General features: G+C 71.0%; 53 protein-coding genes and 1 pseudogene. 26 read left to right on the top strand and 28 right to left on the bottom strand.

Going from position 1 to position 55381, the window contains the following annotated elements; translation table 11 throughout:
• Window positions 1–354 precede the first annotated feature (354 nt).
• The gene (locus AWQ70_RS04240) at window positions 355–1272 is read left to right on the top strand and encodes a TIGR03619 family F420-dependent LLM class oxidoreductase (RefSeq protein WP_067170470.1); all 918 of its coding nucleotides are present in this window, start codon (window positions 355–357) and stop codon (window positions 1270–1272) included.
• 461 nt (window positions 1273–1733) lie between these two features.
• Window positions 1734–2593 (top strand): annotated as a pseudogene (locus AWQ70_RS37315) (ATP-binding cassette domain-containing protein); the annotation flags it as partial.
• Between the two features lie 303 nt (window positions 2594–2896).
• Here AWQ70_RS37315 and AWQ70_RS04225 read toward each other — a convergent pair.
• The 3 genes from AWQ70_RS04225 to AWQ70_RS04215 form a co-directional block, all read right to left on the bottom strand.
• Window positions 2897–5110: an N-acetylmuramoyl-L-alanine amidase gene (locus AWQ70_RS04225; RefSeq protein WP_157529874.1), complete on the bottom strand. Its 2214-nt coding sequence runs from the start codon at window positions 5108–5110 to the stop codon at window positions 2897–2899.
• 248 nt (window positions 5111–5358) lie between these two features.
• Window positions 5359–6183: an aldo/keto reductase gene (locus tag AWQ70_RS04220; RefSeq protein WP_067170457.1), complete on the bottom strand. Its 825-nt coding sequence runs from the start codon at window positions 6181–6183 to the stop codon at window positions 5359–5361.
• 75 nt (window positions 6184–6258) lie between these two features.
• Window positions 6259–7467 carry an MFS transporter gene (locus tag AWQ70_RS04215; protein ID WP_067170453.1) on the bottom strand — a complete coding sequence of 403 codons (1209 nt, stop codon included), beginning with the start codon at window positions 7465–7467 and terminating at the stop codon, window positions 6259–6261.
• A 168-nt stretch (window positions 7468–7635) separates the two neighbouring features.
• Here AWQ70_RS04215 and AWQ70_RS04210 point away from each other — a divergent pair, with 168 nt between their 5' ends.
• Window positions 7636–8103, top strand: a complete 468-nt coding sequence (locus tag AWQ70_RS04210) for a MarR family winged helix-turn-helix transcriptional regulator (protein WP_067170451.1) — start codon at window positions 7636–7638, stop codon at window positions 8101–8103.
• Window positions 8104–8122: 19 nt separating this feature from the next.
• On the opposite strand, the gene AWQ70_RS04205 is transcribed toward AWQ70_RS04210, so the two are convergent.
• Window positions 8123–10384: an MMPL family transporter gene (locus AWQ70_RS04205; protein ID WP_169808615.1), complete on the bottom strand. Its 2262-nt coding sequence runs from the start codon at window positions 10382–10384 to the stop codon at window positions 8123–8125.
• A gap of 87 nt (window positions 10385–10471) precedes the next feature.
• Here AWQ70_RS04205 and AWQ70_RS04200 point away from each other — a divergent pair, with 87 nt between their 5' ends.
• The 3 genes from AWQ70_RS04200 to AWQ70_RS04190 all read left to right on the top strand — a co-directional run bounded on the left by AWQ70_RS04200 (window position 10472) and on the right by AWQ70_RS04190 (window position 12591).
• Complete coding sequence (locus AWQ70_RS04200) at window positions 10472–10861, top strand: DUF4180 domain-containing protein (RefSeq protein ID WP_067170447.1); 390 nt, start codon at window positions 10472–10474, stop codon at window positions 10859–10861.
• A 528-nt stretch (window positions 10862–11389) separates the two neighbouring features.
• Window positions 11390–11998 carry a ClpP family protease gene (locus AWQ70_RS04195; protein WP_067170445.1) on the top strand — a complete coding sequence of 203 codons (609 nt, stop codon included), beginning with the start codon at window positions 11390–11392 and terminating at the stop codon, window positions 11996–11998.
• Window positions 11995–12591 (top strand): ClpP family protease, encoded by a 597-nt coding sequence (locus tag AWQ70_RS04190; protein ID WP_067170441.1) that lies wholly within the window; start codon window positions 11995–11997, stop codon window positions 12589–12591. Before AWQ70_RS04195 ends, AWQ70_RS04190 begins: the two co-directional genes overlap by 4 nt.
• Before the next feature lie 3 nt (window positions 12592–12594).
• Here AWQ70_RS04190 and AWQ70_RS04185 read toward each other — a convergent pair whose 3' ends face one another.
• From AWQ70_RS04185 to AWQ70_RS04165, 5 genes are all read right to left on the bottom strand, one after another.
• The gene (locus AWQ70_RS04185) at window positions 12595–12969 is read right to left on the bottom strand and encodes a helix-turn-helix domain-containing protein (protein WP_084516500.1); all 375 of its coding nucleotides are present in this window, start codon (window positions 12967–12969) and stop codon (window positions 12595–12597) included.
• Between the two features lie 104 nt (window positions 12970–13073).
• On the bottom strand, window positions 13074–14033 hold the full coding sequence (locus AWQ70_RS04180) for a helix-turn-helix transcriptional regulator (protein ID WP_067170437.1): 960 nt from the start codon (window positions 14031–14033) through the stop codon (window positions 13074–13076).
• Window positions 14034–14319: 286 nt separating this feature from the next.
• On the bottom strand, window positions 14320–15075 hold the full coding sequence (locus tag AWQ70_RS04175) for a cupin domain-containing protein (protein WP_067170433.1): 756 nt from the start codon (window positions 15073–15075) through the stop codon (window positions 14320–14322).
• Between the two features lie 27 nt (window positions 15076–15102).
• Window positions 15103–15669: a TetR/AcrR family transcriptional regulator gene (locus tag AWQ70_RS04170; protein WP_067170726.1), complete on the bottom strand. Its 567-nt coding sequence runs from the start codon at window positions 15667–15669 to the stop codon at window positions 15103–15105.
• Window positions 15670–15824: 155 nt separating this feature from the next.
• Window positions 15825–16400, bottom strand: coding sequence for a TetR/AcrR family transcriptional regulator (locus AWQ70_RS04165; RefSeq protein ID WP_067170430.1), 576 nt, complete (start codon window positions 16398–16400; stop codon window positions 15825–15827).
• A gap of 69 nt (window positions 16401–16469) precedes the next feature.
• Here AWQ70_RS04165 and AWQ70_RS04160 point away from each other — a divergent pair, with 69 nt between their 5' ends.
• Together AWQ70_RS04160 and AWQ70_RS04155 are read left to right on the top strand one after the other, a co-directional pair.
• A complete protein-coding gene (locus tag AWQ70_RS04160; RefSeq protein WP_067170426.1) occupies window positions 16470–16964 on the top strand; it encodes an FBP domain-containing protein in 495 nt (164 codons plus the stop codon).
• Between the two features lie 150 nt (window positions 16965–17114).
• Window positions 17115–18257 (top strand): serine hydrolase domain-containing protein, encoded by a 1143-nt coding sequence (locus AWQ70_RS04155; RefSeq protein WP_067170423.1) that lies wholly within the window; start codon window positions 17115–17117, stop codon window positions 18255–18257.
• A 79-nt stretch (window positions 18258–18336) separates the two neighbouring features.
• Here the strand turns inward: AWQ70_RS04155 and AWQ70_RS04150 are convergent, their stop codons facing one another.
• Entirely contained in the window at window positions 18337–19041 is a 705-nt protein-coding gene (locus AWQ70_RS04150; RefSeq protein WP_067170420.1) for a GNAT family N-acetyltransferase, read from the bottom strand.
• A gap of 243 nt (window positions 19042–19284) precedes the next feature.
• The gene (locus AWQ70_RS04145) at window positions 19285–20430 is read right to left on the bottom strand and encodes an amidohydrolase family protein (protein ID WP_067170417.1); all 1146 of its coding nucleotides are present in this window, start codon (window positions 20428–20430) and stop codon (window positions 19285–19287) included.
• A gap of 171 nt (window positions 20431–20601) precedes the next feature.
• Here AWQ70_RS04145 and sigJ point away from each other — a divergent pair, with 171 nt between their 5' ends.
• Genes sigJ through AWQ70_RS04125 form a run of 4 tightly spaced genes read left to right on the top strand, consistent with a single transcriptional unit; the run spans window position 20602 to window position 24860 of the window.
• Complete coding sequence (gene sigJ / locus AWQ70_RS04140) at window positions 20602–21531, top strand: RNA polymerase sigma factor SigJ (RefSeq protein WP_067170415.1); 930 nt, start codon at window positions 20602–20604, stop codon at window positions 21529–21531.
• A 22-nt stretch (window positions 21532–21553) separates the two neighbouring features.
• A complete protein-coding gene (locus tag AWQ70_RS04135) occupies window positions 21554–22231 on the top strand; it encodes a TetR/AcrR family transcriptional regulator (RefSeq protein ID WP_067170722.1) in 678 nt (225 codons plus the stop codon).
• A gap of 38 nt (window positions 22232–22269) precedes the next feature.
• Window positions 22270–23214 (top strand): ABC transporter ATP-binding protein, encoded by a 945-nt coding sequence (locus AWQ70_RS04130; protein WP_067170412.1) that lies wholly within the window; start codon window positions 22270–22272, stop codon window positions 23212–23214.
• The gene (locus AWQ70_RS04125; RefSeq protein ID WP_218004404.1) at window positions 23214–24860 is read left to right on the top strand and encodes an ABC transporter permease; all 1647 of its coding nucleotides are present in this window, start codon (window positions 23214–23216) and stop codon (window positions 24858–24860) included. The genes AWQ70_RS04130 and AWQ70_RS04125 overlap by 1 nt, the downstream gene beginning before the upstream one ends.
• A gap of 30 nt (window positions 24861–24890) precedes the next feature.
• Here AWQ70_RS04125 and AWQ70_RS04120 read toward each other — a convergent pair whose 3' ends face one another.
• Window positions 24891–26189, bottom strand: coding sequence for a multidrug effflux MFS transporter (locus AWQ70_RS04120; RefSeq protein ID WP_218004403.1), 1299 nt, complete (start codon window positions 26187–26189; stop codon window positions 24891–24893).
• Between the two features lie 119 nt (window positions 26190–26308).
• Here AWQ70_RS04120 and AWQ70_RS04115 point away from each other — a divergent pair, with 119 nt between their 5' ends.
• Window positions 26309–26899 (top strand): TetR/AcrR family transcriptional regulator, encoded by a 591-nt coding sequence (locus AWQ70_RS04115; RefSeq protein WP_067170405.1) that lies wholly within the window; start codon window positions 26309–26311, stop codon window positions 26897–26899.
• A 13-nt stretch (window positions 26900–26912) separates the two neighbouring features.
• On the opposite strand, the gene AWQ70_RS04110 is transcribed toward AWQ70_RS04115, so the two are convergent.
• The 6 genes from AWQ70_RS04110 to AWQ70_RS04085 form a co-directional block, all read right to left on the bottom strand.
• The gene (locus AWQ70_RS04110; RefSeq protein WP_084516499.1) at window positions 26913–27881 is read right to left on the bottom strand and encodes an outer membrane protein assembly factor BamB family protein; all 969 of its coding nucleotides are present in this window, start codon (window positions 27879–27881) and stop codon (window positions 26913–26915) included.
• The gene (locus tag AWQ70_RS04105) at window positions 27878–28924 is read right to left on the bottom strand and encodes an ABC transporter ATP-binding protein (RefSeq protein ID WP_373282304.1); all 1047 of its coding nucleotides are present in this window, start codon (window positions 28922–28924) and stop codon (window positions 27878–27880) included. The genes AWQ70_RS04110 and AWQ70_RS04105 overlap by 4 nt, the downstream gene beginning before the upstream one ends.
• Entirely contained in the window at window positions 28906–29769 is an 864-nt protein-coding gene (locus AWQ70_RS04100; protein ID WP_157529872.1) for an ABC transporter permease, read from the bottom strand. Before AWQ70_RS04100 ends, AWQ70_RS04105 begins: the two co-directional genes overlap by 19 nt.
• A 6-nt stretch (window positions 29770–29775) precedes the next feature.
• Window positions 29776–30576 (bottom strand): molybdate ABC transporter substrate-binding protein, encoded by an 801-nt coding sequence (modA, locus tag AWQ70_RS04095; protein ID WP_373282303.1) that lies wholly within the window; start codon window positions 30574–30576, stop codon window positions 29776–29778.
• Between the two features lie 14 nt (window positions 30577–30590).
• On the bottom strand, window positions 30591–31004 hold the full coding sequence (locus AWQ70_RS04090; protein ID WP_067170399.1) for a TOBE domain-containing protein: 414 nt from the start codon (window positions 31002–31004) through the stop codon (window positions 30591–30593).
• A 206-nt stretch (window positions 31005–31210) separates the two neighbouring features.
• Window positions 31211–32056: a class I SAM-dependent methyltransferase gene (locus tag AWQ70_RS04085; protein WP_067170396.1), complete on the bottom strand. Its 846-nt coding sequence runs from the start codon at window positions 32054–32056 to the stop codon at window positions 31211–31213.
• A 434-nt stretch (window positions 32057–32490) separates the two neighbouring features.
• Here AWQ70_RS04085 and AWQ70_RS04080 point away from each other — a divergent pair, with 434 nt between their 5' ends.
• Both AWQ70_RS04080 and AWQ70_RS04075 read left to right on the top strand, forming a co-directional pair.
• Complete coding sequence (locus tag AWQ70_RS04080) at window positions 32491–33075, top strand: DinB family protein (protein WP_067170391.1); 585 nt, start codon at window positions 32491–32493, stop codon at window positions 33073–33075.
• Window positions 33076–33303: 228 nt separating this feature from the next.
• Window positions 33304–33798, top strand: coding sequence for a hemerythrin domain-containing protein (locus AWQ70_RS04075; protein WP_245646733.1), 495 nt, complete (start codon window positions 33304–33306; stop codon window positions 33796–33798).
• Window positions 33799–34138: 340 nt separating this feature from the next.
• Here the strand turns inward: AWQ70_RS04075 and AWQ70_RS04070 are convergent, their stop codons facing one another.
• On the bottom strand, window positions 34139–34363 hold the full coding sequence (locus AWQ70_RS04070) for a hypothetical protein (RefSeq protein ID WP_067170384.1): 225 nt from the start codon (window positions 34361–34363) through the stop codon (window positions 34139–34141).
• Window positions 34364–34759: 396 nt separating this feature from the next.
• On the opposite strand from AWQ70_RS04070, the gene AWQ70_RS04065 reads away from it, so the two are divergent.
• The 5 genes from AWQ70_RS04065 (at window position 34760) to AWQ70_RS04045 (ending at window position 39675) form a co-directional block, all read left to right on the top strand.
• Window positions 34760–35488, top strand: coding sequence for an urease subunit gamma (locus AWQ70_RS04065; protein ID WP_373282302.1), 729 nt, complete (start codon window positions 34760–34762; stop codon window positions 35486–35488).
• A 91-nt stretch (window positions 35489–35579) separates the two neighbouring features.
• A complete protein-coding gene (locus tag AWQ70_RS04060) occupies window positions 35580–37415 on the top strand; it encodes an urease subunit alpha (protein ID WP_281196834.1) in 1836 nt (611 codons plus the stop codon).
• A 60-nt stretch (window positions 37416–37475) separates the two neighbouring features.
• Window positions 37476–38150 (top strand): urease accessory protein UreF, encoded by a 675-nt coding sequence (locus AWQ70_RS04055; RefSeq protein WP_067170376.1) that lies wholly within the window; start codon window positions 37476–37478, stop codon window positions 38148–38150.
• Between the two features lie 29 nt (window positions 38151–38179).
• Window positions 38180–38881, top strand: coding sequence for an urease accessory protein UreG (gene ureG, locus AWQ70_RS04050; RefSeq protein WP_067170373.1), 702 nt, complete (start codon window positions 38180–38182; stop codon window positions 38879–38881).
• A complete protein-coding gene (locus AWQ70_RS04045) occupies window positions 38878–39675 on the top strand; it encodes an urease accessory protein UreD (protein ID WP_067170370.1) in 798 nt (265 codons plus the stop codon). The genes ureG and AWQ70_RS04045 overlap by 4 nt, the downstream gene beginning before the upstream one ends.
• Before the next feature lie 235 nt (window positions 39676–39910).
• Here the strand turns inward: AWQ70_RS04045 and AWQ70_RS04040 are convergent, their stop codons facing one another.
• Entirely contained in the window at window positions 39911–40564 is a 654-nt protein-coding gene (locus AWQ70_RS04040) for a TetR/AcrR family transcriptional regulator (protein ID WP_067170366.1), read from the bottom strand.
• Window positions 40565–40741: 177 nt separating this feature from the next.
• Between AWQ70_RS04040 and AWQ70_RS04035 the strand changes: the two genes are divergently transcribed.
• Complete coding sequence (locus AWQ70_RS04035; RefSeq protein WP_067170363.1) at window positions 40742–41704, top strand: alpha/beta hydrolase; 963 nt, start codon at window positions 40742–40744, stop codon at window positions 41702–41704.
• Window positions 41705–41759: 55 nt separating this feature from the next.
• Here the strand turns inward: AWQ70_RS04035 and AWQ70_RS04030 are convergent, their stop codons facing one another.
• The 5 genes from AWQ70_RS04030 to AWQ70_RS04015 all read right to left on the bottom strand — a co-directional run bounded on the left by AWQ70_RS04030 (window position 41760) and on the right by AWQ70_RS04015 (window position 45536).
• Window positions 41760–42557 (bottom strand): SDR family NAD(P)-dependent oxidoreductase, encoded by a 798-nt coding sequence (locus AWQ70_RS04030; protein ID WP_067170360.1) that lies wholly within the window; start codon window positions 42555–42557, stop codon window positions 41760–41762.
• Between the two features lie 146 nt (window positions 42558–42703).
• The gene (locus AWQ70_RS37305; RefSeq protein WP_157529871.1) at window positions 42704–43012 is read right to left on the bottom strand and encodes an amidohydrolase family protein; all 309 of its coding nucleotides are present in this window, start codon (window positions 43010–43012) and stop codon (window positions 42704–42706) included.
• A gap of 30 nt (window positions 43013–43042) precedes the next feature.
• Entirely contained in the window at window positions 43043–43561 is a 519-nt protein-coding gene (locus tag AWQ70_RS04025) for a GNAT family N-acetyltransferase (protein WP_067170706.1), read from the bottom strand.
• Between the two features lie 503 nt (window positions 43562–44064).
• Entirely contained in the window at window positions 44065–44643 is a 579-nt protein-coding gene (locus AWQ70_RS04020) for an NADPH-dependent FMN reductase (protein WP_067170357.1), read from the bottom strand.
• Window positions 44644–44663: 20 nt separating this feature from the next.
• On the bottom strand, window positions 44664–45536 hold the full coding sequence (locus AWQ70_RS04015; protein WP_067170354.1) for a pirin family protein: 873 nt from the start codon (window positions 45534–45536) through the stop codon (window positions 44664–44666).
• 85 nt (window positions 45537–45621) lie between these two features.
• Between AWQ70_RS04015 and AWQ70_RS04010 the strand changes: the two genes are divergently transcribed.
• The gene (locus tag AWQ70_RS04010; RefSeq protein ID WP_067170352.1) at window positions 45622–46089 is read left to right on the top strand and encodes a MarR family winged helix-turn-helix transcriptional regulator; all 468 of its coding nucleotides are present in this window, start codon (window positions 45622–45624) and stop codon (window positions 46087–46089) included.
• A gap of 284 nt (window positions 46090–46373) precedes the next feature.
• Here AWQ70_RS04010 and AWQ70_RS04005 read toward each other — a convergent pair whose 3' ends face one another.
• The gene (locus AWQ70_RS04005; protein WP_067170348.1) at window positions 46374–47486 is read right to left on the bottom strand and encodes an ABC transporter substrate-binding protein; all 1113 of its coding nucleotides are present in this window, start codon (window positions 47484–47486) and stop codon (window positions 46374–46376) included.
• Between the two features lie 478 nt (window positions 47487–47964).
• On the opposite strand from AWQ70_RS04005, the gene AWQ70_RS04000 reads away from it, so the two are divergent.
• Window positions 47965–48702 (top strand): VOC family protein, encoded by a 738-nt coding sequence (locus tag AWQ70_RS04000; RefSeq protein ID WP_067170345.1) that lies wholly within the window; start codon window positions 47965–47967, stop codon window positions 48700–48702.
• A gap of 275 nt (window positions 48703–48977) precedes the next feature.
• On the opposite strand, the gene AWQ70_RS03995 is transcribed toward AWQ70_RS04000, so the two are convergent.
• Both AWQ70_RS03995 and AWQ70_RS03990 read right to left on the bottom strand, forming a co-directional pair.
• Window positions 48978–50009 carry a pentapeptide repeat-containing protein gene (locus AWQ70_RS03995; RefSeq protein WP_067170341.1) on the bottom strand — a complete coding sequence of 344 codons (1032 nt, stop codon included), beginning with the start codon at window positions 50007–50009 and terminating at the stop codon, window positions 48978–48980.
• 460 nt (window positions 50010–50469) lie between these two features.
• Window positions 50470–51642, bottom strand: a complete 1173-nt coding sequence (locus AWQ70_RS03990; protein WP_067170338.1) for an FAD-dependent oxidoreductase — start codon at window positions 51640–51642, stop codon at window positions 50470–50472.
• Between the two features lie 53 nt (window positions 51643–51695).
• Between AWQ70_RS03990 and AWQ70_RS03985 the strand changes: the two genes are divergently transcribed.
• From AWQ70_RS03985 to AWQ70_RS03975, 3 genes are all read left to right on the top strand, one after another.
• Window positions 51696–52382 carry a TetR/AcrR family transcriptional regulator gene (locus tag AWQ70_RS03985; protein WP_067170335.1) on the top strand — a complete coding sequence of 229 codons (687 nt, stop codon included), beginning with the start codon at window positions 51696–51698 and terminating at the stop codon, window positions 52380–52382.
• A 572-nt stretch (window positions 52383–52954) separates the two neighbouring features.
• Window positions 52955–53785: an MBL fold metallo-hydrolase gene (locus AWQ70_RS03980; protein WP_067170332.1), complete on the top strand. Its 831-nt coding sequence runs from the start codon at window positions 52955–52957 to the stop codon at window positions 53783–53785.
• 833 nt (window positions 53786–54618) lie between these two features.
• Window positions 54619–55380 carry a metallophosphoesterase family protein gene (locus AWQ70_RS03975; protein WP_067170703.1) on the top strand — a complete coding sequence of 254 codons (762 nt, stop codon included), beginning with the start codon at window positions 54619–54621 and terminating at the stop codon, window positions 55378–55380.
• The last annotated feature ends 1 nt before the right edge of the window (window position 55381 follow it).

Below are 55381 nucleotides of genomic sequence, written 5' to 3'. Positions count from 1 at the left end.
GGGCTCCAGCGCGGACCCCGACGGGACGCGGGCGGAGACCGCCCGGCACGGGCCGCCGCGTGCCGGCGGCCCACCCACTTGATCGCGGCGGAACGGGCGCCGGCCACCCGAAGCGCGCGCGATTCAGGAGGGCCACCCATCAGCCGTGTGACCACCTGTCCGTGGGCAGTACAGCTAGCACTAGCTGGCCGCAGCATCGAGGCCACGACCCAACCCGATACAAGTCATATCCAAGGGGTGTTGCCTAACGTCTCCCTGGACGCGAGACCGGGAGCGTCCAGGTATCGAGATGCGTACGCGATATGCACCTCAGTTCTTCCCGGCTTTCCACGGTGGAGTATCGAGGAATTTCTCATGCAGATCGGATATGCAGTCCCGCAGTACGGCGCCTTCGCCGACCCGGATTTCATCCGGCAGGCCAGCGCGGATCTGGAGGCCATGGGCTACAGCAGCCTGTGGGCGGGCGATCGAATCATGCTGCCGCTCGCGCCCAGCGACCCCTACCCGGGAGGAGACGGCAAGATCCCCCCGGCCTTCGCGACGTTCTTCGACCCGCTGACCGCATTGACGCTGGCCGCCGTCAGCACTCGGGAGGTCCGGCTGGGAACCAGCACGCTCAACGCGCTGTGGCAACCGCCGGTCCTGCTCGCCCGCATGCTGACCTCGCTCGACCTGCTCAGCCACGGACGGCTGGACGTCGGCATCGGTCTCGGCTGGCTGCGTGACGAATACACCGCGACCGGGGTGCCTTGGCAGGGGAGGGGAGACCGGCTCGAAGAGACGCTCGACCTGATGGAGGCCGTCTGGAGCAGTGAGGTGGTCGAGCACAAGGGCACGCTCTGGACCGTGCCGCCGTCGCACATCGACCTCAAGCCCTTCCAACGGCCGCGCCCCCCGATCCTGCTCGCCGGTTACACGCCCTCGGCTCTGGAGAGGATCGGCAGGCGAGCCGACGGCTGGCTGAGCGCGGCCATACCCATGCCTTATCTGACGTCCCTGTGGGATGTGGCGCTGCAGACCGCGGCACGCGCCGACCGGGACCCGTCGGCCCTGCGCATGGTGGTGCGCGTCAATCCGGAGATCACCGATTCTCCCGCGCCCGACGACCAGGTGCCGCACGCCGGAACCGTGCAGCAGCTCGGTGACTACCTGCTGACCCTCGCCCAGGCCGGTGCCCACGAGGCGTTCGTCGACCTGCAGACGACGACGTCCTCGCGCGATCAGTTCCTGGACGTCGCGCATGAGCTCATCACCAGGCTGCACGCCGGCTGAGCTCGCGCCAGCTCACGCTCGGCACCGTGGCACCGCAGGCGCATCCGCCCACCGGCGCCGTCCCTCGCTCGTCAGGCCGTTACGCATGCGGTGCGCGGGGACCCATGGCACGGGAAGCACCCGCCTCCATCGTCGGCCGACGACCCGGACCCGGGTCGGCCGCGTCGCGGGACGGCCGAGACGCGGGCGCGAGGGGGCGCGACCCGTGTCCATCGTCGAGCCGCAACCGGAAGTGCCGATCCGTCTCGCGGCGGATCGGCTTTCCTCCCCGCTACGTGATCGAGCCCGCTTCACCCCCGGCTTCGGGTCGGCCGCGGGTCGGCCGCGGGTCGGCCGCGCCTGGCTCTGATCGGCGGGGCCTTTCGGCTCTGTTCTCGACCCAGCTCAACCTGTACGGGCGCTTCGAGCTCGACATGAGCCGCCACCTGGAGTCGGTCGGCGTCCCCTTCAGCCCGCCCGCCTACGCCGACGCTGGCGGCTACGACATGGAGGTGGTGTGGGACACCTGCGCGACAGCGGCCTTGGGCCTGCCCTACGACGCGGTCCGGGAACGTCCGGTGAGCACCCTGTCAGGCGGCGAGCAAAAGCGCATCGTCCTGGAGGCCCTGTTGCGCGGACCGGATCAGGTCCTGCTGCTGGACGAGCCGGACAACTACCTCGACGTGCCCGCCAAGCTATGGCTGGAAGATCAGCTGCGCGCCACATCCAAGACCGTGCTGCTGGTCTCCCACGACCGGCAGTTGCTGGCCAACGCCACGGACCGCATCGTGACCGTGGAAGCGCGCGGCGTCTGGGTCCACGGCGCGGGCTTCGCCACCTACGCCCAGGGCCGCCAGAACCCTCGGTACGGCACACCGGTTCCGTACGGCTGGGTGCCCGGGTTGCGCCCGGCCACTTCGTGCAGACCCACGCCAGGCCCGACCTGCACGGCCGCACCCTCGCTGAGCTGGTGATGGCCGGGCATGCTCTCACGCTGAACGAAGCCATGGCCGCGCTTGCCCGCTACGAACTCGCACCAGCCGCTAATCAGCGGTTCGAGACCCTGTCCGGCGGGCAGCAGGCCCGGCTGCAGATCCTGCTGCTGGAACTGTCGGGTGCGACGCTGCTGCTGCTCGACGAACCCACCGACAACCTCGACCTGGCCAGCGCCGAGGCCCTGCAACAGGGCCTCGCGTCCTTCGCCGGCACCGTGTTGGCGGTCACCCATGACCGCTGGTTCGCCGCCGACTTCGACCGCTTCCTCATCTTCGGCGCCGACGGAACCGTCTACGAGAGCGACGAACCGGTATGGGACGAAGCCCGCGTCGAGCGTGCCCGCTGAGCGATAAGGACGAGACGTCGTGGGGTCGCCGTCGGAGTGCCCGCCCGCTCCAGCCGGCCCGCCAGTCCGCGCAGCACGACGTGCTCGCGCAGCATCGACGACACCAGCAGGCGGACCTCGGGCAGCTCCGCCCCCGCCGCGTACAGCGTCCGCTCCTCTGCCTCGGCGTGTGGCGTGTTCCGATGACACCCCTCAACGGTCTGGAGCCGGTTGTCGGCCGGACGCTGCGCGGGGACCGGCAATCCGCCGGGACATGCGTGTGGGTGTGCCGGCCGGCCGGCCGGCACACCCACATCGTCTCGGTCAGCTCGCGTCGGCGGATGCCGGGGGAGCGGCGGTCACCGGCGCGGTCGGCTCCGACGTCGCCGCGCCGTCCGCGTAGCCCTCCGCCGTCACCGTCACGCGTACGGACAGGCGAGCATCGCGGTCGTGCCCCTTGAGGCGGTAGGTCCGGTCGGTCGCGCCCTCGACCGGGACCCCGTCACGCAGCCACTGGTACGCGACGGTCGCCGCCTCCGGCGACCAGGTGCCCGGGGACGCCGTGAGCCGCCGGCCGATCTTCGCGACGCCGGTCACGGCCGGGGGCGCGGTGTTGAGCACCGCGGGCGGTCGCGCGTCGTGCAGGTCCACCTCCGCGGCGCGGACGAACACCTGCCGGTGGGCGTACCAGAGCTGGTAGTACCTGTCCTGCCCCTTGACGTCGGTGCGGTCGCCGGGAGCCGAGCCGTCGAACGTCGTCGCCCGGTAGTAGTCCGTGACCACGTCCTCGTCGCTGACGGCGTACGTCTGCCCGAGCGGGATCTTGTACTCCAGCGCGGAGAGCGCCTGCACGGGGATGCCGGTGCCGGCGTACGCGGCCGCCTCGGGGTAGGCCCGGCCGTAGATCGAGGCCGGCTGGGTCGCGGACGGCTTCACGGTGACCGTCTTGGCCATCGTGCGGACCACCACCGGCTTGTCGGCCGGGTTGCGCAGCCAGGCGAGCGAGCCCGCCCACCACACGCCCAGCCAGTCGCCCCGCACCTCGGCGACGACGAGCTTCTGGCCGGAGGCGGCGCGGGCGCTGATGTCGCTCGCGTACGTCGTGCCGGCGGAGCCGTCCGGCTTCCACCCCGGGTCCTTGGCGAGCGGCGCGCTCTCGGACGGCTCCTGACGCAGCGGGACGAAGTTCGTGCCCGCGCCGGGGACGCAGTCCGGGGAGTGCGGCGACGCCTGCGGGCAGCCGGTGATGGGCTGCGGGTTGTCGCGGTAGCCGGCGCGCACCTCGACGACGTCCCCCGCCACGACGTCGGCGGTGGCCGCGCGCGTGCCGCCGATGGGAGCGCCGAGCAGCTCGAAGTAGTGGTCCCAGTCCCAGTACGGCCCCGGGTCCCAGTGGACGCTCTGGGTGTTGCCGAAGACGGTTCCCGGCACCTGGTCGTGGCCGATGATGTGCGCCCGGTCGAGCGGGATCTCGTACTTGCCGGCCAGGTGCTTCACGAGCGCGGCCGACGTCTGGTACATCGACTCGGTGTACCAGTTCGCGGTCCCGGCGAAGCCCTCGTGCTCGATGCCGATGGAGTGCATGTTCACGTACCAGTTGCCGGCCTGCCAGCCGACGTCCTTGGCATTGAGGTGCTGGGCGATGTGGCCGTCGGAGGAGCGGATCGTGTAGTTCCACGCCAGGTACGTGGGGTCCTGCGCGAGCTGCACCGAGGGACCGTAGTACCCCTCCGTGTCGTGGATCACGATGTACTTGAGCTTCGGCCCTCCCGGCCCGGTCCGGTCGGCGAGGTCGTGGTTGCCGTAGCTGGTGGTGTTGTCCGGCAGCGTCGGCGCACGCTTGGCGTACGGCGCCCCGAGCCACTCGCAGTCGAGGCCGTCCGGGCAGTCGGTGGTCGCGGCGGCGGCTGTCCGGGCGCGGGGGAGCACGACGGACGCGTCGGCGGCGAGGCTCACCTTCTGGCCGTCGTCGGTGACGCGGCTCTCGCCCTTCTGGAGTGTCTGGTAGACCTGCCGAGCGAACGCGCTCCCGGTGCCGAATCGTGCCACCGCCCCCTGCCAGGAGGCCAGGTCGTCGCCGCCGTCGTGGTAGGACGCCAGGAGTGCCGCCCCGCCGCAGATGTTGGCGTTCGGCTCGCCCCGGAGGGCGGCGACCGGCAGGCCGGTCAGCTCGGCCGCCGCGGCGATGCGGCTCTTCGGCTCGGCCACGCGTCCCTTGTCCGCCCCGTCCCATGCCTCGGGGGCCTGGTCGCTCAGGTCGAACACGCCGTACCCGCCGTCGTTGCTGGGCCGGCCCTGGTTGTGGTCCCAGCGGGACAACATGTACGCCACGGCTTTCAGCAGGGACTCGGGCACGCCCGAGGCGCGGGCCGCCTCGGAGAACGCCGCGTCCCGGCTGGGGGCGGAGAGCGTGGCCGCGCAGGACACCGGCGTCCCGGCCGTCCGCGCGGATGCGGAGCCCTGCGCGGCGGGGGCGACCGACAGCAGGACGGCCGCCGCCGTGCCCGCGAGCGCGGCGCTCCGGAGTGAAGATCTCACGTATGTGACCCCTTCTCGCATGCCTGTTGGGGGGTTCAGGCCGGGGTAATCACATCGCCATGTCCGCATATCGCGCCAGGGGCGTCCGTAAATCTCGTCGAGATTGTAACTTTTCGCCAGACAACGTCGGTCAGATGAAAATCACCGCCCCGCCGTGCGCCTCGGCGGGTCCGGCACGGCCGGCCGCGGGGGCGTGGCTCCACGGCGAGCGCCCGTCCTCCGTGGACGGGCGCTCCGGGGCGTGGTGGTCAGTTGAAGGTGTCGGGGTCCGGACCGGTGCGCAGACCCCGGTCAAGGCCGGCGATGGCGGCCATGTCGGCGTCGGTGAGCTCGAAGCCGAAGACGTCGAGGTTCTGCCGGATGCGGTCGGCGGTGACGGACTTGGGGATCACGATGTTGCCGGTCTGCAGGTGCCAGCGCAGCACGACCTGCGCCGGGGTGACACCGTACGCCTCGGCGATCCCCACGATCGCCTCATCCCCGAGGACCGCGCCCTGGGCCAGAGGGCTCCAGCCCTCGGTGGCGATGCCGTGCTCGGCGTGGAAGGCGCGCAGCTCGGTCTGCTGGAGGCCGGGGTGCAGCTCCACCTGGTTGACCGCAGGCGTGATGCCGGTGTGCTCCAGGAGCCGCCGCAGGTGGGGGATCTGGAAGTTCGAGACGCCGATGGCGCGGGCACGCCCGTCGGCGAGGATCTTCTCCAGCGCCTTGTAGGTCTCCACGTACAGGTCGCGGGCCGGGGTGGGCCAGTGGATGAGGTAGAGGTCGACGTGGTCGAGGCCGAGCCTGCCCAGGGAGGCGTCGAACGCGGCCAGCGTCCGGTCGCGGCCCTGGTCCTCGTTCCACAGCTTCGTCGTGACGAACAGTTCCTCGCGGGGGAGGCCGGAGGCGGCGATGGCCCTGCCGACACCGCGCTCGTTGCCGTAGATCGCGGCGGTGTCGATGCTGCGGTAGCCGGCCTCCAAGGCCCTGGCGACCGCGGTGGTGGTCTCCTCGTCGGGGACCTGGAAGACGCCGAAGCCCAACTGGGGCATGGTCACACCGTTGTTGAGCGTCACGTTCGGCACGGAAGTCATCAGGAGTCCTTTCTTCGGTGCTGCTTTGAGAAGGGAACGGAGCAGGGACCCGCCGGTGCGGGGCGGGTCGGAGGGTCAGGAGCGGAGGGCTCCCGCCGCGGCGGGAGCGGCGCTGTGGCCGGAGGCCGCGGCGGCGCGGGTGGGCCGCAGCTCCAGCCGGTGTGAGACGACGGCCAGCACCAGGGCGGCGGCGGCCAGGACGGCCCCGACGGCGTTGGGCGCGGAGTAGCCGAGCCCGGCGGAGATCACCAGGCCGCCGAGCCAGGCGGACAGGGCGTTGCCCAGGTTGAAGGCGCCGATGTTGGCCGCCGAGGCCAGCGTCGGCGCGCCGTGGGCGTGGTCCAGGACGCGCTTCTGCAGCGGCGGGACGGTGGCGAAGCCGAGAGCGCCGACGAGGAAGACGGCCACGACGGACGCGGCCTTGCCGGAGGCCAGGAAGGTGAACAGCAGCAGGACCAGCGCCAGGCCGCCCAGGGCGGTGTAGAGCATCGGCATGAGCCTGCGGTCCGCGAACCGGCCGCCGATGAGGTTGCCCACCACCATGCCCAGCCCGAAAACCACCAGCAGCCAGGTGACGGAGGATTCCGCGAAGCCGCTGACCTCGGTCATCATCGGCGCGATGTAGGTGATCGCGGCGAACACGCCTCCGAAGCCGAGGACCGTCATGGCCATGGCCAGGACGACCTGGGCGCTCTTGAAGGCGGCGACCTCGTGCCGCAGCCGTACTCCATCCGGCTTCGGTACGTCGGGTACGAGCTTGGCGACGCCGGCCAGGCCGAGCACGCCGAGGGCGGCGACGATCAGGAAGGTCACGCGCCAGCCGGCGCTCTGGCCCACGAACGTGCCCAGGGGCACGCCGACGACGTTGGCCACGGTCAGGCCGGTGAACATCATGGAGATGGCGCCGGCCTTCTTCTCCGGCGCCACCAGTTCCGCGGCGACGACGGAGCCGATGCCGAAGAAGGCGCCGTGGGCCAGCGAGGCCACCACTCGGCCGATCAGCATGACGGCGAAGACCGGGGCGACGGCGGAGATGAAGTTGCCGAGGATGAACAGGCCCATGAGCAGCATGAGCATGTTCTTGCGGGAGATCCGGGTGCCGAGGACGGTCATGATCGGTGCGCCGATCATGACGCCGAGGGCGTAGCCGGTGACCAGGAAGCCGGCTGTCGGCACGGACACGCCGAGGTCCGCGCCGACCTGGGGCAGCAGCCCCATGATCACGAATTCCGTGGTGCCGATTCCGAAGGCCCCCATGGCCAGGGCCAGCAGTGCGAGCGGCATGACGAGGGTCCTTTGACATGCGGGGTGAAGTTGCGTGAGCACTTTGTACGCGCCAACAATAATTGCACACGCTGGCTAATGGCAAACGCGGGTATAGTGAGGTACGTGAACGGCGGCAGGTCTCCTGCCTGCGCCTCCGCTCGCACCACCCGACTGAGGGAGCTGCCCATGACCGCCACCGACCCGGCGATGACCGCACTGGCGCACAGCTGGTCGGCGCTCTCGCTGCTGCACGGACGCATCGAGAGCAGAGTCGAACGTGCGCTTCAGGCGGAACACCGGTTGAGCGCACGCGAGTACTCGCTGCTGGACGTGCTGAGCCGCCAGCACGACGGCGAGGGCGGCCACCTGCAGATGCGGCAAGTCGCCGACTCCGTCGTCCTCAGCCAGAGTGCGACCACGCGCCTGGTGACCCGGCTGGAGGACCGCGGGCTGCTCGCGCGCTACCTGTGCCCCACCGACCGCCGCGGCATCTACACCGACGTCACCGAGAAAGGCCTGCGCCTGCTGGAGGAGGCCCGCCCCACCCACAACACCGCCCTGCGCGAGGCCCTCGACCAGGCGGCCGCCGAGCCCGTGCTCGCGCCCCTGGTCCAGGCCATCCAGCAATTGCAGGGTGATGTCCAGCCGGCATGACCTGCGCCGCCGGCGCGGATCATCGTACGGCAGGCGTTTCCGCGGCCGGCCGGGAGGCGGGTGACGGCACGCCGTCTCCGGGCGCGGGCAGCAGCCGGGCCAGCGGGCCGGGAAGCCACCAGTTCCGGCCACCCAGAATGCGCATCAGCGCCGGCACCAGCGCGAGCCTGATGACGGTCGCGTCCAGGGTGATCGCGGTCGCGACGGCCAGGCCGAGCTGGGCCAGCTCGTGGCGGTGGGCGGTGAGCAGCGCGGCGAAGACGGCGACCATGACGGCCGCGGCGACGGTGATCGGCCGGGCGGTGTGGCGCAGCCCGTGGACGACGGCGGCCGTGTTGTCTCCGCCGTGCCGGTAGTGCTCCGAGATGCGGTGGATGAGGAACATCTCGTAGTCGATCGACAGGCCGAACACCAGCGTGAAGGCCAGCAGCGGGATCAGCGTGTTGACCTGGTGGCCGACCAGGCCCGGGACGAGGCGGGTGGCCAGCGTCAGCAGGCCGAACGCGGCGGTCACGGCGAGCACGTTCATCACCACGGCCTTGATCGGCAGCAGGACGCTCCGGAAGGACACCAGCAGGAAGAGGAGAGAACATCCGAGCACCAGCGCGATCACCGTGCCGAGCTGGGCGGTGCTCTCCTCGACCAGGTCGGCGAGGATCGCGTTGGGCCCGGTCACCAGCACCCGCCCGCCGGGCGGCAGCGTCGCCGGGGCGTACTCGCGGGTGATCCGTTCGGCCAGCTCCGCGCTCGCCGGGTCGTCGATCGGCGTGCGGGCCACGGCGATGACGACGGTCAGGTCGCGTCCGTTGTCCAACGGGGCCGCGAACGCGACGCTCGGGTCGGCCCTCAGGGCCGAGAGCAGCCCCCAGGAGTCCACCGGCGGCCCCCCGGCGGGGTGGGGGAGCACCACGGCCAGCGCGGAGGACACCCCGTCGGCCTCCATGTACGCGAGGCCGCGCCCGAGATCGGTCCGGGCGATCGAGGCGCGGTCCAGGTCGACGCCCAGCCGCAGACCGGTCACCGGCGCGGCCGCCGCCGCCAGCACCGCCGCGCAGGCCAGCGTGTACGCCACGGGGTGGCGCATCAGGTGGCGCGCCCAGCGGCCCCAGCCGCCGAGGTCGTCGCCGTCGCACGCGGAGACTCCCCGGTGCCGTCCCTCGTGGCGCGGCGTCACCCGCCGGGCTCGTGCACGCGCGCCGGGCCACCGCGGCCGGCCCCGGTCCAGCCACCGGTCGGCCGTCACGAGCGCGGCGGGGAGCAACGTCACGGCCGCCGCCGCGGCGACCACCGCCGCCACGGTCACCGCCGCCACCATGCCGCGGATCATCGGCGTGCGCACCACGAGCAGCGCTCCCGCCGTCAGCACGATCGCCAGCGCGCACCAGGCCGCGGTACGGCCCGCCGTACCCATCGCGACGTCCACGGCCTCGTGGCGATCCCGTCCGGCGGTGCGGGCCTGGCGATAGCGGAGCAGGATCAGCAGCGCGTAGTCCAGGCCGAGCCCCATGCCGACCGTGGCCGCCACCGCCAGCATGAAGGTGTCCACCTCGGCCCCGAGCAGGCTCGCCGCCCCCAGCGCTCCCAGGGCCGTCACCATCACCGTGCCGGCCGTCAGCAGCACCGTCGCGGCGGCGCCGACCGCCGACAGGCCGACAAGCAGGGCCAGGAAGGCCACCGGAACCGCCACCAGCTCGGCCCGCCGCAGGTCGGCCAGATCGGCCCGCTTGGCCTCGGCGAGCATGGCGCCCTCACCCACCACGTGGACGTCGAGCCGCGAGCCGGACGCCTCGTGCGCCGCCCGCCGGGCCGCCGCGCGCAGCGACGGCAGCGCCTCCTGACGCGCCCGCTGGTCCCCGTTCAGGCCCACCAACGCGTACAGGCGCCGCCCGTCCTGGCCGGGCACCGGAGGCAGGAGCTGCACCCCGCCCACCCCCGGCTGGGCCGACACCGCGGCCGTCGCCGCCTGAAGCCCGCGCTGGTACGCCGGGTCGGCGACGGCGAGCACTGGAGAGGCGAAGACGAGCAGCGTCTGCTCGGTGCCCAGCCGGGGGAAGCCCCGTTCCAGCAGCCGCGCCCCGGCCAGCGACGACGAGCCGTCCACGCGTACGGCGGGCGCGGCGGTGCGCAGGAGCAGGCCGGGCGCCGTCACGGCCGCCCCGGCCAGCAGCACCAGCCACACGGCGAGAACCATCCGGGATCGGCGGGCCGCCGTCCCGCCCAGATATTGCGCGAGGGGACGGCGGCCGGCCCGGCGGGGTGGCGCGGACGGCTTGGGCTCCATCAGCCCACCCCCGCCCAGAAAATCCCAAAACATGTCATGCTTATCCGTATCTTCACCTATATGCCGACTCTTAGGGAGCAATGAGGTATGCCGGACCCCTTGCCGGACACGCCGCCGAATACTCTGCGGGACATCGAGGGCACCACCGTCCTGGTGTGCGCGCCCAACGGCACCGCGCTGCGGAGCGAACGCGACGCGCTCGACCTGATCGGCGAGGCCTCCTACCTGGGCGCCGAGTGGGTCGTCGTCCCGGCCGAGCGCCTGGACGGCGACTTCTTCCGGCTGCGCACCCGGATCGCCGGCGACATCGCCCAGAAGTTCGTCAACTACCGAACGGGGCTGGCCGTGGTCGGCGACATCTCCGCGCACGTCGCGGCGAGCACCGCGCTGCGCGACTTCGTCCGCGAGAGCAACCGCGGCACGCAACTCTGGTTCGTGCCCGACGTGGAGGCGCTGCGCCTGCGGCTCGCCGGGTGAGGGTGTGTCCCACACCCGCCGCAGCCGGGGCCGCGGCAGCAGGCTGACGGCGTGCCCGAGCGGCAGGGTGACCTTCCCCTCGCGGTGTCCTCGCCCGGCGACCCGCGCGACGCGGGAGCCGGGAGCGGCCGTTGTCCTCCACGTCGTCGACGACGATGCTGCCCCACCGTGACCGCGCCCCCTCCGATTTCGTCCACGTACGGCAATGATCGAGTCACAGAACGTAATCATGGGGGACGGCGAGCCGTACCGGCTACCGGATTCGTCCGCAGTGCTCCGCCCTTCAGGCCGGGCGTGAGGCCGACCCTCCCGTGTAACGGGACAGGGAAGGCCTGTTCGCCGTCAGGCAGGGCGGAGCATGTGCCGGAGCGCCGCCGTCCCCGCCCGCTCGGTCGCCGCCTCGGGCAACCGCGCCACCCGCTCGCGCGCCGGGTCGCGCACACGATGGGAGAGCTCGCACCATGCGCCCGGTCTGCCGTCAGCAGACATCCCGGCAGGTCCCCGGGTCGCGGCGGATACAAAGACGCCATGCGTGTTTCACCCGGTATGAACTACCGAGATCGACTGAGCGACAAGCTGTTCCAGCAGCGGACCCTGCTGTTGACCGGAGAGGTCGACGACGACATGGCCGAGCGGGTGTGCGCCGAGATGGTGTTGCTGGCCTCGGCGGACGCCGAGCGCGACATCGTCCTGTACATCAACTCGCCCGGCGGCTCCGTGCTGGCCGGACTGGCGATCTACGACACGATGAAGCTGGTCCCGAACGACGTGGTCACCGTCGCCCTCGGCTTCGCCGCCAGCATGGGCCAGGTGCTGCTGGCGTCCGGCACCCACGGCAAGCGGATCAGCCTCGCGCACAGCCGGATCATGATGCACCAGCCGTCGGCCGGCATCGGCGGCACGGCGATCGACATCGCGATCCAGTCCGACAACCTGAAGTACATGAAGCAGCAGTCCGAGGAGATCCTCGCCGCGGAGACCGGCCGCACCGTCGAGGAGATCGCCACCGACAGCGACAGGGACCGCTGGTTCACCCCCGAACAGGCGCGCGACTACGGGATCATCGACAAGATCGTCGACTCCTTCCACAACCTCGCGCCGTACGCCGCTCCCACCAAGATGGGGTTCTCGTCATGAGCCAGTACACGATCCCGTACGTGATCGAACGGACCCCGGTGGGGGAGCGGTCGTTCGACGTCTTCAGCCGGCTGCTCAACGAGCGGATCGTCTTCCTCGGAACCGAGATCGACGACGGCGTGGCGAACGTCGTGATGGCGCAGTTGCTCCACCTGGAGGCGGAGAGCCCGGACCAGGAGATCAGCCTCTACATCAACTCTCCGGGCGGCTCGACGACCGCGATGCTCGCGATCTACGACACCATGCAGTTCATCCGCGCGAAGGTCGCGACGTACTGCATGGGCCAGGCGGCGTCCGCGGCCGCGGTGCTGCTCGCCGCCGGCGCCCCCGGGCGACGGTTCGCGTTGTCCCACTCCCGCGTGCTGCTGCACCAGCCGTACACGCAGGGGCAGGGCACGATCTCCGACCTGGCGCTGCAGGCGGCCGAGGTGATGCGCATCCGCGCGCAGACCGAGGAGATCCTCAGCGCCCACACCGGGGTCGACGTCGCCCAGTTGCGCAAGGACACCGACCGCGACCGGGTCTTCGACGCCCGCGAGGCCGTCGACTACGGACTGGCCGACGAGCTGATCATGACCCGCGAGCCGGCATAGCGCTCAGGCCGCGAGCAGCTCCACCCGCGGCGTACCGGCAGGCCGGCGCGGCGCGATCCGGCGGGTCACCTCGATCCGCCGGACGGCGCGGGTGAGCAGGTGCTCGATCGGCAGCCCGAGCGCGTCGCACACCGACCGCAGCATCTCCGAGGACGGCTCCTTGCGGCCGCGCTCGACCTCGGACAGATACTGCTTGGACATGCCGACCGTGCGCGCCACGTCCTCCAGCGTGCGGTCCTGGTCCAGCCGCTCGTCGCGGAGGATCTCCCCGTAGACCGCGCGCAGCAACGGATCGGGGCCGTCGGGGACCTCGGAGCCGCGCTCCCTGCCCGTGCGGTGGGTTCGGATGTCGATGACGGATCGGCCCGAGACTGCCATGCCCGGAGTCTGGCACGTCCGCCCGCCCGGAAGGCGGGTGTTCGCGCACAGGTGAGCGAGGGCGGGTCCCGAGTCTCACCGGACCGGCCCGGACGCCGGCGCCGTCAGGAGGTGGCGCCGGCGTAGCGGGCGGCGAGAGCGCGCAGGTGGGCGACGAGTTCGGGCGGTTCGGTGACGTGGAAGTCGGCGTCCAGCATGCCCAGGTAGACGGCGAGGGTCTCGACAGAGTCCGCGCCGGTGTGCAGCACGCAACTGTGCGCGTCGACGGGTTCCACGGTGCCGACCGCGGGGTTGATCCGCTCGGCGACCGCCTCCGCGGGCGCGCGGACGGTGACGCGTGCCCGATAGCGCCAGGCGGCGGCGGAGACGCGCCCCGAGACGTAGGCGGCCACGTCCTCGTCCGGGAGGTCGCGGGGTGTGAAGCGGGGGCCGGTCGGAACGCGGGGGGTGAGCCGGTCCACACGGAACGTGCGCCAGTCGGAGCGCTCCAGGTCCCAGGCCAGCAGGTACCAGCGCCGCCCCCAGTTGACCAGGCGGTACGGCTCGACCTCGCGGCGGGCGGGATCGCCCGCGTGGGTCCTGTAGTCGAAGCGGAGCCGTTCGCGGGCCCGGCAGGCGGCGGCGAGGGTCGTCAGGACGTCCGGATCCACGGACGGGCCGGGACGGTGGCTCGGCACCGGCACCGTGTAGGTCTGCAGGGTGTTGATCCGGCGGCGCAGCCGCGCCGGCATGACCTGCTCCAGCTTGGCCAGCGCGCGCAGCGATGCCTCCTCGTTCCCGGCGATGGCCCCGCCGGTGGCGGTGCGCAGCCCGACGGCCACCGCGACGGCCTCGTCGTCGTCCAGCAGCAGCGGCGGCAGGGACGCGCCCGCGCCGAGACGGAAGCCGCCCACGGACCCGCGCGTGGCCAGGACGGGATAGCCGAGCGAGCGCAGCCGCTCGACGTCCGCGCGGACCGTGCGGCCGCTGACGCCGAGCCGTTCGGCGAGTTCGGATCCCGTCCAGTCACGCGGCGTCTGCAGGAGGGCCAGGAGGCGGAGCAGGCGCGCCGAGGTTTCCAGCATGCCTCCAGAATGCCGCACCTTTAGGAACGTATCCCTCCTAAAGGCGACCGTCCGTAGATCGAGGACCGGGTGTTTTCTCCCGCCGAGGAGATGGCCGCTGAACGTGACGCCCATCTGGCGACGCTGACCTCCTGCCCGGGATGACGCCAGACCGCTGCTTGAGCTTGCCGATGCGGCGTTTGCGAGAACTCCACGCGGCGCGCAGAACCGCGACCGGCCAAGAGCAACCCCGTTCGGGGGCCCATGACGCCGTTCTCACAGTCGCCCCCACCACGCAGGGCCGTCCTCAGAGGTCGGGAAACTCGATCTCCGGTGTCTCGTCGGCGGAGAGCAGGAAGTACCCGAGAAACGTCACGCCTTCGTCCTGGGCGTCGAAACGCGCGATACGGACTGCCTTGGGCTCGTAGAACACGTCTCCGGGACCGAGTACGGACGCCGCTTCGCCTTCGATCTGATAGACCGCCGAACCGGTCTCGATGCTGCCGAACACCGGGCCGTTGTGCACATGCAACCCGCCCGCATGGCCGGGCGCGATGACGATGCGCCGGACCTCGACCCGGTGTGTGTCCTGCGGCGCCGACAGGAGCTGGTCGAGCAGCACCGAGCGGGTGACCGGCGGGATCGCCTCAGCGCCGGCAACGTGGTCGTCGCGGTGGTATTCGTTGTCGGTGACCGGGGCGCCGGCCTCGGCAACGGCGCCGTCCTCCGGGATCGGCTCGATGGCCAGGTGGGTCACGGGAACGGTGGGGGCGGCGCCATGCCAGTGCCATTCACCGGGTGCGATGTGCACGGTGTCGCCCGCGTGAATCGTCTCGACGGGCCCGCCGCACCGTTGTACACGCCCGGTGCCCTCGGTGACGACGAGCACCTGTCCGAGTGGGTGGCGGTGCCACACGGTGCGGCCGCCGGGGGCGAAGCGGACGCTGTCGATCTGACTCCGGGACGCTCCGCCGAGTTCGGCGACCGGCTCGATCCAGGCGTCGCCAGTGATCCACTGGGACGGAGCGGCGACGCTGGTGGTGGGCCTGCGGGCTATGCGCATGGTGTCGTGGTCTTCCTTCGGCCGTGGTCAGTGGACGGTGCGCGCGCCGAGTAGCGCGAGGATGCCTGCGACCGCCTGGTCGAAGGGTTCCGTGGTGTCCGCGGCGCGGGCAAGGACGTATCCGCCCTGGAGGGCGGCGACGATCGCGGCCGCGGTGGACGCAGGGTCCACGGTGGATTCCAGTTCTCCGCGGTCCAGTCCCTCCCGCACCACCGCGGCCAGGCGGGCGCGCAACCAGGCGAAGGTCTCCTCGACGGGTGCCCGAAGAGCGGGCGTGGCCATGACGTCGGGGTCCTGGGTGAGCCGGCCGATGGGACAGCCCCGCAAGATGTCGCGTTCCCGGCACAGGTACGCGGTGATGCGCTCGACGGCCGTGCCAGGGGCGGACAGTTGGGCGTCGGCGGCGGCGCGCAGTTCGTCCGCAGTGCGGCGGATGGCGGCGTGCGCGAGGTCTTCTTTGCCGGAGAAGTGGTGGTACATGCTGCCTTGGCCGGCGTCCGCTCGCTGCTGGATGGTTTTCGGGCTGGTGCCGACGTAGCCGCGTTCCCACAGCAGCGCACGAGCGCTCTCGACGAGCCGTTCCCTTGTGTTCACCCGATGAATGTACATACCAGTAGGTACAGCGCCAAGGCCTCTCGCCCGCGACTCGACCTCGTGCTGCGGATGCCGGCACACCTCGAAGGCGGTGTGCGGCCGACCCGGCGTGGCCGGGGGCTCGCCGATGACCGGAGCCGTCTGCCAGGTGGGGGCTATGCGTCCGCGGGCCAGTTCTCGAGCAGGAGATGGAGGCCGTCGAGGCCCCGCTCCCAGGACCTCCGCACCTCGCGGGAATGGTTGAATCCGCCGTTGCCCTCCAGCGTGATGTAGCCGTGGAAGGCGCTGCGCAGCAGGCGGCCGGCGTCGGTCAGGTCCGGCTCGACCAGCCCGTACGCGCGCAGCATCGCGTGGGTCAGCTCGATGGTGCGGATGTAGGCGGTGGAGGCGGCGAGGACCTCGGGGGGCAGCTTGACCGCCTGGGTCGCCGCGTAGCGGCCGGGGTGCGCCAGCGCGTAGTCCCGGTAGGCGTTGGCGAACGCCACCATGGCGTCCTTGCCGGCCCGGCCCGCGACCGCGGCGCCGATGCGGTCGGCCAACTCTCCCGCGGCCAGCAGCGCGACCCGTTCGCGCAGATCCTGAAGATTCCTGACGTGCGCGTACAGGCTCGCGTCCTTGACCCCGAACCTCCGCGCCAGCGCGGACACGGTGATGTTCTCGAACCCCACGGCGTCCGCCAGTTCCGCGGCCGCCTCCGTCACACGCTCGGCTGTCAGTCCCGCCCGAGCCATCCGCCGCCTCGCTTCCTAGAGGTAATAGGCAGTTGCATAAGAGTCCTAGGAATTGTAGCGTTCCGCGCCATGAAAGCAATGAGCGAACAGGACATTCGCACGTCGTTCGTCAACTGCTCGCGAGGGGAGGCCAAGCGGCTGGCGCTTCCGCGGGACCTGGCCGAGCAGCCCTGGGACGACCTGGACTTCCTGGGCTGGCGCGACCCGGGCGCGCCCGACCGCGGCTACGTCGTCACCGAGCGCGGCGGCGAGGCCGTCGGGGTGGCGCTCCGCGCGGTCGCCCAGCAGCGCGGGCGTCTCCACCGCGGCATGTGCTCCCTGTGCCTGACCACGCACCCCGGCAACGGCGTCGCGCTGATGACCGCCCGGCGAGCGGGGCAGGCCGGGCGGGACAACAACTCGGTCGGCGTATACGTGTGCGCCGACCTCGCCTGCTCCCTGTACGTGCGCGGCAGGAAGATCCCCGACCTGGGCGGACGGCTCGAGGAGTCCCTGACGGTGGAGGAGCAGATCGACCGCACCAGGGCCAAGCTGTCGGCGTTCCTGGACAAGGTCCTGGCGTGAATCGGAACCGCCTCGACCGGCCGGTGCACCCGCTGGGAACCGCGACACCCGAGACCCGGCGAGCGGCTCACCGGGACCCGGGGCCCGCGCGCGTTCCGCACAGGCATCCGCCGAAACCATCCATGACACATCCAGAGAAAGAAGATCACCGTGAACCGCAGCGGATGGGCCGACGAACGGTTCGGAGCAGTCGCGGACGCCTTCTCGCGGAACTTCGCCGAACACGGTGAGCTCGGCGCGGCCGTCACCGTGTTCGTCGGCGGACGCAAGGTCGTGGACCTGTGGGGCGGCGTCGCGGACGGACGCACCGGCCGGCCGTGGACGGAGGAAACGGTCGTACCGGTCTTCTCCTGCGCCAAGGGCATCGTCGGCATCTGCGCCCACCTCCTCGCGCAGGAGGGACGCCTCGACCTCGACGCCCCGGTGGGCCGGTACTGGCCCGAGTTCGCGCGGCACGGCAAGGAGGCCGTCACGTGCCGCATGGTCCTCGGACACCGGGCGGGGCTCCCCGCCCTCGACCGGGTGCTCGGCTTCGAGGAGATCGCCGCCTGGACACCGGTGGTCCGCGCCATCGAGGAGCAGGAACCGCTGTGGGAGCCGGACACGGCGTACGAGTACCACGGCCACGTCTTCGGGTTCCTCATCGGTGAGGTCGTCCGGCGCATCACCGGGCTCACCCCGGGCGCGTACTTCCGTCGTGCCGTGGGAGAGCCGCTGGGGCTGCGGGCCTGGATCGGCCTGCCCTCCGAGGAGGCGGATGAGCGTGCCCGGCTCGTCGAGGCCGAAGGGCGGCCGCCGATGCCCGGCCCCGAACACCTGCTCACCCGCATCGTGACGATGAACGGCGCGCTGGTCTTTCCCGGCCTCGACGAGCCGCACGGCTGGAACGATCCGGCGTTGCTCGGCATGGAGCTGCCCGGAGCGGGCGCCACGGCGTCCGCGAGCGGCCTCGCCGGGCTGTACGCGGCGGCCGTGACCGGCATCGGAGGCCGGGGACGGCTGCTCACATCGGACACTGTGACGGACGCGGTCCGCGAGGTCTCCTCCGGCAAGGGATGGCTGGGCTTCGACGCCGGGGCGCGCTGGGGCTCGGGCTTCCTGCTCGACTCGGCCTTCCGGCCGATGCTGGGGGAGCGCAGCTTCGGCAACGACGGAGCGGGCGGACAGTTCGCCTTCGGCGACGACGAGTACGGCGTGGGCTTCGCGTACGTCGCCAACCGCATGATCGGTCACGGCGACGCCCGCGCCACCCGCCTGATCACGGCTGTACGCGAATGCCTGGCCGACGGGTGAGCCGTGCCACGGCCCATCCGGCTCCGTCCTTGACGGCAGCCGGCAGGAGAGTGCCCACGATGCGCGCGCCTGAGGCTGCTCACGGGGTACGGAAGCCGCGAAAGGTCACGTGCTTCCGGGCCTCGAAGCCGAGCCGCTCGTAGAGGGCGATCGCGCCGGTGTTCGCCTCGGCCACGTGCAGGAAGGGACGTTCGTTCCGAGACACGATGCGCGCGACGAGAGCACTGACCAGGCGGGCGGCGTGGCCTCGCCCGCGCGCCTCGGGGGCGGTGCAGACGGCGCTGATCTCGGTCCATCCCGGAGGCCGGAGCCGTTCGCCCGCCATCGCCACCAACGTGCCGTTGTCACGGATGCCGAGATAGGTGCCGAGTTCGTGGGTGCGCGGCCAGAACGGCCCCGGTTGGGCCCGCGCGACGAGGTCGAGCATCTCGGGCACGCTGTCCGCCTCCAGTTCGACCACGCCGGTGTCGGTCTCGGCATGCGGATGGCCGGGTCGGCCGCTGTCGGGCCAGATCATCTGGCGGCCTTCGAGGACGAAGACCGGCTCCCAGTCCGGCGGCGGGGTCGCCGGACGGCTGAACATGTCGGCGAGCTCGCCTCGACCGAGGAGCCGGGCGAGGTCGGCCCACTCCGCCGCATCCGGGTCGGCGGATACGGCGGCGAAGGTCGCGACTCCCGGCAGATAGGTGGCGGTCCGGCCGAGCCGGCGGGCGAGATGCGCGTGAAGACCGCGAAGCGACTCACCCACCGGGTCGTCGAGTGCGACGACGTCGCGGTTCACCATCGTGCCCTACCTCTCGTCTCGTCCATGGAAGTCGGTCGACCCGGACGAAACTACTCGACGCCGGCGTGTCCTCGGCTCCGCAACGGCAGCTCGGGGAGCCGCCCAGTGGCAGGCCGCCACCGGCACCGGGGCTCAGGGGCACGAGGCTCTCCTGGCCGCCGCCCCTCCCGGCGACGGCGCAGGTCGAACCCCGGCGACAGGCGGCGGGCAGGGAAGTCACCCCCAGGCGGATGCGGGAGGTGGTCAGCGGGACTGCCTGACCCCGCGTCGCCAGACGTCGACGATGGCGGCGACGGCGGCGATGTCCCGGGTGGGGTCGCCTTCGACCAGCACCAGGTCGGCGCGGAGGCCGGGGGCGATCCGGCCGCGGTCGGACAGGCCGAAGTGGCGCGCGGGGAGTTCGGTCGCCGCGGCGAGCGCCTCCTGCGGGCTGAGCCCGGCCTCGGTGAGAAGGTGCAGTTCGCGGTGCATGCCGGCACCGTGGGCGGGCACGAACGGGGTGGCGTCTGTCCCGGCGAGCAGAGGCACGCCGGCGCGCCGCAGGGCCCGCAGCGCGCCGACGGCGTTGGCGGAACTGCCGGGCCGGGCGCAGTCGGCCGTCTGGACGCTCTGGGCGGTGATCGCCTCGAAGTAGGCGAGCGTGGTGACCACGAAGACCTCCTGGGCGCGGATCCGCTCGGCCAGCCGCTGCGAGGCCGGGTCGTCCGGTGCGAGGTCGGTCCACACGTGGGCCAGGCCGTCCACGCCGGCGTCGAGCGCGATCGTCGCTTCGGCGGCGGTGATCGCATGGGCGATCACCCGCAGCCCCGCCTCGTGCGCCGCCGCGGCGAGGGCGGCCGCGATCTCCGGCGTCATCACGGGGAGGTCGGCGCCGTGCACCGCGCCGTCATCGATGACGATCTTCAGGTAGTCGGCTCCCTCGGCCAGCCTGGCCGCCACGAAAGCCGGCACTTGCGCCGGATCGGAGACGAAGTCGATCGCCGTCGCGTCGACGCCGTCCAGGACGGTGCCGGACAGGGCCGCGAGCAACTGCGTCGGGTGCCCGCCGGGCGCGGTGGCCAGGGTGCCCGCGCTCCGCAGATCCGCCACGTCGTCGTTCTCGGCGGCCAGACGCCGCTGCCGCGGCAACATCTGCGGCAGGCAGAACATGTCCAGCTCGGTCGTGACCCCGTGGCGCAGGGCCTCGGCCAGGCTGCCGTCGAAGACATGCGTGTGCGCGTCGATCAACCCGGGAAGGAGCGTGCGACCGGCCCCGTCGACCTCGACGTCCGCCCCGTGATCTGTGTCGGCGCCGACCGACTCGATCCGATCGTCCTCCAGCACCACGTCGGCCGGCGCGATGGTGCGCTCGCCGTCGAACACCCTGACATCGCGGATCAAAGTACGCATCGAACATCTCCTTGCGAGTCGTGAATCCTCGGACGCCACCACAGAGGGATGCCGACCGCGGAGTGTGACACCGCAGCGGGCGGTCATGACATGGATCACAATCCGGGCGTTCATGTCACACTCGCCGGGCGACGGGGCTCTGCGGTCGCGGGAGACAGAGGAGGGAACGCCATGACACCGGCTTCACCGCACGCGAACAGCGAGGCCGTCACCGAGCAGTTTCTCGGCCATCGAGAGCTGCTGTTCTCAGTGATCTACAACATGCTCGGCAGCCTCTCCGACACCGAGGACGCGCTGCAGGAGGTCTGGCTGGCCTGGTCCGCCCGGCACCGGACGCCGGACGCCGCGCCGGTCGAGAACGCCCGGGCCTACCTGGTGCGGATCGCGGTGAACCAGGCGCTCGCCCGCCGCGCGGAGGTCACCCGTCGCCAGGAGACCTATGTCGGCCCGTGGTTGCCGGAGCCGCTGGTCGCCACCGAGGACGACGTCGCCGGCTCCGCCGAACGCGCCGAAGCGCTGTCGATGGCGGTGCTGGTGGTGCTGGAGACCCTGTCACCGCTGGAGCGGGCGGTGTTCGTCCTGCATGAGGTGTTCGGCTTCGGCCATCCGGAGATCGCCGACATCCTCGGCCGCTCCCCGGTGGCGGTCCGCCAGCTCGCGGCCCGCGCGCGCCGTCACGTCCAGGCGCGCCGTCCCCGTCACCGGCCCGCGCCCGACGTGCACTCCCAGGTCACCGAGCGGTTCGCGGCGGCCGCTCTCGGCGGCGACCTGCGGGCCCTGCTGGAGCTGCTGGCACCGGACGTGACCCTGTGGACCGACGGCGGAGGCAAGGGCCCCGCCACGAGTCTGCGGCCCGTGCACGGCCGCGACCGGGTGGCCGCGCTGTTCATGGCGGTCGCCGCGACGCTGCCCGCGGGCGGACTGGACATCCGCTACCGGCGCGTCGCCGGCGACCCGTGCGCGCTGGTCTTCTCCGGAGACAGCCCGATCGCCGTGGTCATCGTCGATCTCGCACCCGACGGCGACCGGATCGCGGGCATCTACTCGGTCACCAATCCCGACAAGCTCCCCCGGGCCCCGCGGGGGATTGACACGGACTGAACGCGTGTTTAGCGTGAGGGTCGTGTCAACATCGGGTGCCGAGTCAGGCACCGACCTTTCCGGCCGCGCCCGCCTCCGGGACGCGGCGATCGCACGGTTCGCGCGCGAGGGCTTCGGCGCCTCCCTGCGCTCGATCGCGGCCGACGCCGGCGTCAGCGCCGCGCTCGTGATCCACCACTTCGGCTCCAAGGAACGGCTGCGCGCGGAGTGCGACGAGCACGTCTTCGCCGTCATCCGCACGTCCAAGAGCGAGGTCATCGCCGCCCCGGGCGGACCCGGGGTGCTCCTGGCGCAGCTCGCCAAGGTCGAGGAGTACGCGCCGCTCGTCGCCTACGTGGTGCGCAGCCTCCAGGCCGGGGGAGACACCGCCAGGCGGTTCGTCGAACACGTCGTCGCCGACGCCGTGCGGTACATCGCCGAGGGTGTCGAGGCGGGGGTCATCAAACCCAGCCGGGACGAGGAGGCCCGGGCCCGCTACCTCGCGGAGGCCTCGCTGGGGGCGCTCATGCTGGAGCTGGCGATGAACCGCCCGGAAGATCCGCAGGATCTCTCCGCGCTGCTCTCCACGTACCTCGACAAGCTGGCGCTGCCGGCCCTGGAGCTGTTCACCCAGGGCTTTCTCACCGATCGGGCGATGCTCGACACCTACCTGCTCTACGTCGGCGATCCGCCGGAAGGGGCCGGCGGCCGTACGGGCTGACGAACCATCCCCCTCCAACCAGGACCAAGAGAGCAGTCATGACCACATCCCCCGTGGCGGGCGCGAGCGTGCCCGCGATCGACATCAGCGACCTCCGCAAGAACTACGGCTCCGTCACCGCGCTGGACGGTCTCGACCTCCAGGTGGCGCGCGGCGAGGTGCACGGCTTCCTCGGCCCGAACGGCGCGGGCAAGTCCACCACCATCCGCATCCTGCTCGGGCTGCTGCGCGCGGACTCGGGCCGGGCCGCCGTGCTCGGCGGTGACCCGTGGGCCGACGCCGTCGCCCTGCATCGCCGCCTGGCGTACGTCCCCGGCGACGTCGAGCTGTGGCCCAACCTCACCGGCGGCCAGGCCATCGACCTGCTGGCCCGGCTGCGCGGCGGCGCCGACCCCGCCCGCCGCGACGAGCTGTGCGAGCGCTTCGACCTCGACCCGACGAAGAAGGGCCGCACCTACTCCAAGGGCAACAGGCAGAAGGTGGCGCTCATCGCGGCGCTGGCCAGCGACGTGGAACTGCTGCTCCTCGACGAACCGACCGCCGGGCTCGACCCGCTCATGGAGGCGGTGTTCCAGACCTGCATCCGCGAGGCGAAGGCCGCCGGACGCACGGTGCTGCTGTCCAGCCACATCCTGGCGCAGGTCGAGGCGCTCGCCGACCGGATCTCCATCGTGCGCAAGGGGCGCATCGTCGAGTCCGGCACTCTCACCGACCTGCGCCACCTGACCCGCACCTCGGTCGCCGCCGTCACCGACCGGCCGGCCGGGGAGCTGGCGGCGCTGCCCGGGGTGCACGACGTACGCGCCGACGGTGTACAGGTCCGCTTCGAGGTCGACGGCGAACACCTGCCCGCGGTCATGCGCCGTCTGGGCGAACTCGATGTGCACAGCCTCACGGCCAACCCGCCCACCCTGGAGCAGCTCCTGCTGCGCCACTACGGCGACGAGCTGGCCCGCGCCAACGGCAACGGCGAGGTGGCGTGATGACGCTGACGATGAGCCGGCCCTCTGCCCCGGCCGGGGCCCGGCGCGGCGGCGCCCTGACGGGCACGGGGACGCTGCTTCGGTTCATGCTCCGCCGCGACCGCGTCCGGCTGCCCGCCTGGACGCTCGGGATCGCCCTGCTCATGGCGTACTTCGTCACCGCGCTGCGAACCGTGCTCGCCACCCCCGAGGACCTGCGGGGGATGGCGGGCTTCTCCGGGAGCCCGATCGGCGCGCTGTTCGGCGGCCCGGGCTACGGCTACGACGCGCTGACGATCGAACGGTTCCTCGCCGGGCAGTACGGCCTGTACATCCTGGTCGGCGCCGGCCTGATGAGCGTGCTCACCGTGACCCGCCACACCCGGGCGGAGGAGCGGTCCGGCAGGGCCGAGCTGGTACGCGCCGGCGTCGTCGGGCGGCACGCCCAGCTCACCGCCGCGCTGACGCTGACCACGCTGATGAACGCGCTGGTCGCGCTCCTGATCGCGGGGCTCATGAGCGGATCGGGCTTCGACGGGGCCGGTTCGCTGCTGTTCGGCGCGGCCGTCGGCGCCGCGGGCCTGGCCTTCGCCGGGGTGACCGCGATCAGCGCGCAACTCTTCGAGTATCCGCGCGCGGCCTCCGGGCTGGCCGGTGCGGTGCTCGGAGCCGCGTTCGTGCTCCGCGGCATCGGCGACATGGCCGCCACCCACGGCAGTTGGCTGTCCTGGTTGTCGCCGATCGGCTGGTCCCAGCAGACCGCCGCGTACGTGCTCGACCGGTGGTGGCCGCTGGGCCTGTCGGTGGCGTTCGCCGCGGTCACGGCCGCGCTCGGGTACCTGCTGTCGGCGCGGCGCGACCTCGCCGCGGGCCTGGTCCCGCCGCGGCCCGGCCCGGCCACGGCCGCTCCGTGGCTGCGCAGCGGAGCCGCGCTGGCGTTCCGGCTCCAGCGCGCCCAACTGATCGGATGGAGCCTCGCGCTGCTGGTCGCGGGGCTCTCGTACGGCCTGTTCACCCAGCCGGTGATCGACGGGTTCGCCGACGCTCCGAAGGAGTTGCTGGCCGTCATGGGCGGCGAGGAGGACATGCTCGCCGGGTTCCTCGGCCTGATGGGGCTCATGATGGCGTTCACCGTGGCGGTGTTCGCCGTGCTGTCCCTGCAGGGCCTGCGCGCCGAGGAGACCGAGGGCAGGACGGAGCCGGTGCTCGCGACGGCGGTCGGCCGCACCGGATGGCTGGCCGCCAACCTGGCCGTCACCGCGCTGGGCGTCCTGTGGCTGCTGTTCGTCGCCGGCCTCGCGATGGGCGTCGGCGCGGCGCTCAGCACGGGGGACGCCGGACTGCTCGGCGAGCTGGTCGCCGGCCACGTCGCGCACACGCCGGCGGTCTGGCTCGTGCTGGCCGTCGCCGCACTCCTCTACGGCGCGTTGCCGAGGGCGCTTCCCCTGGTGTGGCTGATCGTCGTGTACGGCATGATCGTCGGCTTCTTCGCCCCGATCCTGCACATTCCCGACTCCGCGGTGAACCTCTCGCCCTTCGAGCACATCGGCGAGTATCCGCTGGAGGACGTCTCCGTACCGGCGACGCTGGCGCTGACGGCACTGGCCGTCCTGGTCGCCGGTGCGGCGCTGGCCGCGTTCCGCCGGCGCGACATCATCTGCACCTGACGGCTCCGGCCCGCCCCCGCGGGTACGCGTTCAGATCCGCACCGCTCCGGCGGAACCGGCCCGCTGCCGGGACCGGCGAAGCCGGGGCAGCACGGCGGTCCAGACGAGCGCGCCCGCCGCGACGGTGGCGACGGCCATGGTCGTCGCCATCGGCAGCGCCCCCGCGCCGCCCAGCGAGACGACCGGCGCGATGACGGGGCCGACGGCGAAGGACGAGGTGCCGAGCAGGGCCGCCGCCGTGCCGGCTCGCTCGCCGTGGTCGGCGAGGGCGAGCGCCGAGCTGTTCGGAGCGATGACCCCGTAGCAGAGCAGCAGCAGCGCGAGCACGCCGAGCAGGACGGCCAGGCCGAGCCCGGCGACGACGGCGCACAGGAGGGCGACGGAGGCGAGCGCGGTCGCGGTCGTGCCCGCCGCGTACATGCGCACGGTGCCCGCGCGTCGCACGAGCGCGCGGTTGAGCAGCGAGCCGAGCATCAGGACGACCGAGTTCGCCGCGAAGACCGCGCTGAACGCCTGCGGGGTGAGGTGGTAGGAGCCCTGCAGCACGAAGCTGATCGACGCCAGGTAGGCGAAGAACGCGGCGCCCACGCACGTGTTCACCAGCAGGTAGGCGACGAAGAGGCGTTCGCGCAGGACCCCGCGGAACCGGCGGGCGGTCGCCCGTACCCCGCCGGCGTGCCGTGACGGCGGCGGCAGCGTCTCCCGCAGCAGGGTGAGCGCGACGAGGAACAGGGCGACGCCGATGCCGGCGAGCACGACGAAGACACCGCGCCAGTCCAGCACGGCGGCGAGCTGGCCGCCGGCGACCGGCGCCAGGATCGGGGCGAGCGCGCCGACGAGCCCGAGAAGGGTGAGCAGGCGTGCAAGCTCGACGCCCTCGGCCATGTCCCGGGCGGCGGCGAGCGCGATGACGACGCCCGCCGACCCGGTGACGCCCTGGAGGAAGCGCGCCGCGAGCAGGACCTCGATGGTCGGCGCGACCGCGCACAGCAGCGACAGCACGGCGAAGAGGGCCACGCCGGCGAGCACCGGCCGCCGCCTGCCCAACCGGTCGCTGAGGGGGCCCATGACGAGCTGGCCCAGCGCCAGCCCCAGCATGCAGACCGACATCGAGGTCTGGGCGAGGCTGTCGCTGGTGTGCAGGTCGTCGGCGAGCTGGGGCAGCAGCGGCATGTAGAGGTCCATCGACAGCGGCCCGAACACCTCGAGGGACCCCAGCACGAACGCGGCGCGGCGGGCGCTCATCACGCGCGCGCCGCGCACCGCGGCCCGCATGGCGGCCCGGCCGGGCTCGAGCTGCGGGTCATGGGGGACGGGGGTGGGGGACACCTGCTGCTCCTGAGTAGGGGACGGAACGGCGGGGCGAGCCGCGGCTCGACAGCGCGTTAGTCTACAGATGTCGACTTAAAAGGGTGCAGGCGCCCGCGCCCGGATAACATGGGGCCACCATGCCAAAGATCATCGACCACGGTCAGCGGCGGAAAGAGATCGTCGAGGTCGCGAAGAAGCTCATCGTCGAGGGGGGCTTCGAGGCGGCGACCATGCGGAGCATCGTCGCCGCCGCGGGCTTCGCCAACGGCGCGCTGAAGCACTACTTCCCCAACAAGGACAGCATCGTCGCCGCCACATTCCAGAGCGTGCTCGCGGAGATGAACGAGCGGGCCGGCGAGCGCGGCCCGGCGCTCGGCCCGGCGGAGGAGCTGCGCCACTACGTCGAGGCGGCGTTGCCGCTCGACGAGTACCGCATCGCCTCCGCGCGTGTGCTGCTGGCCCTGTGGGAGCACTCGGCGGCGAACGAGGAGCTCGCGACGCTGTACCGCGAGCACCTGGAGACCTGGCGCGGCCAGTTGGCCGCGCGGATCGCCGCGGCCCGGGGCAGGGGCGAAGCCGCCGACGCCCCCGCCGTCACCGAGCTCGCCGGAGAGATCATCGCGATGACCGTCGGCGCCAACGTCACCTGCCTGATGTTCCCCGCCGGCGCACTCGTCCCCGAGCACCGCTCCTATGTGGACCGGCTCATGCGGCGCATCGCCCGCTGAGCCCGCCGCGAGCCTAGAGAAGCCGCCTGATCTCGCCGTACGTGCGGTAGAAGCCGCCCCGGCCGGACGAACGCACGTCCTCGACCAGATAGCGGGCGCCGGCCTCGCGGATGTCCTTGGGGAACTGCACGTTCCACGTCTCGTAGCCGGGGCTCGCCACGCGTACGCGCAGCCGCTCGCCTTCGCGTACGCACTCCACGACCACGCCGTCGCCGGCGTGGCTGACCGTCTCCAGCACGACGGACGGCTCGACCACCGGCAGCGACGCGGCGGCCTTCACGTCGACGGGCTCGGGCACCGTGCCCGCGCGCGCCGCGGCGATCGCCGTCTCGCTCGCGTCGATGCAGGCCAGGGAGCCGTCGGTGGTGACGATGTAGAGGCGGTCGTCGAGGAACTGCATGGAGAAGGCCGACCCGCAGCCGGTGCCGAGCTTCCACAACCGCTCCCCGGACGCGGCGAAGCAGTACACCGAGGAGTGGCTGTCACCGGCGAAGACGTAGCGGCCCTCCAGTGAGGTCGCGCAGGAGTACACGGGCCCGTCGCACCTGTACACCGCCTCGACGCGGCCGTCGCTCTTTGCCAGGCGGTGGACGGTGCGGCCGGCGGTCGCGGCGTACACCGCGTCCTCCTCCTGCCAGCCGAACAGCACCTGCCCGGCCTCCGGGCGCCGCCACGGTCGGCGCCGGACAACGAGCACGTCGGCCGGGTCACCGACGTGGAGCCGGGGGCCCGCAGGAGCAGGAGGGGGCGTGCGGGTCGGCCCAGTGCAGGGCGATGTACGGGGTGGCATGCCCCGAGTAGCGCACCGTTCGCCGGTGATGCGGTAGCCGGCGCGCCACTCGGGCTCATCCGGCGAGCGGCGCGGCACGGGGACGGTCAGGATGCCGACGTCCTGGTCGACGTGGGTGAGCAGGCCATGGCAGGGCCCGCCCAGACAGATGGCGTTGCGGTCGTGGCGGCCCTGCGGCGCGGGCTCGTTCATGCGGGATAGGCGTGGGTCTCGGTGGCCTTGACCGAGGCCCAGATCCGCTGGCCGGGGGTCAGGTCGAGGTCGGCGACGGCGGCGGGAGTGATGTCGGCGAACGCGGTGATGGGGCCGTCGAGGTGCACGCGGACGTTGTCGCCGTGCCGTTCGATGCCGTCGATGCGGGCCTGCCACAGGTTGCGCGGGCTGCCGTCGGGGCGGGTCCGGTACAGCGCCACGGCGGCGGGCGGGAAGGCGACGAACGCGGCGTCGTCGAGCTGTTCGGAGGTGTGCAGCAGCAGTTCGCCGACCTTGACCCTGGCCCCGTCGGCCACGCCGCGATAAAGGTTGAGCCCGACGAGGCGGGCGACGTAGTCGGTGCGGGGACGGCGGGCGACCTCGGCCGGGGTTCCCTGCTGGACGACGGCGCCGTTCTCGATGACGATCAGCCGGTCGGCCAGCACCATGGCGTCGAGGGGGTCGTGGGTGACCAGGACGGTGGCCCCGTCGAAGTCCGCCAGGTGGCGGCGCAACTGGGAGCGGATCTCCAGGCGGGTGTGGGCGTCGAGGGCGGCCAGCGGCTCGTCGAGCAGCAGCAGCTCGGGCCGCACGGCCAGGGCCCGCGCCAGGGCGACCCGTTGGGCCTGCCCGCCGGAGAGATGACGCGGCTTGGCGGTGGCGCGGTCGGCGAGGCCGACGCGTTCCAGCAGGGTGGCCGCGGCGCGGCGGGCCTCGGCCTTGGCGACGCCCTGGCAGCGCGGGCCGAAGGCGACGTTGTCCAGTGCCGTCAGGTGCGGGAAGAGCAGGTAGTCCTGGAAGACCATGCCGATCGGGCGGCTCTCGGCGGGCAGCGTGTGCAGCGGACGGCCGTCGAGGACGATCTCGCCCTGCGACAACGCGGTCAAGCCTGCCAGGGCGCGCAGCGCGGTGGTCTTGCCCGCGCCGTTGGGGCCGAGCAGCGCGACCACCTCGCCGGGGGCGACCTCGAGGGTGACGTCGAGGGTGAAGGCGGGCCGGGTGACGACCAGGCGGGCGTGCAGGGTCATGGCGTGTTCGCCCATCGGTCGCGCAGGCTGGCCAGGATGATCACTGAAACGGCGAGCAGCACCAGGCTGAGCACGATGGCCGCCTCCGGGTCGGTCTCCAGGGCCAGGTAGACCGCCAGCGGCATGGTGCGGGTGGTGCCGGGGAAGTTCCCCGCGAACGTGATCGTCGCGCCGAACTCTCCCAGGGCCCGCGCCCAGCACAGGACCGCGCCGGCCGCCACGCCCGGCATGATGAGCGGCAGCGTCACCCGCCGGAAGACGGTCCACCGCGAGGCGCCGAGCGTGGCCGCGGCCTCCTCGAAACGCTGGTCCGCGCCGCGCAGCGCGCCCTCCACGCTGATCACCAGGAACGGCATCGCGACGAACGCCTCGGCGACGATCACCCCCATCGTAGTGAACGGCAGCGTGACGCCGAAGGTGGCCTCCAGCCACTGCCCGACCAGCCCGCGCCGCCCCAGCACCAGCAGCAGCGCGACACCGCCCACCACCGGCGGCAGCACCAGCGGAACGGTGACCAGGGCCCGGACCAGCCGCCGCCCGGGAAACGACACCCGGGCCAGCAGCCAGGCCAGCGGCACTCCGAGCAGCAGGCACACGGCGGTGGCGACGGTGGCGCACACCAGCGACAGCCGCAACGCCTCCAGCACCTGCGGCTCGGCCAGTCGCTGCGGCAGCGTGGACCAGGGGGCGCGGATCAGCAGCCCCGCCAGCGGCAGCACGAGGAAGGCCAGACCCACGACGGCGGGCAGCACCAGCATCCACGGCGGCCGCCCGGAGACCTCGCGGCTCGCGGCGGGCCGCCCGCCGGACCCGCGCGGCGGCCCCGGCAGGTCGACCTGCTCCGGTACGGAAGAGCTCATCAGCGATCAGGGAGCCTCGAAGCCGGCCTTGGTCAGCACGTCCCTGCCCTGCGGCGACAGCACCAGGTCGACGAACTGCCGGGCCAGGTCGCCGGCCGGCGCCTTGGCGAGCGTGGCGATCGGATAGTCATTGATCGCCTGGTCCGCCTCCGGGAACGCGATCCCGGTCACCTTGCCTCCTGAGGCGATCACGTCGGTCGTGTAGACCAGCGCCGCGTCCACCTCGCCCAGCTCGACCTTGGTCAGCGTGGCTTTGACGTCCTGCTCCAGGGTGACCGGGGTGATCTTGAGCCCGGCCGCGTCCAGCGCCTTGACCGCCGCGGCCCCACAAGGAACCTGCTCGGCGCACAACGCCACCTTCACCTTGGGGTCGGCCAGGTCCTTCAGCTCGTCCACCTTGGCCGGATTGTCCTTGGGGAGGGCGATCTGCAGCTTGTTGCGCACGAACGTGGTGGGGGAGCCGGCCAGCGACGCGTCGGTGACGGTCTTCATCGTGGCCGGGCTCGCCGCTGCGAACACATCCGCCGGCGCCCCCTGGGTGATCTGCTGGGCCAGCGTGGCGCTGGAACCGAAGTTGAACTTCACCGTGGTACCCGGATGCGCGGCTTCGAAGGTCTTGCCGAGCTCGGTGAACGTCCCGGTCAGCGATGCCGCCGCGAACACCGTGACCTCCTCGGCCCCGCCGGCGGCGGAAGCCGGGGCCGAAGCGGAGGACGTGGCCGGTCGGCCGGAGCCGCAACCGGACAGGCCCGCCAGCGCGAGCGCTACGGGCAGGGCGATCGCCCATCGGGAAAGACGCCTGAACACCAAAGGGGGGCTCCTCACACCTGACCGGCCACGCGGTCGTGACCGGGAATCTCCACGACGACGTTGGTGGACTTGATCACGGCGACCGCCACCACTCCCGCCTCCAGGCCCAGCTCGTCCGCGGCCTGGCGGCTCATCAGGGACACCACGCGAAACGGGCCGGCGGCGATCTCCACCTGCGCCATCACCGCGTCGCGGATCACCTCGGTCACGATCCCGCGAAAGCGGTTACGCGCCGAGGAGCGGCCGCCGTCGTCGGCCTCCTCGACCTGCGAGCGAGCGAACGCGGCCAGGTCGGCTCCGTCGACCCGCCGGTGGCCGTGCTCGTCCCGCTCGGCTCTCAGCCGGCCCGCGTCCACCCACCGTCGGACGGTGTCGGAGCTGACCCCGAGCAGCGCCGCGGCCTCGCTGATCCCAAACGTCGTCACAAACCCTCACCATACCTTCCGCACATTCCAGCTTGAATAGCCGTCTTCCATCGCACCAGCGGCCCGATTCAGCGACACGTCATGGCATCCACGAGACCATGGAGCGCCTCGGCGACTCCCGTTCCCCCGCCGCCGCCCGCCACGGCACCATCCGCCTCGGCGAGGCCTCAGTCGTCGACCACGACCCCGCCCGACCGACGTCGCCGTCACCGCTCACCGGGCGGCTTGCGACAGATCATGATCTCGGTCGCCGTAAGGCGCTCCGCGAAGCGGTTGCCGGGTGACGCTCGCCGCAGCACCGCGCGCAGGTCCCGTTCGAAGGCCTCCAGCCTGTCGCCGAACAGGTGAGGGGCGGAGTCGGACCGGGAGAACGCCCACGCCACGATGTCGTCCGCGGTGCGGTGGACCACTTCCCCGGCCGGCACGACATGCCGTTCGACGTTCTCGAACCCGGCCCGTGCCAGAACGAGGTCCTCCCGGCCCGGGGTGCCGTTGACGAGCACTCCCTGCCCCGCGCGGCGCACCGGGCCCAGGTACCGGCGCACCAGATCGCCGATCTGCGCGTACGGGGGAGCCGTCAGCGGCGGCGGCACCGGGTCGGCGGGCGGATGCTTGAGGTCGCTCATGTGGACGAACGCGCCTCCCGGCTCCAGCATCTCCCGCACGGTGGCCGCGACACGATCCCGATCCGTCCAGTGGAAGGACTGGGCGAACACCACGACCCGGAACTCACCCAGACCGGCCGGCAGGTCCTCGGCGAGACCGGCCACCCAGCGCGCGTTGGTCACCCCGCGACGCTCGGCCTGTCGCCCGGCCTCGGCCCGCATGTCCTCATCCGGATCGAGGCCGACCGCCTCGGCGAAGAACCGGGCCATGGCGAGCGTCACGACGCCCGGTCCGCAGCCGACATCGAGGAGACGGCCCCGTCCGTCCAGGTTCAGGGCCGCGGCCAGTGTCTCGGCGAAGCCCGGAGCGTACGGCAGCCGCCCGCGCTCGTAATAGGCCGCGCTTCCTTTGAACAGGGTGTTGTCCCACTGCCATCCGTCAGGCATGTCGATCCCACTTCGCGAGTCGGTGAAGTCGCCGGCGGATCGGAGCCCGTCGCGGGAGAGACCCGGCCTGTGGGGGCCGCCGCGCATACGCCACCGCCGCGGCGGGCACCGACGTTAGCGCAGACGATCAGTCACCATCCAGCGATTACTGGGGGTGCGGACGTGACCGGAGACGGACCGCCGCTGGTCGCTCGAACGGACGTGAGACACATCGGAGCCGCGGCCGGGGGCGTTGTGGATCGTCTGGGAGTTCAAGCCCCACGTGAGGAGTTTCGGAGCGGCACACCCGGTGGTTCGGCCGACGCCTTCCCTCAGCGCGGTCAGCTCCGGCCCGGTCCGGTGACGTCGGGGAACGCCCGGCGGTAGTCGCCCGGCGACACCCCCACCTGACCGCCTCCCACCTTCCGCCTGCCCCAGAGTCTCCCGGCGCGGTCGTGTCATGGCCGGACCTGCTGTCGGCCGTCGCCGACGAGTGCCTGGCCGTCCTCCTCAAAGGAGCCGACCAGGACTGGTCACGCCCGGCCGGCGGCCTCGACTGGACCTGTCGCCAGACCCTCGACCACCTCGCCCTCGGCCTGGTCGGCTACGCGGGCCCGCTCATCGCCCGGCCCCGCGACCGCTACATCACCCTTTTCGCCTCACTCGACGCCCACGCCCCCGTCCCCGCGTGCCTGGAAGGGATCGGCATCGCCGCCTCCCTCCTCGGCGCCACGGTCCGGGACACGGCCGCGGACGTCCGCGCCTGGCACCCCTGGGGCCACTCCGACGCGGCGGGCTTCGCCGCGATGGGCATCACCGAACTGGCCGTCCCCACCTACGACATGACCCGTACCCTCGGCCTCTCCTGGACACCGCCCGGTGACCCCAGCGCCGCCGTCCTCGACCGGCTCTTCCCCGACGCGCCGTCCGGGCATGATCCGTCCGCCACCCTGCTGTGGTGTACGGGCCGCATCCCGCTCCCCGGACTGCCCCGGCGTACGGAATGGCAGTGGGACGGCCGCACTCAACGGGGGGTGTAACCGCTCGGTGTATCGCGATGAACTTGACGGCGATGGCGTCGACATCCTGCGCGATCGGCGCAACATGACGTGACCCAGGGCTCCTCACGCCGCGCCGCATGTGCCCGGTGCTGATGTCTTTTGACAGACCTTCTGCGCGGTTGGTAAAACGCTTGCCAGCGTCGCGGTGCACCCGGCAAAGAGACCGTCGAGGGCATGGAGGCGCCGAAACCACGGAAACGACCCTTGGTGAAATCCGACGATCGCCTGCTGGCGTTCGGCAACCAGTTGATCGAAGTACACCTCTGGCTCCGCGAGGAGCTGGCAGAGCTGCGTGAAGGCGTCGACGCCTATTTTGCCGGCGGCGCCCGCCTCCGGGAACTGCGGACCCACTGCCTGACCTTCTGCTCGGCGCTGACCCGGCATCACACCGGCGAGGACGACGGCGCGTTCCCCCAAGTCGCCGAGCGGTTCCCCGAACTGCGCCCGGTGCTGGAGGAGTTGCGCCGCGACCACCGGCTGGTGGACGACTCCCTGCGACGGCTCGAGGTGCTTGTCGCCGAACTGGACCAGGAGACCGACCCCGCCGAAGTCCGGCGCGAAGTGGACAGCCTCGCCGCGCTGATGGAGACGCACTTCGTCTACGAGGAGAAGCGCATCGTCTCGGCGCTCAACGCGCTGAACGTACCAGGCTGGGATCGTTCGACACCCGCGTTCCTGCTCACCGACGACGCCGAGGACTGACCAGCCTCCGGGCCCGACCCGACACGGAACCCGACGCTCCAACACCACTCGGGACACATGCTCCAACGACTAACCCGGGCCTGTCCTGCCTGCCAGTTCCGTGAGCCGGCGTTCGAGGAAGCGCCGTTCGGCGCCGTCGTCGGTGAGTTGTCTCGCACGTCGATAGGCGTCACGCGCCTCGTCGGTGCGCCCGAGACGTCGCAAGAGTTCGGCCCTGGTCGAGTGCAGGTAGCGGAAGTCGTCGAGACCGAGTTGGTCGACGATGCGCAGGCCGACCTCGGGGCCTTCGGGGTCTCGGCGATCGCGATGGCGCGGTTGAGCTCCACGACGGGTGAGCCGGTCAGGCGGGTGAGCTGGCCGTACATGTGCCAAGGCCGCCGAGGGTGCAGCCTTCGACCCGCACGGTGGTCGCGTTCTCGGGCAGACCCATCGGCACCCCGGGGGTCACCCCTGGCGTCTGATTGATCGCTCGGTAGTCGGCGTAGATCTGCTTCTGCTCCTCCTCGGACAACGCGGCCTGTCCCTCAAGCGCGGTGCCCCGAAAGATCAGCATGACGTACTTCATCGGTTCCTCCTCGTTGCTACCAGGTGTTGGTCGCGCAGTAAGACGAACGGCGAGCCACGAAATCGACAAGCCGACTGGAAATTTTTCTCGCATCTGAAGCGATCCCAGAAAGCGATCACGGCGACTCGGAGTGCGAGTACCGCGTCGCGACGCTGTCCGGGGACCGAAGGTGTACGGCCGGCCGCCGGTGCCACAGGTAAGGCCAATTCTGTGTCACGGGCAACGCACTCCTCACCACCGCGCCATATCACAGCGTGTGTTCATCGCGTTACTTTCGGTGCGCAACACAGGGTGATGATCACCTGCACTCCCAGGACGCCCGGTCCGGGCGCGCAGGCCGGGGCATCGTCCCTCGACCGCGAGCGACGGTGACCGGACCGAGGCCGGTCATGTCAGGTGATCCGTACCGTTGGTGGCCTCCGGGGGACGACCTGCGGGGCAGAGCGAAGGCGAGGTGGCGGGGTGCACCTGACTCCGCATGAACAGGAACGCCTGATGATCCATGTGGCCGCGGACGTGGCCCGCAAGCGCAAGGAGCGGGGGGTTCTCCTCAACTATCCGGAGGCGGTCGCGCTGATCACGGCGCACGTGCTGGAGGCGGCCCGGGACGGCAGATCCGTCCATGAGCTCATGTCCGCCGAAGAGAAGATCCTCTCCCGTGACGATGTCATGGCGGGCGTCCCGGAGATGATCTCCGACATTCAGATCGAGGCGACGTTCTGCGACGGCACCAAGCTGGTCACCATCCGCGACCCCTTCGCCGAAGCCGAAAAGAAGGCGGAAGCAGAACCCGCGGCGGAGGTGCTGGTTCATCCGGGGAAGATCGACCACCCGGAGGGTGCCGGGCAGGTGGCCTTCAACGAGGGCCGTGAGATCACGATGGTGACGGTGACCAACGGTGATGACCGTCCCATCCAGGTGGGCTCCCACTATCACTTCTACGAGGCCAATCCCCGCCTCGACTTCGACCGCGCCGCCGCCTATGGCAAGCGCCTGCACATTCCCGCCGGCAGTTCCATCCGGTTCGAGCCCCGATGCACCCGCACGGTGACGCTCGTGCCCATCGAGGGCAGGCGCGTCGTCGCCGGCCTGCGCGGCGAGGTCGGGGGGCAGCTCGATGGATGAGTCCGTGGCAGACGCATCGGCGGACACCGCCGCGTCGTCGGCGATCGACCCGCTCGCCGAGCCCGTGGCAGGAGCATCGTCGCAGGATGATGTGCCAGGTCCGGAGATCCTGCCGATCGAGCAGCCCCTGACCCGCGTCCAGTACGCCGACCGGTACGGTCCGACGACCGGGGACCGCATCCGGCTGGCCGACACCAACCTGCGGATCGAGGTCAGCGAGGACTGGTCGGGTGGGCCGGGACGCAGTGGCAACGAGGTCATCTTCGGCGGCGGCAAGGTGATCCGCGAGTCGATGGGGCAGTCCTGCGCGCCGCGAGACTCGGCGAGGTTCGGCGCTCCGCAGCCGCCCGACACGGTCATCACCGGCGCCGTCATCCTGGACCATTGGGGTGTGGTCAAGGCGGATGTGGCCGTGCGCGACGGCCGGATCGTCGCGCTCGGCAAGGCCTACAACGACGAGACCATGGACCGGCTGCACGACGGGCACGAGCGGGCGACCGACTTCCTGATCGGCCCGGAGACCGAGGTCATCGCCGGCAACGGCAAGATCTTGACCGCCGGCGGCATCGACACCCACGTGCACTTCATCTGCCCCGAGCAGGTGCATGAGGCGCTCGCCGCCGGGGTCACCACCCTGATCGGCGGCGGCACGGGCCCCGCCGAGGGCAGCACCGCCACCACCGTCACGCCCGGCTCCTGGCACATCGCCCGGCTGTTCGAGGCGCTGGACGCCTTCCCGGTCAACGTCGGGCTGCTCGGCAAGGGCAGCACCATGTCCACCGAGTCCCTGTACAACCAGGTGGAGGCGGGGGTGCTCGGGTTCAAGATCCACGAGGACTGGGGGGCCACACCGGCAGTGCTGCGCCGGTGCCTGGAGGTGTGCCGGGCGACCGGCGTCCAGCTGGCCTTGCACGCCGACTCGCTGAACGAGGCGGGCGCGGTCGCCGACACCATCGAGGCCATCGGCGAGCACCCGATTCACATCTTCCACGTCGAGGGCGCCGGCGGGGGCCACGCCCCCGACATGATCACCATGGCGGGCCTGCCGAACGTGCTCCCCGCCTCCACCAACCCCACCCGGCCCTTCACCGTCAACACGGTCAAGGAGCACATCGACATGGTGATGGTCTGCCATCACCTCAATCCGCTGGTGGCCGAGGACCTGGCCTTCGCCGAGTCGCGGATCCGGCCCTCCACGATGGCCGCGGAGGATGTTCTGCACGACCTCGGCGCCATCTCGATCATGTCGTCGGACGCCCAGGCGATGGGCCGCATCGGTGAGATGATCATACGGACGTGGCAGACCGCGCACGTGATGAAGGCCCGGCGCGGCCCGCTGGAGGGCGACCAGGCCGGCGAGGGTGGGGCCGACAACCATCGCGCCCGCCGCTACATCGCCAAATACACCATCAATCCGGCCATCGCGCACGGCATCGATCACGAGGTGGGCTCCGTCGAGGTGGGCAAGCTGGCCGACCTGGTGCTGTGGGAGCCGAAGTTCTTCGGCGTCAAGCCCCACCGCGTGATCAAGGGCGGCCAGATCGCCTACGCGCAGGTGGGCGACGCCAACGCCTCCATCACCACCCCGCAGCCGGTCCTGCCCAGGCCGGTGTGGGGCGCGACCGGCCGGGCGCCCGCCGCCAACTCGGTCAACTTCGTCACCGAGCACGCCATCACGGCCGGCCTGGCCGAACGGCTCACTGTGCGCAAGCAGTTCCGGGCCATCCGCGACACCCGCAAGGTGTTCAAGGCCGACATGCGCGAGAACGACGCCTGCCCCGACATCCGCATCGATCCCGACACCTTCGAGGTGGAGATCGGCGGAGCGAAGGCCAAGGACGTCAAGACGGAGATCGACGATCAGCTCGTCGACGGCCACCAGTTCGCCGACACTCTGCCCATGGCGCAGCGCTACTTCCTGTTCTGACCACCACCCCCGGGAACGACCTGCCGCGCGCAGGGTCCGCGGGAAAGGACATGATGCACGATGAACCGTGCCGCCCTGCTCGTCCTTGCCGACGGCCGGTTCCCCGCCGGAGGGCACGCCCACTCCGGCGGGGCCGAGGAGGCCGTCACGGCGGGGCGCGTGCGGGACGTGGCCGGCCTGGAGGAGTTCTGCCGCGGCCGGCTGCACACCAGTGGCCTGGTCGCGGCCGGGCTGGCGGCCGCGGCCGCCGCCGGATATGAGCCGCTGCTGCTGGAGGAGGCGGCCGATGCCCGCACCGCCAGCCCCGCCCTGCGGCACACCTCCCGAAGGCTCGGCCGGCAGTTGCTGCGCGCCGCCCGTTCCGCCTGGCCCTGCGCCGAGTTGGAGGCCCTGGCCGCGGCCCGGCCGCGAGGCGCGCACCAGCCCGTGGTGCTCGGCCTGGCCGCCCGCTGTGCGGGGCTGATGCCGCTGGACGCCGCCTACGCGGCGGCGTACGAGAGCATCGGCGGCCCGGTCACCGCGACCGTCCGCCTGCTCAGGTTGGACCCCTTCGACGCCACCGCCGTCCTGGCCCGCCTGGCCGCCGACCTCGACCACGTGGCGGCCGCCGCGGCCGAGGCCGCGCAGCGTATCCATGCCGACGGGCCCGCCGCGCTGCCGGCCGGCTCGGCGCCGTTGCTCGACATCGCCGCCGAACAGCACGCCACCCGCGCGGCCCGCCTGTTCGCCTCCTGACCACGACCGCACCCCTTTCGGGAGCAGCCATGCACCTCCAGCACAGCGACACCTTCCCCGACGGCCACCCCCACGGCTCCGGCGGCTCATCCGGCGAGCGTCCCGGCGGCCGTCACCGCGCCCTGCGCATCGGCCTGGGCGGACCGGTCGGCTCCGGCAAGACCGCCACCGTCGCCGCCCTGTGCCGCACACTGCGCGAGGAACTGTCCATCGCCGTCGTGACCAACGACATCTACACCCGCGAGGACGCCGAGTTCCTGCTGCGCGAGGCCGTCCTGCCCGCCGAACGCATCACCGCGGTGCAGACCGGCGCCTGCCCGCACACCGCCATCCGCGACGACATCTCCGCCAACCTCGAAGCCGTCGAGGACCTGGAGGACCACCTCGGCACCCTCGACCTGATCCTCATCGAATCAGGCGGCGACAACCTCACCGCCACCTTCTCCAAAGGCCTCGTCGACGCCCAGATCTTCGTCATCGACGTCGCCGGCGGCGATGACATCCCCCGCAAGGGCGGCCCCGGCGTCACCACCTCCGACCTGCTCGTCATCAACAAGACCGATCTGGCCCCCCACGTCGGCGCCGACCTGCAGGCCATGGCCCGCGACGCCGAAGCCCAGCGCGACCGTTTGCCCACCGTGCTGACCGCGGTCAAAACCCCAGGCGGCATCATCCCCGTGGCCGACTGGATCCGCGCCCGGCTCGCCGACTGGACCGCACACGCCGCATGACCCCTTCGCCCTCCCCGCCCGCGCCGGCCCAGCCCGCACTCGGCGTGCGCGCCACCGCCCGCATCCGCGCCACCCGCGCGGGAGGCGCCACCGCCCTGCCCACGCTCGCCGGTGACGGCCCCTTCGACCTGCGCCGCGCCCGCCCGCATGGCGACCAGGCACGCGTGTGCATCCTCGGCGCCATGAGCGCCCCGCTCGGCGGCGACCGGCTGCGCATCGAGGCCACCGTCGACCACGGCGCCCACCTGCACATCACCACCGCCGCCGCAACCATCGCCCTGCGCGGTCCCACCGACGAGCACGCCACCTACGACGTGCACCTGACCGCGGCCGAGCACGCCAGCCTGCAGTGGCTGCCCCAGCCGCTCATCTCCGCCGCCCGCAGCAACCTACGCCAGACCTGCACCATCGACCTCGCCCCGACCGCCCGGCTCCTGCTACGCGAACAGGTCGTGCTCGGCCGCGTCGGCGAGCCGCCCGGACGGCTGGCCACCCGCCTCACCGTCCACCGCGACGGACGCCCCCTGCTGGACCAGCACACGATGTACGGCCCCGGCGCTCCCGGCTGGGACGGCCCCGCCATTGCGGCCGGCCACCGCGCCATCGGCCAGATCCTCATCGTCGACCCCGCCCTGGATCAGCAGCCGCCCCACGCCAGCCTGTTCGGCGACGATCCGGCAGCCGGCCAGGCCGTGCTGACCCCGCTGGCCGGCCCCGCCGTCCTGATCACCGCCCTGGCCTCGGACACCCTGCACCTGCACCGCCTCCTGAACGCGGCGCGCCCCCTCCCGTGAGCTCCATCTGCGGCATCGCCGCCGCCCAACGGAAAGCCGCAAGCCACGCCGAAACGCGCGAGGCGCTTCAGACCGCCGACACCGGCCAGGCCATCGTGTCCGGCAGGCGGAGGGGCGCCACGCGGTGGCGGCGGTCGATGCGACGATCACAGACTGCACCGACCTCGGCGAGGCCTGACCGTCGCCGGTGGAGCGAGCCCGGCCCCCCGGCGGCGGCCGACCGTGTGAGGGCAGGTCAGGGGATCTGAGCTTCGATGTGGGCGAGTTGGGCGGCGAGGATCTCCTCGAACGCGGCGCGGCGGTCGGCCCCGAGGGGGCGGATGTCGCGGGCGAAGTGGGCCAGTGCGGGGAAGTGTTCGGGGTCGGCGCCCAGGACCGCGACGCGGAACTGCTCCATGCCCTGTTCGTACTCCGTTGGGGTGATGGCGCCGAGCCCGGCTTCGGAGGAGATCAGCGCCGCGATGAGGATCGCGGTCCGGTGGTAGCGCGCCGGGATCTCCGCGTCGGGCAGGCCCGATGCGCGCAATGCCTGGAGCAACTCCTCCATGACCAGCCGGGAGCCGGCGCCGCCTGATGCGTAGCGTCCCCAGATCGCGGCGAGTTGGGGTTGCTCGCCGAAGGCCTCTCTCAGGCGCAGGGCCAGGGCGGTGATGCGCTGCTTCCAGTCGCCCTCGGGGCGGTAGCCGTCCATGCCGGCCACGAGGATGCGGTCGGCGACCGCGCGCAGCAGCTCGGTCTTGTTGCGGAAGTGCCGGTAGAGGCTGGAGGAGTCGGTCCCGAGCGCTGCGGCGAGCTTGCGAACGCTGAACGACTCGGCGTCGCTCGTGCGCAGCAACTCCGCCGCCGCGTCCAGGATCTCCTCGGTCGACCAACGCCTTCGGCCTGCCATCTCGCCCCTCTCGCTGCTCCTCGTCGTGCCTCAGCCTAACCTATGCACTTGCTTATGCACGCACTGCGTGCATAATAAGGACGCATGCTTTCGGGAGACTGCACGAGCTGCGCGATGCCCGACATGCGTGACCACCACGACACACCCGGCACCCGGCCGGGGAGGGGAGAAGAAGACATGAGCGAGCCCACCGCTGTGACGCGACCGCCGGAGCCGGACTGGTCGGCGATAACGGCCGAGGAACTGATCGCCTACCGCGACGCGGAGAACCGCTTCCGGGCCTCCAGCGCGGCGCGGGCGATCACCGGGGATCCCGATCCGGGCGCCGCGATCGACTGGCAGGAGGTGACGCTGCCCGACCGCGACCTCCCGGTCCGGGTGTACCGGCCGGCCGCCGGGAACCACGCCGGGGAGGCCGCTCCGGCCGAGCTGCCGCTCCTGCTCCACGTGCACGGAGGCAGCTTCGTGGGCACGGCGGTGCAGTGCGACTGGACCAACAGCCACCTCGCCGCCCGGCTGCCCGCCGTCGTCGTATCGGTCGAGCACCGCCTCCTCGATGCGGCGACCCCGCTGTCGGCGGCCGCCGACGACGGCTGGGACGTGCTCCGGCACGTGGTGCGGCACGCCGCGCAGTGGGGCATCGACCCCGGGCGTACGGCCGTTCTCGGCGAGAGCTGCGGTGCGCTGATCAGCGCGCTGGCTGCCATACGGGCAAGGGCGGCCGACCTGAGGCTCAAGGCGCAGGTGCTGGTCAACCCCGCCGTCGATGTGACCGAGGCGATGTTCGACCACGCCTCGTTCGCCGAGTACGGGTACAGCCGGCCCCAGGAGATGGCGCTACTGCGGCTGTTCCAGCGGCTCGCGGTTCCGCCGGGAACCGACGCCCGCCCGCTCTCGCCGCTGCACGCCGAGAACCTGGGCGGGCTGGCCCCGGCGCTCGTGGTGGTGCCGACCCGGGACGCGGTGGCCGATCACGGCCGCCGTTACGCCGAGCGACTACGCGCGGCCGGGACATCCGCGCGGATGACCGAGTACCCCGGGGCGAGGCACGCGTTCCTCACCATGCCCGGTGTGGAGCCCCAGGCCGAGGCCGCCCGGGCGGAGATCCTCGAATTCCTCCGCGCGGCCCTGGCAGGGTGACGGAGGAACGATGCATCCCACCCCTTGGAGCCAACGGCCCAGCGGTGTAGCGGGGTCAGGGGACGATGTAGTCGACGTAGCCGCCGTCGACGCGCAGCGCACCGCCGGTGGTCGCCGAGGCGTGGTCCGAGCTGAGGTAGACCACCATGGCGGCGATCTCGTCCGGCTCGATCAGGCGCCGGATCAGTGATCCCGGCCGGTGCCGCTTCATGAACTCGGCCTGGGCCCGATCCCAGGGCAGCTCGTCACCGACGAGTGCGCGGACGAAGTCCTCCACCCCCTCGGTGTGCGTCGGTCCGGCGATCACCGCGTTGACCGTCACACCCGTACCGGCCATCGCCTTGGCGAAGCCCCGCGAAACGCTGAGCAGCGCCGTCTTCGTCACGCCGTAGTGGACCATCTCCTCGGGGATCACCAGGGCGGAGTCGCTGGCCATGAACAGTGCCCGGCCCCAGCCCCGGTCGCGCATTCCAGGCAGGTAGTGGCGGGTCAGCCGGACGGCCGACATGACGTTCACGTCCCAGAACCTCTGCCAGGTGTCGTCGTCGACCTCCAGCACCGGTCGCGGAGCGAAGATGCCGAGGTTGTTGACGAGGATGTCCACCGACGGCAGCCGATCGACGACCACGTCGGCGCCCTCCGGTGTGGACACGTCGGCCGCCACACCATCGAGTCGCGCGCCCGGCGGCTGCTCCGCGCGTAGTTCCGCGACCACCGCCTCGACGCGTTCGGCCTCGCGACCGTTGATCACGGTGTCCGCGCCCGCAGCGGCCAGCCGCGCCGCGATCACGCGACCGATCCCCTGGGTCGAGCCGCTGACGAAGGCCGTCCTGCCAGTGAGGTCGATCAGCATGGCTTCATCCCTACCCGGCACTGGAACGAGGGCTCGCCAGGGCCGGGGGCAAGGCCCGTTCCATGGCGAAAGTTTCCCGCCCGTTTCCGGTGCCCGGCGACCACCGCCGTGGGCGACGAACCCCGACCAGGGGCGAAAGCTCGCGGTCAGCTGTATGCGAACAGGTCCTGCCGCATGCCCACCGTCGTGAAGAGGTGGTCGCGTGATGACTCGAGTTCGCGAAGGAGACGGCCGAGGTCCGCGCCGAGCAGGCGTCCCCGCCACTTGCGGACCTTGCCGGCGACGATCACGGTCTCGACGTTGGTGCGGTCCATCGGCGAGACAACCGCCCCTGGCACGCTGTTGAGCGGGGCCACGTTGAGCGCGGTGGCGTTGAGAAGGACGATGCCGGCCTGCTTGCCGGGCGCGAGCGTGCCGGTCTTATTGTCTAACCCCAGGTGCTCGGCGCCGTTGATGTCGCCTAGCGCAGCACGTCCTGGAGACGATCACACAAGCCTAGGCAGGTCGGAGCGGATCACGCTGTAGAGTACGCCGTCGCGCCACGCGCCCGCGCGGAACCCGCAGCCGCGCAGCACGCCTTCCCTGGTGAAGCCGGCCTTCTCCAGCGCGCGCTGCTCAGCGATGTTCTCGATCTCGGTGGACGCCTGGATCCGGTTGGCCGTCGTGTGCTCGAACAGGTAGCGCACGAGCCGCCGCTGCGCCTCGGTACCGTAGCCCTTCCCTCGGAACTCGGGCGCCACGATCAGGCCGATCTCCCAGTAGTGGCTGGCCAGGTTGGCGATCTGCTTCCGCCACGACACGAAACCGGCCGGCTCGCCGTCGGCCGAGATGATCAGGACGCCGCCGTCGTCGCTCAGCATGCCGGTCTCCTCCCAGCGCTGCCGGAGGCGATGGGGGTTGTTCCAGCCGTACCACTGGAACTCGCCGCTGCCCTCAGGGTCGTTGGTGAGCCGGCGCAGGAAGGGCAGATCGTCCTCTTCGACCGGGCGCAGGTTGATCATCATGCCCGGCACACTATGCGACGGACGAGCCGTTTGAGGCGGAGTGTCACGCCAAGCCGCTCCCGTCCAGCTCACTAGCGCGACTTTTCGTTCGCATGCTCGTCAACCCCCTTCTCGTGCTTGGCGTCGACCAGGCCGGCCTCGTCGTTGGGCACCGTCCAGTGCTCAACCAGCTCATCCATCCCTAACGGCGGGGGCTCCCTGCCTACAGTTCCGTCCAGCAGGGCCGGGCATTACACGAGGTCACATTTCGTCGAGCACCGTGGTGACACCTGCGTCAAGCTGCGAGAGTCCCGCGAACAGCTCATTGATGTACACGTCCTGCGGCCGGTACGCCCGGGCGAACCCCTTGAGAATGTGCTCGCCATAGTTGGGGTGCGCGCTCGGCGAGCCCGAGCCGTCATCGAGGAGCAGGCCGTTGGCGGGAAACGCACGCTCCGCCGTCTCGAACGAATGATGGTGCGTGTCTTCCGGCTGGACATGTGGGTCCTCCTTCGTAAGGCTGGTCAGGATGCGCTGACAGCGGGGGTGGCTCGCAGGGGTGTGAGCGCGGCGCTCCAGGCGACTACCTGGTCGAGCATGGCGTCCAGTGCTTCGAGGTTGTAGGCGCCGGGCTTGAAGACGGTGAGATCTTCGAACTCCGTCATCAGATGGAGTGTGACCTGCTGGCGTACCTCGGCCAGGTGGAGGTTGCCGGAGACCGTCCGCAGGTGCTCCACGGCGCGGACGCCGCCCGCCATGCCGTAGGAGACGAAGCCGACCGATTTGTTGGCCCACTCGGCATAGAGGTAGTCGATGGCGTTCTTCAGTACGCCGGGAATGCTGTGGTTGTACTCCGGCGTCACGATGACGAAGCCGTCGAACGACGCGATGGTGCTCGCCCACCTCTTGGTGTGCTCGTTCTGGTACTTGCCGAACGCGGGTGGGAACTGCTCGTCGAAATGGGGCAGCGAGAAGTCGCGAAGGTCGATGAGCTCGAAGGCGGCGTCATCGCGACGCGAGGCGTGTTCCAGCACCCAACCTGCCACCTGCTCACTGTCGCGGTTCGGGCCGGAGCTGCCGACGATGATGCCGATACGGGTCATGACAGCCTTTTGCCCTTCTTTCAGCTGTACTTCAGCCGGGCCTGGCGGGGAATGTCGCCGAACTTGCCGCTGCGGAAATCGCGGAAGGCCTGGTCGATCTCGGCCCGGGTGTTCATCACGAAGGGGCCACCGATGGCGACGGGTTCCCTGATCGGCTGACCGCTGTAGACCATCACCACGCTGCGCGTGTCCCCGTCGCCCGTCTCCAGCACGATCGAGGAGACATCCGCGTGGGGGACCGGGTCGGACCAGGCGATCTGGCCCGCCTGGACGGTGCGCCCGGCGATCGTGAAGCGGCCGTCCAGGACGTACAGGAACGCGCGGTCGCGGCCGGGCAGGACGTGGCTGAGGCGCCCGCCGGGCTCGAGTGTGATGATCGCGCCGGAGACGGGCCATTCGTTGATCGTCGACGCGGTGACGCCGTCCACCTCGCCCGCGATCAGGTCGATCCGGGCGCCGTCCCGCTCGATGACCGGCCGCTGCGCGGCGAGCAGGTCCTGGTAGCGGGTTCCGGTCAGCTTCCGCTTTCCGGGCAGATTGACCCAGAGTTGAAGCGTGTGGGCCCGCTCGTCGCGAAAGGCGAGTTCACGGTGGATGATGCCCCGCCCCGCGGTCATCCACTGCACGTCCCCGGCGGTCAGCGCGCCCGCGTTGCCGATGTTGTCGCCGTGCTCGAGGACGCCGTCGACGACCAGGGTCACGGTCTCCAGGCCCCGGTGCGGGTGCCACTCGAAACCAGGGGAGGAGAACCGGTCCTCGCTCAGCACCAGGAACGGATCGGTCAGGTCTGGCCGTATCGGGCTGATGATCAGGTGCTTGTCATCTACCTGCGCGTCCGGACCGAGGTGCGTCTTCGTCTCGACCCGGACGAGCGTGCGCTGCGCGGTGTCCATGAATACGTATCCCCCATCGAGTTGATGTGTCTACTGGACACTATGCCGCTGAGTAGATATGTCAACTCGTTGATAGGGTGACCTCATGGCGCAGCCTGGATTGACCGAACGCGAGCTCCGCGCATGGCAGACGTCCTTCCGGATGGTGGAGCTGCTGCGAACACGCATCGAGCAACAACTGCAGGCCAGCAGCGGCCTGTCCAACGCCGACTACACGGTGCTCGCTCTGCTGTCCGAAGCGCCCGACAGACGGATGCGCGCCTACGAGCTCGGCCAGGTCGCGGGCTGGGAGAAAAGCAGGATGCACCACCAGCTCACCCGGATGGAGCGGCGAGGCCTGGTCGCCCGGGAACGGTGCGGCTCTCGCGGCATATACGCCGTGCTCACCGCGGAAGGCCTCGCCGCGCTCAAGAACGCCGTGCCCGGCCACGCCGAAGAGGTCCGGCGCCTGTTCATCGACCGTCTGACACCTGACGAGCTCGAGCAGTTCGCCGACATCGCCGCCAAGGTCCTCGACAACCTGTACGCGCACCAGCCGCCCGCCGAGGGGTGATGCGTCGAGCCGGTGACGACCATCGTCAGTTGGACGCGGAGGAGAAGCAGAACGTCCGCTGTCCAGGCCGTGGGGCGCGACGCCACCGTCGCGGCGGTCGATCGGCCCGAGGTGACGCAAGGCAGGTGGGTCGGCGACGGCTTCGCTACCTGACCGGCCCCCGGCCGCCGCGCCACTGTCTGAGAATGCGGTCGGGGCCCCGCCGCGAAGCGAGAGCCCCGTATTAACACGTAGAGACAGCCTCAAATTCGCACAGAACTGGGCAGTCGGACCTCCGTGCTCTCTCAGCCGACGTGAAGGATCCGAAAGCGATCGGGTTCCGCCGGATCTCGGTCAACGACTTGGATCGGCGGCCAAGCCCACTGCCAAACGCTGATGCCCGGCGTGCGGGAGAACTGGATCTGCCCGCGGGTGCCTTCGACTGCAACACGGGGCCAGGATTCGGCAGTGCGCGCCCGATCCGTGCCGTGAGAACGCAGCGCCTCGGCGAGGACGGCGACCGTGTCGTAGCCCTCGAAGGCGACGAAGGAGGGCGCTTCGGCCAGCCGCTCGCGGAGGGCCGTCTCGACTCGGGCGCCGAGTGGGCTGAGACGCTCGGGCAGGTAGCGCAAGAACGGGATCGCGGCGCTGTCGTCGCCCAGCAACGTCGCCCATTCGGCGAACTCCGGTTGCCCGGCCGGAGCACCGATCATGATCTCGGCGAGGCGCTGGTCGCGGCGGACAGACTTGACGATCGACACCGCCGGCTCCGGGTGGCCGACCAGAAGAAGGAGGGCTGTCGCGCGATTGCCGACGAGTTCGTCGCACACGGCCGCGGGGGCGAGCGCGTGCATGTCGAGTTCGATGACGGTGCCGCCGCGTGGAGCGAGGTGGTCCCGCAGAATGCGGGCCCCGGACGCCCAGTAGACACTCGGCTGAGCCGCTACGGCGATGCGCCTGTGGCCCGCACTGAGGAGGAAGTCCGCGTAGATCCGCCAGCCGCGGGACTGCGCCGGCGCGAGGCGCGCGACCCATTCCGTCGGCTGTTCGGTGAGCGCGTCGAGAACCGCTGACGAGCAGAGGAACGGCAGGTCGAGGGCGTCGGCCCTGGCGGCAGCGGCGCGGGCGACGACGCTGTGATACTCCCCGGCCAAGGCAGCCACGCCCAGGCGAGCCAGTTCGTCGACGGCCGCCGCGGCCCTCTGCGGATCAGCCGCGGTGTCTCGGACCACCAGCTCCAGTGGTCTTCCGACGATCCCGCCGGCGTCATTGACTTCGCGAACGGCCAGCTCGAGTCCGGCGAGCAAGTGTCGGCCCGCCTCGACCCAGCCGGGCCGGGTCAGAGGAACGAGAGCGCCGATCTGGACAGATGATCCGTCGGGCCGCTCCGCTCCAGGTGTCGACGGTGGCGTATCCATGCGGTGGCGTCTCCCGTGTGACGATTCGTTGCACTATGCCCGGATCGCAGAGTGGCAAGGCCCGATCGTACGCGTTCGTCTCGCCTCGCCGTGGCGGGCGCACCTGGGCGAGCATGCCGGACATTGCGTCCACCCACCATCTCCAGCAGGCAACCGCTTCTTCGTTCGCTGAACTGTGAGGCGTCAAGTCATGACGTGGAGGCCGGAGCCGTCGATCGGGTAGCGGGAGCGGCAGGCGGAACAGGCGGCGAGCCGGCGCAGGGCTTGCCGGTCGCCGGAGGCGGAGGCCACGCCGCTGCTGATCGCTTCATCGAGGGTCGGCCCGCTGGCGGCGAGGTCGCGGAAACTCTCCTCCCGGGCAGGGGCGTCGGTGATACAGGGATGCCTGAAACGGGGCTCCGGCTGTCGCTGGACGAACCCGCCTGCGGCCGGCGAATGCGGGCGATTCCTTGATCCGCGCGGGCATAGGATCGGCGGCATGACGACGCGGCTTGTTCAGATTGCGATGAATGCTCGAGATGACTCCGCGCTCGGCCGGTTCTGGGCGGAGGCGCTCGGCTGGGGTGTTGCCACCGAGGAACCCGGCGTGACCAACCTCGAACCCGTGGGCTTCGTCTATCCCGACCCCGTCGCCGTCTGCATCGACATCATTGCCGTCCCGGAACCCAAGACGGTGAAGAATCGCGTGCACATCGACCTCGCCACCACCTCTGTGACCGATCAGGAGGACCTGGTCACGCGCCTCAAGGATCTCGGCGCGACGCCCGCCGACGTGGGCCAGGGCGACGTCCCGTGGACGGTCCTCGCCGACCCGGAGGGCAACGAGTTCTGCGTGCTGGAGCCCCGGACGATCTACCGGGACACCGGGCCGATCGCCGCCGTGGTGGTCGACTGCGCGGATCCGCGGGCCATGGCCCGGTTCTGGGGCCAGGCGATGGACTGGACCCTGCACGAGGTGAGCGACAATCATGCGGTGCTGCGCTCCGCCAAGGGCGTCGGCCCATATCTCGAGTTCCTCCGCACGCCCGACGCGAAGACCGTGAAGAACCGCATCCATCTCGACCTCCGGCCGTACCCCGGTGACGATCAAGCGGCGGAGGTGGTCCGGCTGCGGGCTCTCGGCGCCACCGACATCGATCTCGGTCAGGGCGACGTCCCGTGGACGATCCTCGCCGACCCGGAGGGCAACGAGTTCTGCGTCCTCACCCCGCGCTGACGCGGAGCCTTGCCGACCCTCACCGCGAACGGGAGCGACGGCTACCGGCCGGGCCTCGACGACATCATCCGATGAGTTCCCGGCAACCCACCGGGTCGCGCCTGCCCGACCTGCAGTCCGCGCCATTTCCAGAGCGGCCGGGAGTGCGGCAGTGGCGAACAGGATGACGGCGCACCCCCCGCCCTGGCGGGCGTCGCCTCCGCCGGGCACTCCAGTATTCGTCCCCCAGTTTCCGGCCGAGACAATACCCGCACTGACTCCCCGTCAATGGGCCGTCAGTCGCCGAACAACGTATCCGCGTTGGTCTTCGCCACTGCCCGCACGTGCTCCTCGGTTACCCCGACGACTCCGCGTAGGTCCGCGTTTTTCAAGTCCGCGCCGGCCAGATCGGCGTCTGTCAAGTCGGCGCCGCGCAGATCCGTCGCGAAGAGAATCGCCTCATTCAGCTTGGCCTTGCGAAGGTTCGCTTTGCTGAAATCGAGGTTGTTGAAGTCGGCGCCGCGCAGGTCCGCACCGCTCAGATTCGTGTTCGAGAAGTTCGTATCGAACGTCTTTGCCAGGCGTACTTCGCAACCGCTGAGGTTGGCACCTGAGAGATCCGCGTAAGACAACCACGTCTTGTCGAGGGACGCTCCCGACAGGTTCGCTCTGGTCAGTTTGCAGGCGGCGAGGTCTGCACCGTCCAAGATGGCATTGGATAGGTCCGCCCCGGACAGGTCACATTTCTGGGCCACGATGTCGCGAAGGTCCATTGGAGGCGAGCCAGGTGTAGGGCCTGGGCGCTTCCTCAGAACGGCAAGGGCTGCCTGTGTATCGGGGAGAAGGTCGGGCATCTGCTGAAGGGGCTTGGTCTTGTCTATGGGCTGCCTCTTGAGGTGCTGACGAAGGTACGTGGCCAGAACGGCGTCGAGGTCGTCACGATCGCGCGGCGAGTCGGTCATGAGGCGGTTCAACAGGAACAGGCCGCCCATACGGACGGAGGCGTCTTCGGATCCGAGAGCTTCGAGGGTCTTGCCGTACTGGTCGGTGATCTGAGATGCCCGAGATGTACGCAGGTCCTCCTGGGCGGTGCGGACGGTAACGAGGGTTCCGTAGAAGCCCCCTACAGTGAGTACGACGCCGATGAGGAGAACCCAGCTGTTGAGCCTTTGGTGAAACCGCTGTCGACTGCGTTCGCGTTCGGCCGCATTGAACTCGCGTCGGCGTTCCAGAAGTTCCTGACGCTCCATGACCGACAGCTTGTTCAGCTCGGCCTGAGTCGGCGGAGTGATCTGCGGGACACCGGGGGGTGCGGTCGGTTCGTTCATACCTTATGAGACGTTTGAAACTCGATCCTCGATCAGTCGGCAGTGTGAATGAGCCCGCCAAAAGCTGGCAGCGCACATCGGTTAGGGCTCCACTTGTAGCGGGCGGGCCTCGATCTTTCACAACGCGAAGGCGGCCCGCTCCCCTCAGGGGCGGGCCGCCTTGAAGACGTAGAAAGTTCGCGTTCGATCACGCCTCGGCCTCGGGACGATTTTTGGAACCGCCGTCGCCAGGCGAGGGCGGTGTCGATGCCGGTGCTGCTGTCCCGGCATCCACGGGATCGGCGGGCTGGAGGCCGTGTCAGCGGATGGGGCGCCTTCCCGAGCCGACTGATGTCACGGAGATGGCGGCGGAGTTCGTACGGCGGGCGGTGGATCTGCCGGAGGAACCGCGGCGGTGCCGTGCTGCCCCGTTGGGCCGTGGCGAGCTGCTGCTGGTGGTGGTGCTTCTCGCGCGTGACAGTCAGGATGGCTGGATTTCGTCGAAGAGGGCGAGCGCTTCGGCGGGGTCCGGGCTCACGAGGCGTTCCAGACCGGCCGTCGTGATCTTCGCCCACCTGCCGGCCCGTGCCCACATCTGTTCCTCGAAGGCGCGGACGGCCTCGTCCAGATCGCCAGGGCCGGGGGCGGCGGCGACGGACTCGGCGAGTTCGGCGCCTTCCAGCATCGCGAGGTTCGCGCCCACCCCCAGTGGGGGCATCAGGTGGGCGGCGTCGCCCAGTAGCGTCACCCCGGGGACGTGGGCCCAGGTGTGGGACACGGGCAGGACGTAGAGGGGGCGGTGGACGAAAGCGGTGCCGTGGCGGAGGAGGTCGAGGATGGGAGCGGCCCAGCCGTCGAACAGGGCCAGCAGGCTTGATCGCACGGCCTCGACGTCGGCCAGGTCCAGACCCGCGTCCATGCCCGCGCGCCGGTTCAGGCCCATATGCCGGTCCAGGTTCGTGTGCCAGTCCAGCGGCGCGCGGAACTGGGCGTACACCTTGATGTGGCCGCCGCTGTTGCGCTGGGCGACGAGGCCGCGGTTCACGCCGTACACAGCCATGGCACCGTCGCCGATCAGCCGGGCGAGGTCGGGGTGGCGGATGTCGACGTCGTCCAGGGAGGTCTCGACCATGGTGACGCCGGTGTAGTGCGGCGTCGCGGGCGAGACCGCCGGGCGGACCCGGGACCAGGCGCCGTCCGCGCCGACCACGAGGTCGAACGTCTCCTGTCGCCCGTCCGCGAAATGGACCAGCACGCCATCACGGGTCCCCGGCACTACCTCCGTCACGCCCCGCCCCCACTGAACGTCCAGAGGGCCGAGCAGCAGGTCACGGAGTTGCCCGCGGTCGATCTCGGGATTGGCCCGGTCATCCGGACGGGGTTCCCAGTCGCGGAGGACGGTCCCGTCCACGTCCAGGATGCGCATGGCCTGTCCCTCGGGACGGGACAGCGCCTGGAACTCCGCCAGCAGCCCCGCCTTGCTCAGCGCGAGTTGGCCCAGATTTTCATGCAGGTCCAGCGTGCCGCCCGGGGGACGGGCGTCGGGGGCGGGATCGCGTTCGAGGACGGTGACGGGGTGATCGTGGCGGCGCAGGACGCGGGCGAAGGTGAGGCCGGCCGGGCCGCCCCCGATTACCGCGATGCGGTGTCTCATGGCGATATACTGTATTTATCGATTACGGTGTATCGCAACAGTACGATGTAACCATGACTGTGTGGGATCGACCGGAGCCGCCGACTCGCCCCGCGCCGCTCGACCGGGAGCGAATCGTCGCCGCCGCCATCGCGCTGGCCGACGAGGGCGGGCTGGAGGCCGTGTCGTTGCGCAAGGTCGCCGCCCGGCTGGACGTCGGCCCGATGCGACTGTACGGATACATCTCCACCAAGGAGGAGCTGTTCGACCTCATGGTGGACGAGGTCCACGCCGAGATCCTCCCCGAGGAGCAGCCCCGCGACTGGCGGGAGGTGCTGCGCATCCGCGCCCACCGCACCAGGCAGGCCACCCTCCGTCACGAATGGCTGGCCGACCTGCTCGGCGGCCGTCCGACCCTGGGCCCGAACGCCCTCGCCGTGACCGAGGCCACGCTGGCCGCCCTCGACGGCCTCGCCGACCTCGACACCGTCATGCGCGCCGTGGAGACCGTCGGCGCCTACTTCACCGGCGCGATCAGGCGCGAGATCGCGAACCTGCGAGCCGAGCGCGCCACGGGCCTGTCCAAGCTCGACTGGCAGCGCGCCTCCGGCCCGCATGTGACCAGGATGCTGGCCACGGGCCGCTTCCCGGCGCTGGCCAAGGCCGTGCACGACGGCACGGACGTGGACGCCGAGGTCTCCTTCGCGACCGGCCTGGACTGGGTCCTCGACGCCGTGGCCGTCAAACTCGGGTGTGAGTAGTCGGCGTAGGAAAATCCCGGCAGGCGCATCCTCAAGGCGGTGCGCCGCCTACCCGCGCTCTCGCGCCGTCGGGTCAAGGACCGGCCGCTGCTGCCCGGCGAGAACGACGCCCGAGCTGGTGCCCGCCATGTGGAAGCGGGCCGGGTCGCGTGTCCTCATGGGTGAGCAGTCCCGACTTGGCCGCCGGGCGCCCTGCGCTCGGCCTCCAGGCGGTCGGACAAGGCGATCGACCGCTCGAGGACTCTCCGCGATGGCCGCGAAGTGCCGCTCGTCTTCGGCGATCAGCGTCGGGCCGGCCTTGCGGGACGAGACGTTTGAGTCGGTCGGCGAGACTATTTGAGGCGATCCCCTCGATTGCGTTGGCCTGCAGCTCTCGGAAACAGCGGCGGGTCTCCGAGGACGATGTCGCGGAGGACGATCAGAGTCCAGCGATCGCCGAACACCTCGATGGCGGCGTTGATCGGGCACTCCGACCGCGGCTCTTTCGCTTCGCCCATACTGCTTGCAATTTACCACCGCCCGCCACTACCGTCTCGACGAGCGGTTGCAAATCACAAGTGGAAGGGGCCACCATGCTGAGGCAGGTCGCGGAGGGCGTGCTGATCCACGAGAGCGAGTTCTGCCAAAGCAACGCCGTTGTCGTGCAAGGCCGCGCCGGCGTGCTGCTCATCGACCCCGGGGTGCAGGGCCACGAAATGGCCTGCCTCGCGAACGACCTTCGCGAGTTGAACCAGCCCGTTGTGGCGGGTTTCTCGACGCATCCGCATTGGGATCACCTGCTCTGGCACGCCGGGCTCGGCGCGGCACCTCGCTACGGCACGGCCCGCTGCGCGGCCACTGTCCGGGATCGGCTGTCGGACGCGGGTGCGAAGGCCCGCATCGCCGCCCAACTGATACCGGCGGACATCGTCGAGCAGGTACCGCTGGACCTGCTCGGCCTCATTACCGGCTTGCCCGCCGACACCGCGCGGATTCCTTGGGATGGTCCTCAAGTCCGGATCATCGAGCATCAGGCGCATGCCCCGGGCCATGCGGCGCTATTGATCGAGGAGCGCGGCGTTCTCATCGCCGGCGACATGCTTTCCGATGTCCTGATTCCGATGCTCGACTTGAACGACACCGCGGACCCGATCGACGGCTACCTCGCCGCGCTGCGGCTGCTTGAGAGCGCGGCGGACGACGTCGATGTCCTCGTCCCCGGCCACGGGTCCATCGGCGGAGCCGATCAGTTATATGCACGGATCGAACAGGATCGCGCGTACGTGCACGCCCTGCGTAACGCCCAGGTTCCCAGCGACCCGCGGATCGGCCCATCGGCCACCTGCGATTGGGTGCGCGGCGTCCACGAACGGCAACTCCAGCACCTCGCCCGACGAAGCGAGCGCGACGGGACGCCCGGCTAGCTCGCGGTGGTGCCGGCCCAGCGGTTCCGCGGCTTCGTCCAGGGACAGCGACCGGTCCAGCCACGCGGCCCGCTTCTCGATCACCGGCCGCACCTGCCCGGCCCCCGCTCCCGAACGTGTCCCCAGCCGCCGGGTAGGTCTGACGGCGCCGCCGAGGCCGACCTCCCGGTCCGGACCGAAGGTGTCGCGGAGGGGTTCCACCTCACCGACGGGATGCTGCTGTTCGAGGACCCGGCGACCAGGCCTTGTTCTCCCGAAGCTACGACGAAGTGACATGTAGCTCTCTGTAATCAGGTCGACGCTCGGTCTGGAGAGCGAGGCGGGGTCCGGGGACTTCCCTGACGACCTGGAGGGCGGCGAAGTCGGCGTGGGCGTGCCCGGGGTAGGCACCCGCAGTGCCTTCTTCAGCCGGGGCACCATGGTGAAGCGGTGTTCACAGGGCCTTCCACCGCACGTTGCTGGAGGGGTGTGACAACCGCGCACCGCGAGTGAACTGGCCCGCCATTGGTCGGCGCACCGCAACCCCGACCGGGACGGCGCCAAGGAGCACCGCAGGCTGGAGGAGGCGGCGCTGGCCCGCGGCGCCGACACCGCAGCCGAGGTCCTGGTCCGGCACCTCACCTTGACCGCAGCTGCTCTGACCGACGATTCAGGTCAGGCCACCTAGGCTTACGCCACAACGGCGAGGTCGTGGTGGGAGTCCATATCCAGCTCGAACCGGCCGTAGGGGTTCACGTGGGTCCAGAACAACGGGCTGAAGCAGCCCCCGCCTTGAGCTACGCGTCAGGCGAACGTTCGCACTGCTCGGCTGTCTTCGCCCCACAGTGGTGACCATGCTGAACCGAGTAGCCGTCCTGTCCGACATTCACGGAGTCCTGCCGGCTCTGGAGGCCGTACTCGCCGAACCAGACGTGTGCGCCGCCGACCGTATCGTGCTCACCGGCGACATCACCGCCGGCCCGCAACCAACCCAGGTTCTCGACCTGCTGACCAGTCTCGGCGACCGCGTCATCTGGATCAGTGGCAACGCCGACCGTGAACTCCTCGAATACCGCCGGGGGCAACGCGACACGATTCCCGATCCAATCGCCCCCTGGGCCGCTGGACAGCTCCGCGACGACCACCTCGACCTTCTCGGCTCTTTGCCGCGATCACTCTCCCTGTCCGTGCGCGGTCTGGGAAAGGTGCTGTTCTGCCATGCCACCCCCCGTGACGACGAAGAGGTTGTCCTGGTCGACTCCCGGCTCGACCGCTGGAAAGAAGTCTTCAACACACTCGACAGCGACATCCGCACCGTGGTCTGCGGCCACACCCACATGCCGTTCGTCCGCCTCGCACACAGCCGCCTCGTGATCAACCCGGGCAGCATCGGGATGCCCTACGGACGAACCGGAGCGCACTGGGCCCTCCTGGGCCCGGGCGTCGAACTCCGCACCACGAACTTCGACATCGAGGCCGCAGTCACGCGGCTTAACCGGGACTCCTCCTATCCCGAAATCGCTGAGTGGGCCGACTACTTCCTGCACGCTCGGGCGACCGATGCCGACGCCCTCGCAGCCTTCGCCCCACGGGACGGACGCGACCACAGGCCGTGAC

The sequence above is a fragment of the Microtetraspora niveoalba genome (assembly GCF_001570405.1).
Taxonomy (GTDB): domain Bacteria; phylum Actinomycetota; class Actinomycetes; order Streptosporangiales; family Streptosporangiaceae; genus Microtetraspora; species Microtetraspora niveoalba.
The sequence above is the reverse complement of the archived record's forward strand: the minus strand, read 5'-3'. Positions and strand labels throughout refer to the sequence as shown.

Bases quoted from the DNA above. Each gene is read 5' to 3' on its own strand.
- AWQ70_RS04240 (WP_067170470.1), top strand. From the start codon at position 355: ATGCAGATCGGATATGCAGTCCCGCAGTACGGCGCCTTCGCCGACCCG.
- AWQ70_RS04220 (WP_067170457.1), bottom strand. From the start codon at position 6,183: ATGACTTCCGTGCCGAACGTGACGCTCAACAACGGTGTGACCATGCCC.
- AWQ70_RS04215 (WP_067170453.1), bottom strand. From the start codon at position 7,467: ATGCCGCTCGCACTGCTGGCCCTGGCCATGGGGGCCTTCGGAATCGGC.
- AWQ70_RS04210 (WP_067170451.1), top strand. From the start codon at position 7,636: ATGACCGCCACCGACCCGGCGATGACCGCACTGGCGCACAGCTGGTCG.
- AWQ70_RS04205 (WP_169808615.1), bottom strand. From the start codon at position 10,384: ATGGAGCCCAAGCCGTCCGCGCCACCCCGCCGGGCCGGCCGCCGTCCC.
- AWQ70_RS04200 (WP_067170447.1), top strand. From the start codon at position 10,472: ATGCCGGACCCCTTGCCGGACACGCCGCCGAATACTCTGCGGGACATC.
- AWQ70_RS04195 (WP_067170445.1), top strand. From the start codon at position 11,390: ATGCGTGTTTCACCCGGTATGAACTACCGAGATCGACTGAGCGACAAG.
- AWQ70_RS04190 (WP_067170441.1), top strand. From the start codon at position 11,995: ATGAGCCAGTACACGATCCCGTACGTGATCGAACGGACCCCGGTGGGG.
- AWQ70_RS04185 (WP_084516500.1), bottom strand. From the start codon at position 12,969: ATGGCAGTCTCGGGCCGATCCGTCATCGACATCCGAACCCACCGCACG.
- AWQ70_RS04180 (WP_067170437.1), bottom strand. From the start codon at position 14,033: ATGCTGGAAACCTCGGCGCGCCTGCTCCGCCTCCTGGCCCTCCTGCAG.
- AWQ70_RS04175 (WP_067170433.1), bottom strand. From the start codon at position 15,075: ATGCGCATAGCCCGCAGGCCCACCACCAGCGTCGCCGCTCCGTCCCAG.
- AWQ70_RS04165 (WP_067170430.1), bottom strand. From the start codon at position 16,400: ATGGCTCGGGCGGGACTGACAGCCGAGCGTGTGACGGAGGCGGCCGCG.
- AWQ70_RS04160 (WP_067170426.1), top strand. From the start codon at position 16,470: ATGAAAGCAATGAGCGAACAGGACATTCGCACGTCGTTCGTCAACTGC.
- AWQ70_RS04150 (WP_067170420.1), bottom strand. From the start codon at position 19,041: ATGGTGAACCGCGACGTCGTCGCACTCGACGACCCGGTGGGTGAGTCG.
- AWQ70_RS04145 (WP_067170417.1), bottom strand. From the start codon at position 20,430: ATGCGTACTTTGATCCGCGATGTCAGGGTGTTCGACGGCGAGCGCACC.
- sigJ (WP_067170415.1), top strand. From the start codon at position 20,602: ATGACACCGGCTTCACCGCACGCGAACAGCGAGGCCGTCACCGAGCAG.
- AWQ70_RS04130 (WP_067170412.1), top strand. From the start codon at position 22,270: ATGACCACATCCCCCGTGGCGGGCGCGAGCGTGCCCGCGATCGACATC.
- AWQ70_RS04125 (WP_218004404.1), top strand. From the start codon at position 23,214: ATGACGCTGACGATGAGCCGGCCCTCTGCCCCGGCCGGGGCCCGGCGC.
- AWQ70_RS04115 (WP_067170405.1), top strand. From the start codon at position 26,309: ATGCCAAAGATCATCGACCACGGTCAGCGGCGGAAAGAGATCGTCGAG.
- AWQ70_RS04110 (WP_084516499.1), bottom strand. From the start codon at position 27,881: ATGAACGAGCCCGCGCCGCAGGGCCGCCACGACCGCAACGCCATCTGT.
- AWQ70_RS04105 (WP_373282304.1), bottom strand. From the start codon at position 28,924: ATGGGCGAACACGCCATGACCCTGCACGCCCGCCTGGTCGTCACCCGG.
- AWQ70_RS04100 (WP_157529872.1), bottom strand. From the start codon at position 29,769: ATGAGCTCTTCCGTACCGGAGCAGGTCGACCTGCCGGGGCCGCCGCGC.
- AWQ70_RS04085 (WP_067170396.1), bottom strand. From the start codon at position 32,056: ATGCCTGACGGATGGCAGTGGGACAACACCCTGTTCAAAGGAAGCGCG.
- AWQ70_RS04070 (WP_067170384.1), bottom strand. From the start codon at position 34,363: ATGAAGTACGTCATGCTGATCTTTCGGGGCACCGCGCTTGAGGGACAG.
- AWQ70_RS04055 (WP_067170376.1), top strand. From the start codon at position 37,476: ATGAACCGTGCCGCCCTGCTCGTCCTTGCCGACGGCCGGTTCCCCGCC.
- ureG (WP_067170373.1), top strand. From the start codon at position 38,180: ATGCACCTCCAGCACAGCGACACCTTCCCCGACGGCCACCCCCACGGC.
- AWQ70_RS04045 (WP_067170370.1), top strand. From the start codon at position 38,878: ATGACCCCTTCGCCCTCCCCGCCCGCGCCGGCCCAGCCCGCACTCGGC.
- AWQ70_RS04040 (WP_067170366.1), bottom strand. From the start codon at position 40,564: ATGGCAGGCCGAAGGCGTTGGTCGACCGAGGAGATCCTGGACGCGGCG.
- AWQ70_RS04035 (WP_067170363.1), top strand. From the start codon at position 40,742: ATGAGCGAGCCCACCGCTGTGACGCGACCGCCGGAGCCGGACTGGTCG.
- AWQ70_RS04030 (WP_067170360.1), bottom strand. From the start codon at position 42,557: ATGCTGATCGACCTCACTGGCAGGACGGCCTTCGTCAGCGGCTCGACC.
- AWQ70_RS04025 (WP_067170706.1), bottom strand. From the start codon at position 43,561: ATGATGATCAACCTGCGCCCGGTCGAAGAGGACGATCTGCCCTTCCTG.
- AWQ70_RS04020 (WP_067170357.1), bottom strand. From the start codon at position 44,643: ATGACCCGTATCGGCATCATCGTCGGCAGCTCCGGCCCGAACCGCGAC.
- AWQ70_RS04015 (WP_067170354.1), bottom strand. From the start codon at position 45,536: ATGGACACCGCGCAGCGCACGCTCGTCCGGGTCGAGACGAAGACGCAC.
- AWQ70_RS04010 (WP_067170352.1), top strand. From the start codon at position 45,622: ATGGCGCAGCCTGGATTGACCGAACGCGAGCTCCGCGCATGGCAGACG.
- AWQ70_RS04005 (WP_067170348.1), bottom strand. From the start codon at position 47,486: ATGGATACGCCACCGTCGACACCTGGAGCGGAGCGGCCCGACGGATCA.
- AWQ70_RS04000 (WP_067170345.1), top strand. From the start codon at position 47,965: ATGACGACGCGGCTTGTTCAGATTGCGATGAATGCTCGAGATGACTCC.
- AWQ70_RS03995 (WP_067170341.1), bottom strand. From the start codon at position 50,009: ATGAACGAACCGACCGCACCCCCCGGTGTCCCGCAGATCACTCCGCCG.
- AWQ70_RS03990 (WP_067170338.1), bottom strand. From the start codon at position 51,642: ATGAGACACCGCATCGCGGTAATCGGGGGCGGCCCGGCCGGCCTCACC.
- AWQ70_RS03985 (WP_067170335.1), top strand. From the start codon at position 51,696: ATGACTGTGTGGGATCGACCGGAGCCGCCGACTCGCCCCGCGCCGCTC.
- AWQ70_RS03980 (WP_067170332.1), top strand. From the start codon at position 52,955: ATGCTGAGGCAGGTCGCGGAGGGCGTGCTGATCCACGAGAGCGAGTTC.
- AWQ70_RS03975 (WP_067170703.1), top strand. From the start codon at position 54,619: ATGCTGAACCGAGTAGCCGTCCTGTCCGACATTCACGGAGTCCTGCCG.